A 57,671-nucleotide genomic window follows, 5' to 3' on the forward strand; every position below is an offset into this window, starting at 1 on the left:
TGATATTGGATGGCCTGCCGTTGGCGCAGCTGCGTGGGTTGCACCGTTTGCGGCAATGGTTATCCCAATTGGTATCATTCTGAACCTGATCCTGGTTCGCCTGAAACTGACTAAAACGCTGAACGTTGACATCTGGAACTATATGCATTTCCTGGTTCCTGGTGCTCTTGCGTACTTCGTCTTTGACAGCTTTTTCCTCGGGTTGGGTGTTGCCGTGGCTCTGAGCGTAGCCGCACTGTTTATTGGCGATCTTATTGCGCCAAGATGGCAGAAATACTACGGCCTGGAGGGAACGACCTGTACCACAATGATCCACATCGGATGGACACTTCCATTTGCATGGGTGGTTAACAAAATTATCGATTTCATTCCGGGTTTAAACAAGCTGGATGTGGATTTAGAGAGCGTTCAGAAGCGACTGGGTGTATTCGGTGAACCCGCCATCATCGGCGTGATCGTCGGTTGTCTCCTGGGATTGTTAACCAAACAACCCATTACAACCATCGTGCCAATGGCGATGGGCGTGGCAGGCGTCATGGTGCTGTTGCCAAAAGTGGTTGGGGTCCTTATGGAAGGGCTTAACCCGATAGGTAAGAGTGCTAAAGAAATCATGCAAAAGCAGATGGGTAAAGATGCTGAACTGAATATCGGAATGGACTGCGCCCTGGCGCTTGGCGATCCAGCAACGGTGACTGTCACCGTTATTACTATCCCTCTGACGATGCTTTGCGCGCTGGTTTTACCGGGTATTCAGATATTCCCAATCGGCGTGCTGATGTCAATCATCTACATGACGACCATGACGGTTATGGTCAGTAACGGCAACGTTATTCGATCGATTATCTCAACCTTACTGTTCTGTGTGGTGGTTATGTACCTGGGGGGATATGTCGCGCCCGGTGCAACTCAATTCCTCAACGGTGCTGGCGTCGGCCTGAATGGCCAGGGTACGGACTTCGTATTAACCGGCCCATGGGAACTTCTGACCTACTGGTTGAGCACAGTTACTCATTAATTTACGGAGTTGACTAAAATGGCACAAATTTTACCATCAGTATTTGGCGCAAACATATTACGTTTGCAGGAAGAGATTCAGTTTCTGGAAACAGAAAAAACAGAAATTCTGCATGTTGATTTAATGGATGGTACTTATGTAAGTAATATCGCATTCGGTCCGAACCAAATCGCGACAATGAAAAAAGCCAGCTCAATGACATTTGACGTGCATATGATGCTGGCAAATCCGGAAAGGCATATTGATGATGTTATTAAAACCGGTGCGGAAATGATCTCGGTTCATTATGAATCAACGCCGCACGTGCATTATATTATCCAGAAGATCAAGAAGGCCGGGCGCAAAGCTGGCGTAGTGCTTAATCCGGGGACGCCAGAAAACGTAATTGAGTATCTTCTGGATGATATTGATTACATTTTAATTATGACCATTAATCCAGGTCAGCCCGGCCAGACTTTTATTGAAAAAAGTCTGGAGAAAATCAGGAATACTAAAAAAATGGTTGCCGGTCGTAATATTCAGATCGAGGTCGATGGCGGCGTCAACGTTGAAATCGCGAAAAAGGTAAAGGATGCGGGTGCTGATTTAATTGTCGTTGGTGGTGCGCTATTTAACGGTTCTCCGAAAGAAAGCTATCAGGCATTAAGGGCAGCGATCCAATAACAGTTTGCTACCAAATAAACCCAGTAACCCTACAAGCTATTATTAGCATTAATTAAATTACCAATTACCTGAAAGGGGAGTTGTCCTCCCCTTTGTCATGAGATTTTGAGGAGTATAGTGAAATGAGTAATTTTGAAGGTAAAGTCGCGCTAGTAACCGGTGGGGCACATGGCATCGGTAAAGGTATTGCTAAGCAATTCGCTGACCGTGGGGCTCATACTGTTATTGTCGATTACAACGAAGAAAATGGTAAAAAGACGGCCGAAGAGTTAACTTTCGCTAATGTTAAATCCTTATTCGTTAAAACCGATGTATCCGATCCGAAAGCTCTGGAAAACGTTCGCGAGCAGGTTTTTAAAACCTTCGGTCGCATTGATATTCTGGTATTAAACGCAGGCGTGGCGTTTGCTAATAAGGTCAATAACATCACTTTTGAAGAGTGGAATAAAACAATCGCCATTAACCTTACCGGGCTGTTTAACACCGTCAAGGCGTTCTACGACGACTTCACCACTAATCATGGATCTATCGTTTATATTTCATCCGGCTCTGCGCTTTCCGGCACCGGCGGCGGCGTGAGTTACCCGGCCAGTAAAGCTGGCGGTGAGGGATTGATTCGCGGCCTGGCAAAAGAATTAGGGCCGAAGGGGGTCAACGTTAATGCTATCGCTCCACGTCTGATTGATACCGGTGAAATGATGCGTGTCAATTATCCTACCCAGGCCGATCTTGATGCTGTTCTGGAAAAAATTCCGGTACGCCGCCTTGGCACCATTGACGATGTGGCTAACCTGGCAATCTTTTTGGCTGATAAAGACAATTCGTACATCCAGGGGCAAACCATTCTGATGGATGGTGGTCGTACCATCGCTTAAAAGGGAGAGAATCACATGAGCGTTCAACAAAACACTTTAAATATCCTGAGCGAATTGCAGCAAAATGCGATGAAGATTGATGATGCCCAGGCTGCGCAATTCGTCGCACAGATTAAGAATGCTAAACATATCTTTCTGCAGGGGGCGGGTCGTAGCGGCATCGCCATCCGCGGTTTTGCAAACCGTCTTCTCCACCTCGGTTTTTCAGTAAGCGTTGTCGGCGAAATTTCTTCTCCTCATACGAAACCGGGCGATCTGGTCATTATTGGTTCCGGCAGCGGTGAGACCGGCAGTCTGGTGAGCCTGGCGCAGAAGGCCGTAGCCTGTGGCGTGGATGTGGCGCTTGTCACAATGAAAGCGGAGTCCACAATCGGCAAACTGGCCAAAAGCACGCTTGTGTTGCCTGGAACCGTGAAAGAAGACAACGAGCGTGAAGACGATGCTTTTTCACAGCCTATGGGATCGGCTTTTGAGCAGCTCTGCTTTATCGCCTATGACGCAATCGTGCTTGAGCTGATGGCCCAGCTCGGCGAAACCAGCGAAACGATGTTTAAGAGACACGCTGACCTTGAGTAATCGGCAGAAAACGTCCCTTGAAGGGACGTTTCCTTTTTAGCATTAATGTCGTTGGTTCTTTTGCGCATGAACAAAGATTCTTCTTTCGTCAATATTGGACATTTAGCCTGGTGCGCTTTGGTGGCTCTCGGCCTTCAGCGGCACGATCGGCTTGTTGTTACCGAGGCGCAGGAAAACCTATTTCTGATCCGCTGGTTGGCCGATGCCAGAAAACAGAAGAGATTCCCCAGAAATTTAACTGGGCATATAGACTGGCTACTTGCTCAGGGGCGTCGACTTGGCGTTCGGGCGCGTCTGAATCAGAAACTGCATTATTTATGGCTTATGAGCAGCGACGATCTTCACAATATGCCGGATCTACTTCGATTGACCTATGCTATCGAAATGGCAAAAGCCGGCGGTTGGCAGTATGACCTTGTTGATGAGAAGAAGATGGCGGCTGGTATCAGCAAATTCCAGAATATGGATTCGTTTTGCCTGGAAAGAACAGCTGTCGAGGAAGGATTTGATGCTAACGGGAAGCAAATAGCCCCACTTTATGTCCGCGTTTTTGGTCAAGTTGAGAAACTGCTGTCACTTCTGGACTGCTTTGGACTTAAACTTGACGTAATCGAATCGTATTCAAATGAATTCTCTGTAACCAAATCTTCGATTTTTTTGCTACAGCCAGTGATGGCCTGACGGAGATACACAACACGGTATATTTAGTCAGGCTTTGTTGAAAAACAGATTGTGGGTAAGCATCCCCGTAAACGAGGATGTTGTCAGGCAATACGCCCACTTTCAGGCATTCCTGCCTTCGTCATTTTGTTCAGCGCACGTACTATGGCCAGAGCCTCTGCAACCTGACTTCAGCGCACCACCGAACAGTTGTTTTACTCTCTACATCACCGATTCCGCTATCGAATGGCGGTTAAAATCTGTTGCGTATTTTCAACGGGCATTGCTCCCGCTTAGCCGCTGATTTGCAACCGTATGGTTCCGGTCTGCATACTCCCCCGGCCAGTAACCCGCTCCCTTTCGGGAAGGTATAGGGTGCTGATTTTCTTTCGGCGCAGTTCATCACGATATAACCGCGTATAATCAGCGCCGTCCGCTGCGGCTGATCTGATTTTTCGGTGTGTCTGCCAGATTAAGCCCAGAGAAGGCTGCTGCGTCCGTGACGTTGTTCAGTGACGTTCGGTGCAGATAATTTCATGTGTTTTTGCATCTACAGCAAGGTGCAACTTTCGCCAGATGCGACGGTATTCTTTGCCGTGTTTTTTGACTTTACACTCACCTTCACCGGAGACCTTCCATCCTGTGGAATCAATCACGAGATGGGCTATTTCTGCCATCTGCCTTATTGTCCCGTCAGGCCCGAGGGATGGGTAACCCGTACATAAAACAATATGAAGCGCAGAATCTGTAGTTTGGCAGGAGTGCAATTGTAAGAGAAAATCCCTTTTCTGCTATGGAGTTAGGCGTATTCTTCAGCCAGGCTGGATCAAGATGCGTTCTCCAATGCGAGAATCGCAGTTGAGATGCTCACGGGTCGATGAGCATCTCAACTGCGTTAGGGATATCTTGGGCAGGGCAGCCGGATGATGAGCCAGAATAGCGTATTTTAACGTGGGCAGCGGTATACGGTTCCGCTCAATGTCACATTGGTTTGCTGGCTTGAGCCTGTGCCATGATAGGCGCTTCCGGTTTGGCCAGCCCTTTGGGTTAACAGTACCACCACGTTCCCCCCCATTTTCCACGCTTTATTTTTTAGATCGTTACGGGCACCCGTCTCCAGATTGCTGTTTGACGTCCAGCCTCCCGTGAAAAAATTCCCCTGGCTACCGGTGACATCGCCTAAATAGGTGCAAGAAGTGTCCGGTTCATTATGCGCTACCCGCACACCTTCAGCACCGTGCTGGAGGGAATTAGCGCTGCAAGCTGTGAGCATAAGAGCGGAGAGAAAGACTAATTTTTTGTTCATGTAAAATCCTTAATCAAAATCGCTAAAAATAATCAAATAGGGTGCTAAGCCAGTCGGATGTTGAGGCGCATCGTGCTGGCAATAAAATGTTCTACCCGGAGGATTTAAGGTGTGTATAGTTTATAAGAATAATTTTATATAAATACTTAAAAGGGCTATAACGTCTCTTACCGTAGTGATAATACTCTTTTTTTTGTCAGAGATAATGAATTCCTTGCCATAAACAGAGGCGTCTTTATTTATTAAAAACGATAACCTACGCTCACGCCAAATGTGTTTGTATCAACGTAAAGTAATTTGGCTGTTTCCCATGACACATCCAGGGAAAGGTTAGTGAATGGATTAAAAATAAGACCTGCACCATAGGCAAAAGCATCTTCTGAGGAAGATTGATTGTCACGGTTTTTGACCTTCATACCAGCTATACCTACATTACCATATAAACTAACATAGTCATTAATCCGGTAGGTCGGTCCTACCATTAACGAACTATAGCTAGTGGTATTATCGCCATCTTTATGTAGTTTTCCTGCGTCCCAACGGTAATGTTGTACTTCATGACGAGTTGCCGTGAGAGCGGTCAATACACCCCAGTCAGAATTGAACTCATAGCGATATTTTAGATTGAGCCCGCGAAGATCCTTACTTGCAGATTTCTTTAACGCGCTAAGATGCGTTTGGGCATAGCCAAGGGAGAGGGTATGGTTTTCCATCGCCAACGCTAATGAGGGCGAAAATAATAGTGCTGCCATAATCCATGGTGAAAAAGCACGCTGCATGTAAAGCTCCTTGTTGGTGAAAAGAACAATGCTTATGTATAAGCAATAACCGTAGAAGGATGATTGCGGCAGCCATATAACCAGAAAAAGCGAGTAAAAGTTATGAAATTAGTCTTACATGTATTTTACCGACGTTTTCAGAAAAAGTAAGATTTTATAACTCATTGATATTAATGGGTTTTATGTCGATTCTTTCACGCCGGCGTTGGTTTATTGCGCGGTACATACGTTATATATCTGCCGATTGATTGAGTACAAATAAGTGCTGTTACCGACCCTGGTGATGCGAATTTCATTGGCGGCATCGGGGTGCAATACGCGAAAATGTGCTAAAAAATCACCGGCAGTGTCGGTAGAAAAAACTTTTACTGAATCGACATCAAATGTATAAATGCCGGGGCCAGGCATTTGCAGGTTCTTCATATACACATCGCGATACAACACTTTTTTGATTTGCTCTTTAGTGGTGATGTCATACTGCAATGTAATGCGTTTGTTTTTGAAATCGAGGACGATATTGCCATTAGCGAGAAAATTGCCAGGCAGGACTGAAGTTACAGTTTTAGTGGTGCATAGAAATGAATCCGCATCTGACAGAGGATAGCGCTGCTGGCGTGCCTGTAAAATCAGCAGCACAAAAGATGCTGCCAGAATAAGTAGCGTAATGCCTCTTAATACCGTTCTTTGATAGTGATGCATTTGGGCTCCGAAACATTCAGTTGATTCAGACACTGAACAAAAATATTGGTGTCAGGAACGCGAATATAATAAATGAAATTGCCGTTTTGCTTATAGACTTGCTGACTCAGTTCGGAAAAAGCCCCCACCGCATCCTCGAGAGACCGATTATCTTCAGTGACACCATAAAAGGTATATCCGTTATAGGTTCCCAGCTCAGAAAAGTAGTCTGGATGGCGTTTGCTGTAGAGATAAATGACCATCAGCAGGAACAGCGTTGCGCAGATTAAAAATAGCCACTCTTTTCGGTTTGAAACTGCCTGCGAAGACTGCGTTGGCTCAGGCAACGATTCTGCAACTGGCGCAACGGTGTCGCTGGCTCTATTTTGCGTTGCGGGTGTTGATTCATCTGGCAGTGGTTCGATAGTTACCGAGAGCGTCACACCAACCTTAGGGCGCGTTAATACCGCAGAACTGGGAAGGCCGATTTTTTCAAACGAACCGCGTAATTGATTGATTAATTTGTAATAGCTGGCACTGGAAACCACCACACCTTTTCGTCCCCACACCCAGGCGATTAAATCATCTTTTTTAAAGAGTCCCTGATGAAAAGCAAGGAGCAAATTGCATTCAGATTCAGAAATTTTTAAGCTTTCGCGATCGCGTGATAAGGTCATCCGCTCGCAATCAAGAATGACTTTCTTATCAATTAGGTACTTATTCTTACTCATAGGGCCTTCTGCTAAGAATGAGTCGTTCTGGTTTAACCATTATGTTACCTCAGCGCCTACCGATCTATTGAAAGGTTTTTACTTTTAATCCTTTCATTTTGCTCATTGCCCCGTGTATCAAGCCAGACCGTAAAATCAGCTGAATTCATCGGCTTTGCGTAAAGATAGCCCTGTATAAAACCTACGTTATGATCGAGGATATAGCGCAGCTGATGCTCTGAACTGACGCCTTCCGCAACGATATTAAGTCCCAGTCTTTGACTAAGCATAATAATGGTATCCAGAATGGGCACGTCGCTGCCGCTGGTATCAATCGTATCGACAAAAGTACGATCGATTTTCAGATAATCAGCCGGAAGCTGCTGAAGGTAAGAAAGCGAGCAGTAGCCGGTACCAAAATCGTCAATCGCTATCAGTACGCCTTTCTCACGCAGCTGCATGAGCTTATCTGACACTAAAGCCGGTTGGACAATGAGGCTGCGTTCGGTGAGCTCCAGCATGAGGCGCAGTTTCCCTAAGCTTGCCAGTAGCGATTCAACATCGGCAATAAAACTCTCATGCACCAGATGTTCAGGTGAAATATTTACGCTGATATAAAAATCCCCGGCAACCTGCCACCGTTCGACATCCTGGGCGATGAGCTTAAATAAGTGACGCGAAAGCGGAACGATCATCCCTTCGTTTTCTGCCGCGGTGATGAAGATGTCGGGAGTAATAAAACTCCCATCCGGAAGGGGCCAGCGCATTAATGCCTCCACGCCGCCGCAATGAGCGCGGCTGACGTTAAATACAGGTTGATAATGCACTGTGAACTGCCCGTTTTTCATACCGCGGGTGATTTCTCGGGCCATGGATAGCCGTTTCTGGGCCCAATGTCGGTAAAGAAAAAGGGTCATAAATGAGAAGCAAAGCGAGAGAGGGATAAAGATAAGCAGAGATTTCATCCACAGAGCCATCAATGCCGCGAGAGGCGCGCCGACGGTAAGCGAAATCTTACCGTCGGCGGTGACGAAATGCTGGGTCATCACTATTCTGTCACGCTGCGCTGGTTGGCTGATAATCCTATCGCCCTCGCCAAACCGCAGGCTGAATACGGCGGCTCTTTCCTCTGCGAGGACATCCATCAGTTCCTGAATATAGCGAGAATCGACGATGACAAACGCTGATTTTTGCGCCGTCACCTGCTCCGTGTAAACCACCGCGGGTCTGCCTGGTCCTCCGGCCATCAAGTCAAATGAACGGACCCATCTGGCAGGTAACGGCGTCGGGAGCGTTTTACCCGGCGGCAAAGGAAAAGGGTGCGCCTGCTCCCTGGTAACAAAGGAACAGAGCAGGTTGCCGTTTTCCAGCAGACCGATATCGCGGATATAAGGGGTAAAGGCGCGGGTTCGGTTAAGCTCCGACAGCATTTCAGCGCAGGGTCTGTCCGCTATTTTTACGGTTTTTGCGGTGACCCGCCATGAGGCGGTTGATACATCGTTACTGAAACGTAATAAGGTATTCGCGCTCAGGGCGACGTCCTGTTTAAACTGTAGTACGCTGACCAGCAGCGCTAATATAATCATCACGACCAGCGGCAAAAGCACTGAACAAATCACAAAAGATAGCTTTAGTTTCACTGGTTTTGTCTCTCATTCACGAAGGGATGCGCGGCTGTCTCGATGGTCGCAATACTCATTATGCTTTAGCGCCGCCGCTGGTGGTGCAGAAATTATAGATCTGCCGGTTCAGTGAAAAAAGATAGGCCCTCGGACCGATTTTATTTATCGTCAGCTCATTCTCGGTTGCCGGCTGCAGGAGACGCAGCCAGGAAAACATCTCACCCGTCGTATCAGAATTAAATTTGTGCACGGCTTTAACCCGAAAGGTGTAGGTTTTCATGCCGGTGCGGTTAAGCGGGGTGATTGCAACATCCTGAAAGAATAACCGCTGCTCTCGCCGTTGATCCTGCACGGAATAATGAATAGCAATGCGGTTCGACTTAAGATCCAGCACCAAAGTTCCGTTCAGTATGAGCTCTCTCGGCTTTATATAAATAGTTGATTTGGCAGTGCAAATAAGATTATGTATTTCGTCTGCATCGCGCCTGGCTCCTTGATATACCAGCGTTGCCAGCATGATACATCCGCAGAGCAGACCGCACAGGATGACTAGTAGCGTTCTTTGATGGTAATGCATTTAGGTACCGCCGTTTCAACAGGGTTCAGACACTGCAAAAAAAGATTCATATTCGGTTCGCGGAGATAATAAAGATAATGTCCGTTCTGGCGAGATAGCGGCAGCGTCAGGGTGTGATAAGCCGAAACCACCTCCTTAAATGTCACTTTATCGGTGGCCATCTTAAAGAAGATATAGTCATCCTCATTACCGAGCATCCTGAAGCTACTGTTGTGTTTATTTTGCTCTGGCGCATGCTGAAATAGCATCGCAACACCCGTTAACAACAATAGTGTAATGGTCAGGACGAGAGGGCGTATTTTGGCTGAAATCTTTTTAACGTCCGGCGTGAGAGCCCGTTGGCTATCTTTTTCGCACCCGGCATCCCTGACGTTTTCGCATCGTGGCGTAGGTTCTTTTTTGATGGGTTCTAACGCCAATGATAACGAGACGCCAATTCGTGGTCGCGTAACAATATCGGCCGCATTCAGGCCAACAAGAACAAAGTTATTCCGCATCTGGTTAATGAGCTTGTAATAACTCGATTCGGAAACACAACCCGCACGGTTCTTCCAGACAAAATTAATAATATCTTCCTTTTTATATATTCCGCGATAGAAGGCAAGGAGTAAATTTGTCTCCGATTCTGAAATTTTAGTGATTTTATCACCGTTGGTTAATGTCATTTTAGCGCTGTCAAATATCACCTTTTTAGCTATTAGTAACGATTTCTCATCCATGGTAAACCCGATCTTTAATACGTTTTGCTGTCGCTTGCTATATTAACATGGGGCAGGAGGATTTCACCCCTCTTTGCATCAGTAGCCTTCTGTGACGACATTCATACTGATGCTAAAAATGTTTTTTATTTAGTTTACTTCCTTTTAAATCATGTGGTTATTTGGTTTTTGTGAATTTTTCTTACCGGCATTTGAATTTATGAATTTCCGCATGCCAGGTAAGTAAGGAAAATTTAAGGGTTATTCAGCACGTCAGGAAGCTCTTTTCCGAAAATTATTTCTAAGATTGGCCTTAAACATGATAGCGCCGCGGGCTATAACGCCAGTTGCTATACGCCCTGTTTCAGAGGGGCGCACAATAAAACTTGCCCGGCGACAAGCTATTTTGTTTGGCCTCAACCAAAGGACGTTTGCTTTATCTGCTTTATTAGCAGAGCGAGTAGCGTTAGTTGAAAATAAACAGCAATAAAGGAATAAACGACCATGTTCAAGAAAACGACACTGGCTTTGCTTACAGCCTCACTTTTTATTTCTACCAGTACATTTGCGATGTCCAATAATACCATTACCTTTCGTGGTGAAGTTTCCGATGAAACCTGTTCTGTAGCCATTAACGGTAATCAGGCAAAACCGGTAGTTATTCTGCCGACGGTGAGTGCCAAAGAACTGGCGAAAGGCGGCGATACCGCAGGTCAGGTGACATTTGATATTGGTCTCACCGGCTGTACGGGTAATGCCGATAAACCGACCAAAATCTCTACCGTTTTTGTCGGTAACCAGGTGACCAGCAACGGTAATCTTGGAAATACCGGGGACGCCGCCAACGTAGAAGTCCAGATTCTCGATACGGCTGAGAAAGTTATCAATCTGACCAACGGTTTCAAAGGTGAAGGCGATCTGCAGCTGAAGCCGGGAGAGACGGAAGCCAGCGCCACTTATACCGCGCAGTATTACGCCAACGGCGCGGCATCGGCTGGTACGGTCGAAGCCACTCTCCAGTACGCCGTTTCCTACCTGTAAAAACGCTTCCTGGTCCGGTGCTTGTCGTCGGACCCTTTTGATAGCAATGGAGTTGTTGCAATGAAAAAGGATGCTACCCGTTCAGGGCTGCGCTATCTGATGGCGCTGCTACTCCTGTTTCTTCCCGCTGCCGCGGTATGGGCCAGCGTCACCATTGTAGGCAGTCGGATTATCTACCCGTCGACCGTACCCTCTGTCGATGTACAGCTAAAAAATAACGATGACTTTCCCTATGTCGTACAAACCTGGTTTGACGATGGCGATATGCGTATTGGGCCAGAGAACGCGAGCGGCATTCCTTTTATCTCGACGCCGCCGGTATTTCGTATCCAGCCAAAAGCAGGCCAGGTGGTGCGCGTGGTGTATAGCCAGCGTAAAGCGCTGCCGCCCGATCGTGAATCTGTCTTCTGGTTCAATGCATTGCAGGTACCGCCGGCCAATATCGGCGGCCGTCAGCAGAATAAAGTGCTGGTGATGTTACGGACGCGGATCAAACTTTTTTACAGGCCGGAAGGGATTGGTTCACCGGGCAATCTGGCTAAAAAGCTGCAAGTTACCGTAGTGCGTAATGCCCGAAAAGGTGCCGGTATTGTTATCAGCAACCCGCAGCCCTGGTATGCATCCCTCAGCAACCTGAGCGTGACGGCAAGCGGCGTATCACGTCAGCTTAATGTCGAAATGGTTCCACCTTTCTCCAGCCGTACTTTCTGGATACCTGGAAAATTCAGCGCCAACTCGCTTAACGGTACCGTCACCGTGACGTTGGTTAACGACCAGGGTGCAAGGATAAGCGAGCGTTATCATGTCGCCGAAGGTTAAGTTCTGTCGCAAAAACATCTTCGTTTTCTTAGCCGTAGCCTGCTCCGGTCAGGCTTTTGGCGAAGAATACTATTTTGATCCTTCTCTGCTGCAGGGGACGGCTTACGGGCAAGGTATGGCGAGCGTTAACGGACCCGGTACGCCCGCCGGAGAGTATCTGGTTGACGTTATGGTCAATGGCTCGCTGCTAAAATCCGGCGTAAAGATCCGCTTTACTCCAGCTAATGGCGAACAACGCACGGAGCCCTGCCTTCCGTTATCGCTGATGCAGGCCGCTCGGGTAAAATCGCTCCCGGACAAAGCGCCTCAAAATAGCTGTCGTCCGCTCAGGGAATGGGTATCCCAGGGCGAATGGCAATTTGATAGCGCGATGCTACAGCTCCGGCTTACGCTGCCGATGAGCGAGCTGATACACAAGCCGCGCGGCTATCTTCCGCCTTCGCAGTGGGACAGCGGCGCGCTGGCTCTGTTTTTACGCCATAACACCAACTGGACCCACACGGACAACACCCACCAGCACTTCCGCTACCAGTATTTGTGGAGCGGGATCAACGCTGGCAGCAACATTGGACTGTGGCAGCTCCGCCATCAGGGTAACCTGCGCTATGCCGACAGCAACCAGAGCGGTAGCGACTGGCATTACAATCGCGTACGCAGTTGGGTGCAGCGACCACTCGCCGCAATCGACAGCATCCTGACGTTTGGCGATAACTACACTGACTCCAGTTTATTCGGCAGCCTGTCGTTTAATGGTATGAAACTCGCCACGGATGAGCGCATGTGGCCGCAGGGCAAACGCGGATATGCGCCAGAGGTACGCGGCGTGGCGGCAAGCAGCGCGCGGGTGGTCGTCAAACAGCTGGGCAAAGTTATCTATGAAACCCATGTTCCGCCCGGACCGTTCGCTATTGACGATCTTTACAACACCCGCTATCAGGGTGATTTGCAGGTTGAAGTGATTGAGGCTAACGGAAAAGTATCGCGCTTTACCGTGCCCTATTCTGCGGTTCCCGACTCGGTGCGACCAGGCAACTGGCACTACTCTTTTGCTGTTGGCAAGGTCCGCCAGTACTACCGCATCGACAACCGCTTCCTTGAGGGGACGCTGCAGCACGGGGTAAATAATAATCTCACTCTTAACCTCGGATCGCGGTTGGCGCATGATTATCAGGCCTGGCTGATCGGCGGCGTATGGGCGACCCGCCTTGGCGCATTCGGCATGAACGCCACCTGGTCTGGTGCGCGAGTGGAGCATAATGACCGTCAGCAGGGCTGGCGAGCGGAGCTGAGCTATAGCAAGACCTTTTCCACAGGCACTAATCTGGTGCTGGCGGCCTATCGCTACTCAACCGGTGGATTCCGCGATTTGGAGGATGTATTTGGCGTACGCCGACAGGCGCAAAACGGCATTGATTACTACTCCGACACGCTGCATCAACGTCAACGCCTTTCGGCGACCGTCAGCCAGCCCTTAGGCCATTCAGGTACGCTCAATCTCAGCGCCAGTACCGCCGATTACTACAATAATCAGTCGCGGATCACGCAGCTGCAGCTCGGCTACAGCAACCAGTGGCGAAAAATGAGTTATGGATTTAACCTCGCCAGGCAGCGTTCCACCTGGGACTATGGCCGCTTCTACCGCAGCGTTAATGAACCGCAGGATCTGAGCCAGCGGCACAAATATACCGAGACGACGCTGTCTTTTACTCTCTCCATTCCATTTGACTGGGGCGATAGCCCGACATCCGTAGCGATGAACTATAACCAGTCGCGCGCGAATCACTCTTCAACCCTGTCGATGACCGGGACCCGTGGCGAGCAGAGCGAACTCTCCTGGTCTGTTTATGGCGGCTATGAGCGCTATCGCAATGGGGACGAAGGGGCATCGACGACTTTCGGCGGTAATCTCCAGCAAAACACCCGTTTTGGCGCGCTGCGTGCGGGCTACGACCAGGGAAAGGACTATCGGCAGGTGGCGCTGGGCTCCTCCGGGACCCTGGTGCTGCATTCCGGTGGCGTGACGCTCGGTCCTTACGCCAGCGACACCTTTGCATTAATTCACGCCGATGGCGCGCAGGGCGCAGTCGTCCAGAACGGTCAGGGGGCGGTAATCGACAGTTTCGGTTACGCCATTTTACCTGCGCTATCTCCGTATCGTCGCAACAACGTCTCACTCGATACTCGCCAGATGCGCAGCGATGCTGAACTGACGGGGGGAAGCCAACAAGTTGTTCCCTATGCCGGCGCGATCGCGCGGGTGAACTTCTCCACGATTACTGGCAAAGCGGTGCTTATCGCGGTGAAAATGGCGGATGGCGGCATCCCGCCGATGGGGGCCGAGGTCATTAACAGCGAAGGGGCCGTCATTGGGATGGTCGGGCAGGGTGGGCAGGTTTATGCCCGTATCAGCACTCCCTCAGGCTCATTGCTGGTGCGTTGGGGAAAAGGGACCGATCGACGTTGCCATGTGCCCTACCAGTTCGATCTACATTCGCCTGAAAACGTGATTTATCTTACAACGACCTGCGAGAGGGAATAGTCTCATGTGTTATCTTCGCCAAACGCTGCTACTTGCTGCTACCCTGCTTTTCAGCACCGCGTCCTGGGCTAACTGCGTTAAAGTGACGGATAATAGTTTCCTTTCTGAGGCGGCGATTAAAGCAGGCTATACCGCGCGCTTCTGGCGCGGTGCCTTTGATGACAATATCGGTCATCTTGGTCTGCCGTCAGTCATTAGCGTTAGCGCGAATAATAAGTTCCAGCCTTCCGGCACCGTGCTTGCCAGTACGGTGGGTAATTTCCTCACTGCAGGCGTTCAGACGCCCTATACGGCAAAGCAGGTGCTTTACCGCTGTGATTTGCAGGACGCCGGGAAGCTGTATGAACTGTATTCAACCAACGGCGATAACTACTTTGTTGGCGGGCGTCGGGCGAAAGAAGTGGAGGGAGCCTACTATGACGCGGAACGTAACGTCGCGGTACGCATGACGAATCTGAGTACCGGCGAATACTATAGCCGCTTCTGGAAGCAGCGCCAGCTCACTGCGGATAGTTGGTTTCAGGACGATCGCGCAATTTATATTCCCGCAGGCGCATTTAGTAATGTCCTGTATGAGATGCTTAAAATCGCCGCCTCGGATCAATATATTTTTAACGACAGAATTAACAAAGACACCTATAACCAGCCGCGCGGTTATATCGCATTCAAGGGGCCTGGCTTACTGACCTCCGCTATTCAACCCGGTATGGATCATGCTTCAAGTTATTATGGTTGGCCCGAATCCTGGCCCGGTGCGTGGAGTAGCTACAATCAGGTCACCTATATTCGCGGCGCGGCCTGCTCCATTGAAGATTATCCCGCGACGGTGCTGCTTCCTACCATTACAGCGGAGGCGCTCTCTTCTGGCGAAAGCAGCGAAGCGCCTTTCAGCATAACGCTGGAGTGCGAAGCTGGCGCGATGTCCTCGACTCATCCCACCACTAGTGTCGCTAACGTAGCCTTGGGTTTTTTAGTCAATCAGCCCGGCGCCGTGGCCGCCGCGCGCCGCCTTGGCCTGACGACCACCGGCGGTGGGTTGACCTGGTTACTGGACACGCATTATGGCGGAAAGGGCGTGGCTTCCGGAGTAGGAATACGGATTTACGATCAGGGCGGTGTGCCGCTTAACCTTTTGCCGGACAAAGTGAGTACCGGGACGGGCAACTCCCGTGGCTGGTATGGATATAAAGAGCTCACCGTACTAACGAGCAAAAAAGACCGTGGTTCGGTAGAGGTCTGGCATGGTGATTTTACCGCCTCCCTTGAGGCGCTCGGTGGACAACCGGTAACGGTAGGGAGCGTGAATGCGCAGTTACAGGCAGTGGTTAGTTTTCAGTAAGGCGGTGTTAGCGCTGCTGTTGCTGGCAGGCGTCAATTCCGCGCCGTTTGCTGCGGTTAACGTTGACCGAACCCGGCTCGTATTCGCCGCTAGCGATATTGCCCAGTCGCTGACGCTCGCAAACGACAGCGTTACGCCAATGCTGTTACAAGTCTGGACCGACGCCGGAGAGACCGCCTCTTCACCCGATAATAGCCGTACGCCGCTGGTGGTATTGCCGCCCGTCTTTAAAATGCAGCCGGATGAGTTGAGAACGCTTCGCGTGATGCTGAGCTCGCGGCGCAGTCTGCCAGAGGATCGGGAGAGCCTGTTCTGGCTCAACATTTACCAGATACCGCCCGAACTGAGCGCGACGAAAAGCGCTACCCGCAAGCTAGTGTTACCCCTACGGCTGCGGTTGAAAGTATTTATTCGTCCGACCGGCTTAAAGGCGCCCACCGCCAATGATGAACAGAAACTGCGCTTCAGCATCGCTTCGCAGGGCATCACGATAACCAACCCAACGCCGTGGTATATGAGCCTGACAGTAACGGCAACAAAAGGAATCAGGATCGGTTCCATCATGCTCGCGCCGTATGAGCGGCGGGATGTGGTGCTCTCTCAGGCACCGGCCGTGGGAACGACGGTAAACTATGCGGTGATCAATGACTCCGGAAACTGGCGAACCTATACCGCAACCATTATGGCGAAAGAGAGTTGAACCCTGTTTTTTTACCCCATCCCTCACCGCGCCGCAGTAACGGATGTTTCCGTCGCGCATCCCTTCCTCACGCCGGGCTGCATAAGCGTGACGGCTGTGGTTTAATATTGACCAGGATTGACCAGGATTGACCCGGGCATCACTTGAGTTGATTATCCGCCAGGCGTAGCGGTTCCTTTTTTAAACATATATGATTTTTCATATTCAATGTTGATATTGCGTTTCCGTGGAGTATCCTGTCCGTCAACAATCGGGAGGAATGATGTCATTAACATCCTTACAGCTTTTCAAAAATCTGTCCGATGAAACCCGTCTGGGTATTGTGCTGATACTTAAGGAGATGGGGGAACTGTGCGTGTGCGATCTCTGCACGGCGCTGGATCAGTCGCAGCCCAAGATCTCCCGCCATCTGGCAATGCTTCGGGCAAGCGGACTGTTGTTGGATCGCAAGCAGGGGAAGTGGGTGCACTATCGTTTATCACCGCATATGCCTGTATGGGCAGCACAGGTCATTGAACAGGCCTGGTTAAGCCAGCGAGAGATCGTACAGGTCATCGCCCGCAAGCTGGCATCAGCAAACTGTTCGGGAAGCGGTAAAGCGGTTTGTCTTTAAAATTTGCCGTAACATATATGTTTTTTCAAATGTGATTTTCAGGGAGGGGAGATGCTACTGGCAGGTGCTATTTTTATCCTGACCATTATTCTGGTTATCTGGCAGCCGAAGGGGCTGGGCATCGGCTGGAGCGCGACGCTTGGCGCAGTACTGGCTTTGATATCTGGCGTTGTGCATGTGGGGGATATTCCGGTGGTGTGGAATATCGTCTGGAACGCGACGGCGACCTTTATTGCGGTGATTATTATCAGCCTGTTGCTCGACGAGTCCGGCTTTTTTGAATGGGCGGCGCTGCATGTCTCTCGTTGGGGAAACGGTCGTGGCCGTTTGCTGTTTACCTGGATCGTTTTGCTCGGCGCTGCGGTGGCGGCGCTGTTTGCTAACGATGGTGCGGCACTGATTCTGACTCCCATTGTCATCGCCATGCTGCTGGCATTAGGGTTCAGCAAAGGCACCACGCTGGCATTCGTCATGGCTGCCGGTTTTATTGCCGATACGGCCAGCCTGCCGCTTATCGTGTCGAACCTGGTGAATATAGTCTCGGCGGACTTCTTTGGACTGGGCTTCACTGAGTATGCGTCGGTAATGGTGCCGGTGGATATTGCTGCTATTATCGCCACGCTGGTTATGCTGCATCTGTTCTTCCGCAAAGATATCCCGCCGACTTACGATCTGGCTCTCCTGAAGGCACCTGAAAAAGCAGTAAAAGATCCGGCTACGTTCCGCACCGGCTGGATTGTTTTGATTCTTCTGCTGGTAGGTTTTTTCGTCCTCGAGCCTCTCGGGATTCCCGTTAGCGCAATTGCGGCAGTTGGGGCGGTAATACTGTTTACCGTGGCGAAACGAGGTCATGCCATTAACACAGGCAAAGTGCTGCGTGGCGCACCCTGGCAGATCGTTATCTTCTCATTGGGGATGTACCTGGTGGTCTACGGTCTGCGTAACGCCGGGCTAACCGAATACCTTTCAGGGGGGCTAAACGTACTGGCGGATAAAGGACTCTGGGCCGCGACGCTGGGTACTGGCTTCCTGATGGCTTTCCTGTCTTCGATCATGAACAACATGCCTTCCGTGCTGGTTGGTGCGCTCTCTATCGATGAAAGCACCGCAACCGGCGTTATTAAAGAGGCGATGATCTACGCCAACGTGATTGGCTGCGATCTGGGTCCGAAAATTACACCTATTGGTAGCCTGGCAACGCTGCTCTGGCTGCATGTACTTTCACAGAAGAATATGACCATCACCTGGGGCTACTATTTTCGCACCGGGATCGTTATGACTCTGCCTGTGCTGTTTGTCACGCTGGCCGCGCTGGCGCTACGTCTCTCTTTCACTTTGTCATGAGATACTGCTATCTATGAGCAACATCACCATTTATCACAACCCGGCCTGCGGCACCTCGCGTAATACGCTGGAGATGATCCGCAATAGCGGTACTGAACCCACCGTTATTCATTACCTTGAAAATCCACCGTCACGCGATGAGCTGGTCAAACTCATTGCCGACATGGGGATCGCGGTGCGGGCGCTGCTGCGTAAAAATGTTGAGCCTTATGAAGAACTGGGCCTCGCAGAAGATAGATTTACTGACGATCGGTTAATCGACTTTATGCTGCAGCATCCGATCCTGATTAACCGCCCGATTGTGGTGACACCGTTGGGGACGCGTCTGTGCCGTCCTTCTGGAGTTGTTCTGGATATTCTTCCCGATGCCCAGCAAGGCGCTTTCGCTAAGGAAGATGGCGAGAAAGTTGTTGATGATGCGGGTAAACGGGTGAAATAAAATCTCCTGGGAGCTGTCCCGGAAGAAATAAAAGGCGACGAAGCAGGCAGAGCAGCATGCCGCAGGAGGGATGACGCGGTGTACTGTGATGAAACTGCCGCAGATCAAGCCTGCCAGCGCAACATTGTTAGCGCAAGAGTGAGCATTTCGGATTGATGCGAACCCAAATATGGTTTTTTATAAAATTATATTTGGGTTTACTCCAGGTTATCTAATAGTAAGAACCTGCTATAACTTAAAAAAATCGTTGAGTTTCCGTCTGTATTATTCCCCATTGCAATAAAACAAAGGCGTGCTGACAAAGCTGATGATATAGTCTGTTTGATTAACGGAGTTAATGAGGAAGTTTAACTTTTTATTTTCTTTAAGGAAAAAAGAGGGGTAGTGTTGTTGCGCTAATAACTCCGGCAACGTATCAATCGGATTGGTATAGACTCTTTGGCTGGTGAGAAGATAGTCATCACCACTTTGTCTTTTATAATTAAAGTAGACTTCGCGACTTATCGCATATCGTTCCGGACCAAGGTGCGCGGTACCATTAATCAAAATAACGCCGCTGTTATCATTCATGATAAACCGGTAAGTTGCTTTAATTGCAAATTGGCCATGATATAAAGAGTGTTTCGCTTCGCAAACGATTTTGTCATTAGCATTGGCGTTAACCTGTTGAGGTAACCCTGTAAAGAACAATAAGAAAGCGAGCCATTTAATTTTTTTCATTTTTTGCCACAATGTAAGTTGTTGAGTCACATTTTAAAGACGCTTCCTTTCCGCACGTAAACACGGTTAACCGTGGTGACGTTGAAAAATATGAAATGAAATATTTGATGTCTTTATTACACACTAACCCTTCGTCATGAATAAAGTTAATGGCAAAATCGTTATTTATATTTCTGGCATTGGCAAAGTAGCAAGGTGGCGTGCCGTTGATATGCGAGTAACCTTCGATAATGAATTCATGATGAAAAGGGAAACGATATAAAAAAAAGGCGAACAAACCTATCAATGGAAGGAAAATTGCCAGACAATACGAGATCATTTTGATGGGTTTTTTATTTTCAGGCGTAAGCGGTGCTACTGTGTCAGGCTGCGCGAAAATTTCACCGGTTTGTATGCCTTTTTTATCCGCTAGCTGGTCATCCTGATACCGGTTATCTGTAACGGGAAAGATATTACGATCGTCTGAGACTGAGTGGATACGCTCTATCGAATTTTGTGGATTATCCTCATACTTTTCCACGGCAATGTAGGCATTCAGCCGCACACCCTTGCCACGAATAGTCAACAGAATGTTATCCGGGCAACCCAGTTTTTTTAATACGTTGCGTAAATTAACAAAGGACTGATAGTAAGCCGAATTTGATACCGTACGCTTAGCATCCTCACCCCAACCTGCAACCATTAAATCAGAGTGCGATACCAGCTGTCCCTGCCGTTCCAGAAGTAACTCCAGGCAATGGGCACTACTCTTAAGTATCGTAAATCGGGTTCCATCCTTTATCGATAACAATTGTTTCTCACCGGGAAGAAAAATAACTTGCTTATTCAAAATGTATTTAACCATAAAAATCACCAAAAACTAAAATTTATGAAACAAATTCCAAACCTTTAACCTTAAATATTTTCTCTCACTGGAGCCCGGAAAAATATGAAAATTCGCCAAAAAAATAATTTTGACAACTAATGATGAAATTTTGTTATGGTTTTTAACTCATTGTTTTAATTGTATTTTGAATTCATTTTTAGTTAATAAACTACCCCGACCAGGAATCTTCCCGCATCATAAGAATCTTCCAGCGCACAGGCCTGAACAGCCATGGTAATTGTGGGTTCTTGATGATTTTCACGAGGGAATATTATAGATGATTTATGAATTTTAAGTCACTTTTATCACATCAGTATGGCGTCACTACCAGGGGGCACTCTAAATCCAGAGTGCATGGAAACGATTGATTCTAGGCACTACATAAAATATTTCAATAAACAATCAATAAACAAAGGACAGGAAAAAGTGAACACAAAAACTTCAATTAAAACAATGCTGGCTTTATTTTCATTTGCAGCATTATCCGGGTCTGCATTTGCGGTAACGCCGACGGTCACATTCCAGGGCGAAGTCACCAGCCAGACCTGCTCGGTCAGCATCAATGGTGAGACAAACTCCGTTGTTCTGTTACCGACAGTCTCTACCGCTGACTTTGGCGGAAACCTGGCGAATGGACAGACCGCCGGGCTGACGCCATTTACCGTGACGGTGAGCGGTTGTACTGCCCCGGCGGCAGGCGAGGGCCCTCAGTTGATTAAAACCCGTTTCCTGGGGTTTGATGTCGACAGCGCCAGCGGTACGCTGGGTAACCGCGCAGTCACTGATGCTGCGGTCGGTTATGGTATCCAGCTGACCACCACCGATGCCGGAACGACGCCTGTCGTGCTGTCAGGAGTAACCGATGTTGCAGGCCTCTCTTTACCCGAGGGAGACACCTCCACCAGCCACTCCTTTGGGGCACAATATTATGTTATTGATGCCGCTTCTGCTACGCCGGGTGCGATTACTGCCGTAGCGGAATATACCCTGAGCTACCTCTGAGTTTATAAAAACACAGGCCGTATACCCGGCCTGTGTTTTAAAAAGTAAATGATATTAATATTAAAATAATCTTGCGGAATATATTCCCGATGCGATTGATACTGCGATTGTTTGTTCTGTTGATATTCGGTTTTACCGGCTATGCAAATGCAGGCGTGATATTAACGGGTACGCGAATTATTTATCCGGAAGGCGCCAAAGATAAAACGCTCCAGTTAACCAACCAGGAGTCTCAGTCTTATATTGTACAGGTACAGATTGACAATGGAACGCCGGAGGGTTTTGCCCCGTTTATAGTCACTCCGCCGGTTTTTCGTATGGAGCCTCATAGCGGTCAGTCTGTCCGTTTGACCTATTCCGGAGAGCCGTTGCCGGGCGATCGGGAATCTGTCTTCTATTTTAATTTCAGCCAGCTGCCGTCGTTAAAAGCCGGAACGACGCAACAAAATAAGTTAATTTTCGCCATCACTAATCGGGTGAAAGTTTTCTACCGCCCGGCGTCGCTTTCGGGGCATCCGGAAAAAACGTCAGAGCATATCCATCTCAGCATGGAAGGTAAGCAGATCAGGATAGTAAACCAGAGCGAATATCACGCCTCTGTTCGTCGGGCCACGCTTGTCCGCAACGGAAAGGATATTCGCCTCGCGGAAGGGGTGATGATTTCACCTAAATCCGGACTGGTCGTTACCCCGTCGTCAGAAATAACCAGCCTCAGAGGCCTTCTTTTACGTCTTGTGCTTGTTAACGACTATGGGGTGGATATTGTGACTGAGCGTCGATTGTAATGCGTTTTTATTTGAGCGAATATCCCATGGCAGGTATCAGGTTATTTCTCCTGACCCTTTTAATCCCCGCTTCCGTAACGTTTGCTTCCGGCACGAGTATTACCGGAGCGGCAGGGATAGCTGAAGAAAATGATTATACTTTTGACCCTGCTCTGTTTCGCGGCGGTCGTTTCAGTGAAACCGCGCTGATGCGGCTGAGCAAACCGGGAAATATTGCCCCCGGCAACTTCAAAGTAGATGTTTACGTGAATGGTGGATTCGTCAGCAGCGATAATATTACCTTCAGTGAAACAGAAAGCGGGCAGGTGCGGCCGTGCCTGACGCCCGGTCAGCTTGCGGCAGCCGGGATTGCGCCCCGCAACGGTCTGCCTGCCGGCGCAAAAGAGAACAATACCTGTCTCTCCCTCAGCTCGCTGATTGAAGGCAGCAGCAGCCATTTTGACACATCCCGGTTGCGGCTCGAGCTGAGTATACCGCAGGCTGACATGAATATCCGGCCGCGCGGCTATGTTGATCCCGGCGAACTGGAAGCCGGCAGTTCTCTGGGATTTATTAACTACATCACAAACTATTATCACGTCTCTTACTCCGGTAATAACGCCCGGGACTTGGACTCCGGCTGGCTGTCCATGAACGGCGGGATAAATCTGGGGATGTGGCAGTTCCGCCAGTTATCAAATGTACAGTGGAATCGTGACTCGGGCGCAAACTGGAATACTCTCCGCCGGTATCTGCAGCGCCCGTTGCCGGCATTGAACAGCCAGCTTACCGCCGGTGAACTGAGCACGACCGGGCGTCTGTTTTCAGGTCTGAGCTATAAGGGGATAAGCCTGGCCACCGATGAGAGAATGTTGCCGGATTCCATGCGAGGGTATGCCCCGGCCATTCGCGGAGTGGCAGGCAGTACGTCGAAGGTGACGGTCTCCCAGAACGGGCGACAGATTTACCAGACCACGGTCGCTCCCGGCCCGTTTGATATTAACGATCTCTATCCGACCAGCTACAGCGGCGATCTGGATGTTGAAGTCACTGGGGCCGACGGCAGCGTAAGCCGGTTCAGCGTGCCGTTCTCCGCCGTACCGGAGTCCATGCGTCCGGGGATCTCACGCTATGGACTGGCTGTCGGGCGTACCGTTGACGCTGGCGATAACTCTCTGTTCAGCGACTTGACCTGGCAGTACGGGCTGAGCAATGCCCTGACGCTCAATACGGGACTGCGGATCGCGGATGACTATCAGGCGGTCATTGGCGGTGGGGTCTACGCCTCTTCTGTAGGCGCTCTGGGCCTGGACATCACCGCCTCCCGTGCGGGGATGCCGGAGGGCGATGACGTGAAGGGCTACATGGCCCACATTTCCTGGAGTAAAACATTCCAGCCGACAGCAACCACCGTGACGCTGGCGGGCTACCGCTATTCGACCTCAGGCTATCGCGAACTTGGTGACGTCCTGGGCGTAAGAAAAGCCATGCGCGACCACGATCGCTGGACCTCCACCTCCTGGCAGCAACAATCCCGGTTTGATATCTCCCTTAACCAGGGGTTTGGTTCCTTCGGCAATATTTATCTCTCAGGCTCCACGCAGAATTACCGGGACGGCCGGAGCCGGGATACGCAGCTGCAGGCGGGTTACAGCAACAGTTTTCATAACGGTATGAGCTTCAACATTTCCCTTTCCCGCCAGCACGCAGGCGGGAGCTATGAGGCCGGCAGAAAGGAAACCGTGACCGCAGTATCCGTCTCCTTTCCGCTGGGATTCAGCGATAAAAATAACACCCAGATTGTCAGCAACTCCTGGACCCACGCCTCCGGCGGCGGCGACCAGTTTCAGAGCAATACCTCTGGCATGATCGATGATGCCCGGACGCTGAGTTATAACCTGGGGGTGATGCGCGACCAGCAGTATCATCAGACAACGATAAGCGGCGGCCTGCAAAAACGGCTGCCCAACGTCAGCGTGGGGCTCAATGCCTCCCGGGGTGAGGGGTACTGGCAGGCGTCGGGTAATGCGCAGGGGGCGCTCGCCATTCATTCTGGCGGCGTGACGTTCGGACCTTATCTGAGCGACACCTTCGCGCTGGTTGAGGCTAAAGGCGCTTCAGGGGCAAGCGTATATAACTCCGGCCAGTCGATTATTGACAGCCAGGGTTACGCCCTGGTGCCCTCTGTCACACCCTATCGTTACAGCAGGGTAACGCTCGATCCCCAGGGAATTGATGGCAACGCAGAACTGGTTGACAGCGAGCGGCGGGTCGCGCCGGTGGCCGGCGCTGCCGTCAGGGTGGTATTCCGCACCAGGACGGGCCATGCCATGCTGATTAATGCTCGTCTGCCAGACGGAGAGCCGGTCCCGCTCGGGGCGGATGTCACTGAACCGGACGGGACGATTATCGGTATGGCCGGACAGAACGGACAGCTCTATTTACGTACGGAGCACGCTGAGGGAGAGCTGATCGTTCGCTGGGGTGACGACGAGCGGGATCGCTGCCGTCTGGCCTACCGCATAAACCCCAAAGAAACCACCCGGCACCTGACAAAACTCAGCGCAGTCTGCCGACAGACGCCTGATGCGCAGCGATGAAGATAATGATGATGAAAAGACGAACTTTCCTGCTTAACTTGCTGTTTGCCTGCCTGACGCTTTTCAGCCTCCGGGCCGGCGCCAGCTGTTCCCTGACCCTGGTTACCCAGACCGAAGACTCCTATGTCGCGCAGATACCGTTCGGGAAAATTAACCTGACGGATACTTATCTGCAGCCGGTCGGTACCATGCTGGCCAGCATCGTGGTGCCGCCAACGAATTACACTCACGGCGGGGCTAACGGCGCTTCGGTACTCTGGGAATGTGATGCCGCGGATCTTCCCAATATCTATTTTCTGGTCGCCACGAATGGCGACGATCGCGTCGGCGGTTTTTATGATATCGGCACGGTCGACGGCCTGAGCGACGTCTATGCCACCTGGTTCGCCTACGTCGGGATCAGACAGACCATGTCCGGCGTCACGCTGACCCGCCACTGGCAGAAGGTTCCCATCACATCATACGCCACAAGCTCAACGGGGAGGATTCAGATCCGCCTGCAGGATATCCCGCCTCTGGTCGCCGAGCTGTACCGGATCAGCAGCCTGCCGGGAACCTCCGCCGCATCGGCCTATTGTGGTAACAACAATGATGATGGGGTTGGTATTGGCTATGCTTCCGCGACGGGGCGTAACTATTACTGTCAAAATTCCGTCATGACTCAGCCCAACGCCTACATCCAGCTGTCCGGCGACAGCAGCGTCAGCTTCAGTTTCGCACGCGATTTCCCGGGTGAGGACAGCGCCTATAACTACGATTTCTGGGGAGCGGATAACGGCTTTGGCTACGGCATGCGGCTGGCGAACACCCTCTATTCCCTGCCGACATGCGTGGCGCGCAATGCCACCCCGCAGGTTTTATTTCGCACAATTTCTATTGCTGAACTCGAACAGGGGGGGAGCGCCAGCGCCAGCTTCACCGTGCAGGTAGAGTGCAGTGATTCAGCCGAGTCGGGTACGGCTGCAGGCCAGACGGCGATTGGTATTCAGGTTTCCCCGGGGTCATACAGCGCGGCCAGCACGCTGGGGCTGGTGAACGGCAGCGGCGGCGTGACGCATCTGGTCTCTGATGATTATTTTGGCGAAAACATGGCCCGGGGCGTGGGAATTACCCTGCAGAATGCGCAGGGGAAAAGAATGAACTTCGTGGGTCAGCCGGGGACGGTATCCCTGACCACGCCCGGTGGCGAAAATGCCGGATGGTATCCGGTACTGGAGGCGGCCGATAACGCTGGAAGCACCATGGCGGGATATACGCACTACAGCAGCACATTTTTAGCCACCCTGCAGAAACTGGACGGCCAGGCGGTCACCCCCGGTAAAGTTTATGCCACAGCCTATGTTCTGGTGAAAATACAGTGAACAAAGTTCGCCGCGTTGGCTGGATATCGGTGCTGTTGATAATGTTTCTCGCGCCATTACGCGTTTATGCCGGACTGATAGCGAGCGGCACGCGAGTCATCTATACCGAAGGAACCCGGGAAATCAGCCTGATGCTGGCTAATACCAATTCCTGGCCGGTCATTGTGCAGAGCTGGGTTGATGACGGCAGCGGCAATCCGGCCTATACGGGGGCGCCTTTTATTGTGCTGCCTTCCGTGTTTCGCCTGCAGCCGGAAGGAATACAGGGGCTGCGGATTGTCTATAACCAGACGCCTTTGCCACGAGACCGCGAGAGCGTGTTCTGGATTAACCTCTATGAAATTCCGCCCGTCAGTAAAAATATGCCGGAGCAATCCCGGCTGCAGCTGGCAATGAACACCCAGTTAAAAATATTTTATCGTCCACAAGGTCTCTCTCCCGCTCCCGAGAGTGCGGCCGCACGTCTTAAATTCCGGGCAGTACAAGAAGGCGGGCGCTGGTACGTGGAGTGCGACAATCCCACGCCCTGGCATATATCGTTTACGGACATTATTGTTCGTCACGGAAAAACGCAACGGCATGTTGAGCGGGAAATGGATATGATGACCGCGCCTTTTAGTCAGCGCCGTTATGCTCTTTCGGGGAATATACCGGTGACGAGCGCCAGCGAGATTCAGTTCTACTATGTTGACGACCGGGGTGCCATTCTAAATGACCATACTCGGTTATGATGTCTGCTCACGGCCTTGAACGATTGAAAATTTAAACGACGTACCCCCCGCCATTTTATATGATTTAAGTTTCTTAACCTCTTAAACCTGCAGGGAATTACCCATTTGGTTTCTCATGCAGCCTCTTGTTTATATTGGTTTTTTACTTTGTTTTTGACTTCTGTGATTAACAGGCTGGTGGTCGGTGATTTATATTGTTTATAAATAAATATTAAACCGGAGTTTAATAGCTTTGAACATCATCAACATAATTACCGACGATGTGTATTTTTTGCAGGGGGCCAGGCATTTATTGAATGAGGCGGCAGAAAATCATGCCGTGTTATACAATGACATAAATGCATCGGGACTGAGAGCGGTGGTGAGATCTTTTGCTACCTACGATCAAAAAGTTATTTTATATATTCATTGCATCAGGAAACGACGAGTGTTATTACGCCTTGTTGCGGCTTATAATCTGCAGGTGTTTGTTATTACGCATTGTAAAGTATCAGATTGCAACAATGATAAGGACCCTATGATCATTCCTTCATTCCTATCGAAAAAAGAGTTTTTGCAAAAAATAAAATCAGCAAAGAGAAGCGTGTATAGAAAAAGCTCGCAGCGGTCTAAAAGGATATTTAAAGGACTGTCGGCAGGAGCCAGTGTGAAGGATCTCGCGGAAACCTTGAATATCACCCAAAAAGCTGTTTATGCCATTAAGAATCACACTATAAAAAAATTTGGTTTTAAATCCACGAAAATGAATGGCTTTTTACTTTGCCGCGATTTATTAGAAATGAATGAAATAGGCTTGCGCTATAAGAGGATCGTAGACGGGAACTTTGTGTCGATGAATGCCAGGAGATCCTAGAGCCTGCGCGCGGCAAATCGCTGGCATCCGCTCTCGCAGGAAGGCATACGACCTCCTCGTTTGCACTACAGTTTCTGAGCGTCGGTCTGCGGCGGCGCAGAACTATCCTGATACCGCTTACGCAGTTTCAGCAGCCGGGAAACCAGTATTACCACGGCGAGACCGGCCATCAGCGCCGCGCAGTGGAAGGCGATTCTGCCACCAGCATGGAAGTAGATCCAACGGGTTGCCTCAATGGAAGCGGCAAACGCGCTCAGGGCCAGAATATTCAGCGTGGCGGACACGGTGCCTTTTGGCAGATGATGGGAAAAGAGCGTGAAGCGGAACAGCACCGGGTAAAGTAGCCCAATCCCCAGCGCATAAATGCTGGTACCCAGCACCGACCAGAACCAGACATGCGGCCACAGAAGATTACCGACCAGCAGGATCAGCAGGCCGGTCAGCTGTATCGGAATGGTACGCCAGATAAAGCGCGGCGAAGTGGGGTCTTTTACCACGTTCGCCACGATCGCGCTGGCGATAATCAGCCCACTGAACACCGGCACCTGAGTCCAGGCATATGCCGCGGGAGACATGCCGCCGTGCTCAATCAGAATCACCGGAGAGAGCGCCACCCAGGTGATCATCGGCACGTTGCCAAAGGCCACCGCCAGCGAACCTGTCAGCACCACGGGATGACGAAACGCCGCGATGAAATCAGCCAGCACTTCCCCCGGTTTAAATCCCCGCCCCTGAGAGATAACGGTTTCCGGCATCTTAAAAAGCAGCAGGGCCCAGGCCACCAGGCCCAGCGCGCCAATAATGGCAAACAGCAGTTTCCAGTGCATCACCGTCATTAGCGCCGCGCCGGCCAGCGGTCCGATAACCGGCGCAAGCAGGACGATAGAGGTCAGCGCAGCCATGATTCTGATTGAATCGGTTTCCCCAAACGCTTCCTGAATCGACACATAGCCCACGGTCGAGATAAAACAGATGCTGGTTCCCTGGATAAAGCGGGCGACGAAGTATTGCGCGATCGAAGCGACAAACAGCATGCTCAGGCAGGAGAGAGCAAAAACCAGGGCGCCGGTGAGCAGAACGGGGCGGCGGCCGATACGATCTGACAGAGGGCCCAGCAGCCACTGCAGCGCCAGGCCTCCAGCCATATACAGGCTGACCGATGCCGGAGCAAGGGTGACATCAGCCTGAAGCTCGTTGATGATATGAATAATGCCTGGCTGAATAAGATCCGTGGTCAGGTAAGCCGAAAAATCATAAATAATCATCGCCAGCGGAAACAACATGACGCTGCCGTACTGGATTAAACGCCGTGGCGGGGTATTCATGCGGGCTCCGGGGAATCTGCCATCCTGCATCTTAGTATCTGTAAACCAACTCAACCGATCCTAAACGGAGATAAAATAATCCTGTTTTTTGTGTGGTTTTTGGGCCTTATACCACGTGCGCACATCAGCGCTGGACGTGAGGCAATCGGCGCTCTATTGTCATCAACATCCGGAAGTTGTCATTCATTAAAGGCTCTTGAATAACGGGATATCTATGTTACTGATCTTTGGCGGCCTGCCCGGTACCGGGAAATCAACCATTGCTCGCCTGCTGGCCGCCAGGCTGGGGGCCGTCTGGTTACGAATCGATTCGATTGAGCAGGCGCTGATCCGCGCCGAAACCGTCACCCGGCACGATATAGGACCGGCCGGATATCTGGCGGCCTACGCCATTGCGGCGGATAACCTCAGGCTGGGCAACGTGGTGATTGCCGATGCGGTAAATCCCATCGCCATTACCCGCCAGGCCTGGAGAGAGGTCGCGACCGAGAATGCCGCGCCTTATCTGGAGATAGAAGTGACCTGCTCCGACCAAACGCAGCATCGGTATCGCGTGGAAAACCGCGCAGCGGACATTCGCGGCCATATCCTGCCGGACTGGCAAAAGGTCATCACCCGTGATTACGAACCCTGGCATTCTGCCAGCCTGGTGCTGGATACCTCAGTACTGAGCGCCGAAGAGGCGGTAGAGCGGATCGTTGCGCATATTGAGTCGCACCGCCGGTAAGCCTATGAACACTCCCCAGGCGAGGGAAAAAAGCGGTCGCTCAGACGACCGCGTGGTATCAGAAAACGTCGCCGGTAAAGATATTCTTTTTCAGTTGAGTAAAGTCGTAAGTCGCCAGCTCTTCAGCGCTTTGGGTATAGTAAGTCAGACTTTCTGAAATCATCAGGTTTAGCTTATTCCCTTTTTCCTGAACGATAATCAACGGCTTTTTAAACGCGTGGGCATAGCCGATTTCGTACGCCGTACCGCTATCGACGTGATCGTCAAAGAAATCAACAACGGCAACCACCACCGTGGCTTCGTCGAGATGCTTGATATCGTTCTTAAAGATGAAATCGCGCCAGGGTAAAGTGCCGTATTCCAGATTCTCCGCATCGGCCAGGCGCGGTGAGAAAAATTTATCTACCGTTTTATTGGCGGTCAGCGCCTGTTCGACGCGCTGGACGCGATCAATCTGGTCGTCGCTGAAAAAAGGACTCGCAATATAAATATTTACCATCAATCGATTCTCCTGAAGATTCATTGAAAGCTGCAGTCGACCGGTAAAAGTTCGCCTGACAGTCTTCTTCCCTGATAGGCAGTTAGTCTATTCACCTGAGTCGTTAGAATAACTTTATCGATGGATGCTGACTATGTTACGTGCGGCAAAGTGCGCTTTCTCTCGTCCGGCCGATGCCGCCCGGCATCGGCGGCAAGACTTTACATAAAGAACTTCACGGCCTGCTGGAGGGTGGTGCCGACGCCCCATAAAAGCGGCACGCTCACCGCTAACCAGCTTACGGTTAACAGCAGCGTGGACGGGCGGGCCTCCCACGTGAGCTGAGCATCCTTATTGATGGTATACAGACCTTTCGCCTGCTGTTGCTGTTCCGCGGTCATCGCATGCTCTTCCGTCAGCGGACGCACCAGCTGATTACAGATAAAACCCAACACCAGCAGGCCGGTCAGGACCATCAGCGTTATATCGTAGACGCGCTCGGGCGGGACCCCGTGCGTCAACTGATACTCGCGCAGATAGTTCACCAGAACCGGGCCGCTGATCCCCGCCGCCGACCAGGCGGTTAACAAGCGTCCATGAATCGCGCCCACCATTTGTGAGCCAAAGACATCAGCCAGATAGGCGGGAATACTGGCAAAACCTCCGCCGTACATCGAAATGATAATGCACATCGCGCAGACATAAAGCGCGATATAGCCGCCGTGATTCACCAGCGGCAACGTCCCGTACAGCACGGCGCCCAGGCAGAAAATGATCGCAAAGGTCATTTTTCGCCCGCACAGATCGGATACCGATGCCCAGAAAAACCGTCCCAGGATGTTAAACAGGCTGAGCAGGCCGGTAAATCCTGCGGCCATGGTAGCAATGCGTTTCAGCTGCTCGCCGTTCAGCTCATGCCAGCTGAGATCGAGCGACAGCAGTTTGCCGGCAAAGATCTCCTGCAGCATCGGCGAAGCCATACCGAGAATACCGATCCCCGCGGTGACGTTGAGCCATAGCACCATCCACAGCAGCCAGAACTGTGGGGTACGGCAGGCGACGCGGACGTGCACCTGGATCGTGGGATTATTGCGGATCGTTTTTTGCGCCTTCTCGCCCGAAGGGTGCCAGCCCATGGGCGGCAGGCGATAGCCAAAGGTACCGGCAAGCATAAATAGCGCATAAATCGCCGCCAGCGCCAGAATGCTTTGCCATACCCCGTTGCCGGTCGGACCGGCGAAGTAATTCATCAGACCATTTGCCAGCGGCGCCCCCACCAGCGCTCCCCCGCCAAAACCCATGATCGCCATCCCGGCCGCCATTCCGCGCTTGTCAGGGAACCAGCGCAACAGCGTCGAAACCGGTGAAATATAGCCCAGTCCGAGACCGATTCCGCCGATGACCCCGGCCCCCAGCCACAGCAACCATAGCTGATGGAAATAGATGGCGACGCTGGATAGCAGCAGGCCGCCGCACCAGCATAAGGTGGCAATAAAGCTCACCAGCCGCGGTCCAACCTTCTCAAGCCAGCTGCCCCACAGCGCCGCCGAACAGCCGAGAAAAACAAAAAACAGCGTGTAGGTCCAGCCGAGCATGGAGATTTTCCAGTCGCAATCGCGGGTAAACAGCTGCTGCCAGAACGACATATTGACGGGGCATTGAAGGGACTCGCTTCCTCCTATGAGCTGCGACATAGGCAGCCAGTAAACGGAAAACCCATAGGCCATACCTATGCAGAGATGAACGGCCAGTGCGGCCGGTGGCACTAGCCAGCGGTTAAAACCGGGCCTGGCGATGATACGTGGTTTCGCGAAAAAATCGCGTAGGGGAGAGACCGGTGCGGTCGCGATGTTTTCATTCATTTGCGCCATTTTCCTGTCCTTTTTATCTACATTGGCCGACGAATGCTGCGGTCGGGGAACGTAGATAAAAGGCAAGAAAGGTGCCATTTGATTAATTTGTGTACAAAAATGGCGACTGAAGCGAGCAAGCTTCGTCGAAGGGATGAGGCGAAAAGCCAGCCATCGGCGACAAAGGCGCCTGTCGGGATAAAATCGCCGGGCGCGCTATTATTTTGATAAACGTCGATCTCAGAGTGATACGCGGTGCGAGGTGGCGATGGCGCGCGGCGCTGAGCGTCTTTGGCGTCAGCGCTCTCCTCTGCTGGCCAGCACGGTGTTTGCTGTGAAGGGCGGGCGAGGGCGCGTACCGGCCTGCTCGCCCGGCGCACGTTAGCTTAAGGTATCAATCCATTCGCTCTGGCGCGGGTTCTGCCGACGATAGCAGTGTACCGACACCGCCAGCTGCGTCAGGTCGGTGAAGACCATCGGATCGAGCTGAATATGCTTTTTAATCTGCTGCAGCCGGTAGGTGAGCGTATTGCGATGAATCCCCAACAGCAGCGACGTTTTGCCCGGCTCGGCGTTATTGGCAATAAAGCTGCTGAGGGTATCCAGCAGCACTTCGCCGGAATCATGCTCAAGCAGCTGGCGTACGTTATTGATAAAAAAATTGACCATATAGCTGTCTTCCAGCACCCGGAACAGGCAGAGCATCGCCATTTCGCGAAAGTAGTAGATCTGCCGCTGCGGCTGCACTTTGCTCCCCACCTCAATCACCGAACGGGCGAATCGGATGGCCTCGCGAATATCCGGAGCGCTGTCAGCCTGCACGCCAATGCCGATATGGTAATGGCTGATCTGATTGCTGAGGACAAACTCGATGCCCCGCAGCAGCGTTTCCTGGGATTCGCTCAGCGTATTGAGGATCAGGATCTCATTGCTGCCCAGCAAAATGACGTCTCTTACCCCGGCCAACTGCGAGAATTCTCGCAGCAGCGTACTCAGTATTTCGCTTAGCTGATGCTGTTCAACCTGCACGGTCACCACGACCGGCACCAGCGGCGCATCAAAAGCGAAGCCAAGCTCCATCAGGCGATGAAGTGCTTCCTGTCCGGCGGGCGAAGCGCCTTGATCAAGATATTGACCAAACAGGGTATCGCGCAGACGCTGTCGCCAGTTGGTTTCCCGCATCTCTATGGCCTGGCGGACCAGCAGCTCGGCGGTGAGTACCGCCAGTTCAGCATAGCGGCTGATCGCTGCGGGATCGCCGCTGATGCCCACCACCATCACCACGCGATCGTCATAGATAATGGGATGATTAATACCGGGATGCACATTCTGGAAACGCGCGGCTTCCGCGGTGTTGTTAATACAAATGCGTTTACCGGTACGTATCACCTCACGGGCGATCTCATGCTGCTCGCCGATACGATGCCGTTCACCTGAGGCAATGATCTGTCCATGATGGTCAATCACGTTCACGTTATGATGAATTATCGCCATTGCCCGGGCGACAATTTCATTAGCCAGCGCCGTCGTAATAATCATACAGTTATCCGCTTATGTGCCTCTCCGCGCCGCCCGCTCAGAAAGGTTCGTAGAACATTCTCCGCTGCGTCGGCGAGGAGCTGTTCGCATGTGTTCATCGACTCCGCCAGCGGCATAGGGCGCTGGCAAATAGACCACATCGCGTCAATATGGTGTTGATACAATTGCCGACTGCTCTCATCGCGTCCGCCGCAAAGGGCCACAACCGGTACGCCGTGGCGCGCCGCTTTGCCCGCCACGCCCACCGGGGCTTTACCAAAGGCGCTCTGACGATCGAGCCAGCCTTCCCCGACGATGGTCAGCGAGGCATCGCTAAGATGGCGGTCGGCGTTAAGCAGTTCCAGCACCAGGTCAATGCCCGGGCGCAGCGTGGCGCCCGCATAGGCGATCAGCGCGGCCCCCATACCGCCCGCGGCCCCGGCGCCGGGCCGTTCGCTGATGTCGTAGCCGAGCGTTTGCGTAAGCTGCCGACTGTAGTGCGCCATACCCGCCTCCAGTTCCCTGAGCGCGGCCTCGTCCGCGCCTTTCTGCGCGCCATACACCCAGGTGGCGCCATTTTCCCCAAGCAGAGGATTCGTGACGTCGCAGGAGGCCTGTATTTCGGCCTGTCGTAAGCGCGGATCCATGGCGCTTAAATCGATGCGCTGAATATGCGCAAGATCCTGACCCGCCGCGGGAACCGGCAGCAGCGTGCCGTCCTCGCGCCAGAAGCGGGCGCCAAGCGCCTGGGCAAAACCGATACCGCCATCGTTGGTCGCGCTGCCGCCCAGCCCGATAATCAAATGCCGACATCCGGCATCCAGCGCCGCTTTTACCTGCTCGCCCAGCCCAAAGCTGCTGGCCAGACGCACATCCCGCTGCGCTTTCGGCGTGAGCTCCAGCCCACAGCTTTGCGCCATCTCGATAATGGCCCGTTCGCCGGGCAGGATCAGAAACGCGGCCTCTACGGAGAGACCGTAAGGCGAGGTGCAATGCTGCTGCTGCCACCTTGCGCCCTTCAGCTGCGGACTTTCCGCAAGGGCCGAGAGCAGCCCCTCTCCGCCGTCCGACACGGGCATTTCGACCAGCTCCAGCCCCTCGTCAACCCGGCGCAACCCCTGTGCTACCGCTGCGCAAGCGGCCTGCGCGCTACAGCTACCCTTAAACGAATCCAGCGCGATAACAATCTTCATGCGTTCTCCTGCGTTAATGCGCTTTGCGCGGCGTTTTATCGGTGGTCATGAGCTGCAATAACATCCCCAGCAGCGCGCATCCCGCCATGGTAAAGAAGGCGTAGATATAACCCGCCGGATTTTCCCATCCCCCACCGAACTGGATGAGCCAGCCCATAAGCAATGGCGAAATGCCGCCGCCGATAAACATCGCCGTGGTGATAATGCCGTTGGCGGTAGAGGTGGCGCGTTCTTCGGCGGAGTCCGAAGCCATTGCGTAGTAAATAGGCCACACGGCGTTGGCCACCAGGCCAAAAAATAGCTGAATGGCGATAAGACGCGGCATATTGGTGGCGAAATAGAACAGCGCAATGCCGATACTCATCCACAGACCGCAGACGATCAGAGTACGTTTACGGCCAAAGCTATCGGACAGCCAGGGCCAAATTATCTGGCCCAGGGTACCGGTAAGCGTGAAGATAATACTTAGCCCGGCGGATGCTGCCAGCGACAGGCCGGAGACGTGATAAAGATACGGCGGCAGCACAACGTTAATGCCCATATAGACAATTTGCGTCAGCAGGGTATTGCCCGCCGTTAGCGAAATATTGCGGTTGCGCAGGGTGCGTAAAAAGGTCTTCATCCCTTCGCCTTTGGCAACATGGCTGCTTTCCTGGGTCGCCGGGCGCGTCATCCCCTGGCTATCGATATGCTGATAAAGCGTGTTGATGCGATCGGCGGTGGAATATTTCGCCCAGAAAATCATCAGCGGGATGGCGACGATCAGCGCCAGCAGGAAGCAGTAGCGCCAGCTGCCTTCGCCAAATGCGGAAAGCACCAGACTTGCCACCACGCCGCTCAGCAGCGCGCCAATCGGATAGCCGGTATGATGCACCCCCAGCGCGAAGCCGCGTTTCTCTTTCGGCCACCACTCTGCGGTGTTGCTGACGCCGACGGGCTCGCCCCAGCCGGCCCCGAGGTTGACGCCAACGCGCAGCAGCACAAAGACCGTCAGCCCGTGGCTGATCGCTTTAATACCGGAAAGAAAAGAGAGGGCGGTATAGCCCAGCACCAGCGGTACCTGAAAGCGCGCTCGTTTCCAGCCTGAACCGTAGCGATCGCTCCAGATGGAGCCGGGGATATCCAGCACCGCGAGGGCAACCATAATCAGGGCGACGACGTTGCCCCACTGTTCCGGCGAGAGCGAAAACTCTTTAGAGATGACCGGGCCAAGGCGCAGGATCATCTCGCGATCGTAGGCGTTAAGCACCCAGATTAGCCAGCAAACCAGCAGCGAAACCCAGGAGAAACGATGTATCAGCCGCTTTTTTCCACCTTGTTCGCCGGCAGGTGTGTGATTGATTGTTGTCATAGTCGTGTTTACTCCGCGGCGTCGCGACAGCATGATGCGCGCCGCCTGGTGTCAGGGTCAGAGTCAGTTCGCCGGGTATTATTGTTATCGCGGCGAGCCGGAGGTTCGCTTAGCCGGCAAAACGCCGTTCCGCTACGCCGGTCACGCCCAGGTCGTACAGGGCGAACAGGCTGCCGCGCAGCTGATTATCTTCCGGGAAGCGCGGGAGGGGCGGCTGCGCCATTGAGGTGACGTACAGCACGTCAAGGTTTTCGCCGCCGAACATAACGCTGGTCACTTTTTTCACCGGCATCTCAATGATGCGATCGACCTTGCCCTCCGGCGTGTAGCGCACCAGCTTGCCCGCGTAGACCAGCGCGTTCCACAGATAGCCTTCGCTGTCCACGGTGGCGCCATCCGCCGCGCCGCCTTCGCTGCTATCGACACGGCAAAAGACTCGTTCTCCGGAGAGATCGCCGGTCGCGGTGTTGTAGTCCCAGGCGCAGATTTCGCCCGTCCAGGTATCGGCAAAATAGAACGTCTCGCCGGAGGGGCTCCAGCAGGGGGCGTTAGAGACGATGATATTTTTCTTCAGCACGTGTAGTGACAGATCGGCGTCCAGGCGATATAGCGCGCCGCTCGGCTCCTCTTCACGCATATCCATCGATCCGAACAGAAAACGTCCCTGACGATCGACTTTGCCGTCGTTGAGCCGGTTAAAGGGCCGGTCCGCTTCCGGATGGTGCAGCAGCGTCAGCTCGCCGCTGGCGAAGTCGAGCAGATGTACGCCATTCTGTAGCGCCACCACCGCGCCTTCGCCGTTCTGGCGCAGGGCGAACGAGCCAATTTTCTGCCGCACGTCCCAGCTCTTAATCGCGCCGCCCTGCGCGTTACAGGCGAACAGGCGCCCGTCGAGGCTGTCCACCCACCAAAGACGCTGCTGTTCGACATCCCAGACCGGGCTTTCGCCGAGTCGAGTTTTTAAATCCAGTAAGACTTCGATGCGCATAAGGACCTCCTGATTACGCTTTTTCGCCGCCGGCTTGTTTTGCCGATGCTCTGCCAGGGGATGACGAACTTTTGATGAACAGAGACACCAGCGCGCCGATGATCAGTAGCGCGACGGCGAACCATAAGCCGGACGTTGCCGCGCCGGTGCGATCCTCAAACGCGCCGAGAATAAACGGCCCGAGAAAGCCCCCGCACAGCCCGAGGCAGTTAAGCAGGCCGAAGCTGCCCGCCAGCATATGCCCGCTCATGATCGAGGGGAGCCAGTTAAAAATGATGGATTGCATGGCGAAGAACATGAAGGCGGCCAGCGAGAAGCCAAGCAGCGCCACGCCGTGGCCGGCAATCGCGCCAATCGCCATGCCGGTCGCCATGACCAGATATCCGGCCATCAGCATGCTGCGCGAACGCTGTTCCGTCCGGGCGAAACGCGGCAGCAGGATCCCGCCAGCGGCGGCTGCGATCCACGGGATGGCGGTCAGCAGACCGATCTGCAGCGGAGTAAGCTGGCCCCAGCTACCGATGATCCCCGGCAGGAAATAACTCAGGCCGTAAACCGAAAACTGATGGGTAAAGTAAATCAGCACCAGTAACAAAAACACCCGGGTGGTGAGCGCGGTTTTCAGGGAAAATCGGCTTGGCGTATGGCGCGTCTCCTCGGCTTCTTTCTCCAGTACCGCGTTGATAGCCTGCACGTCGTCGCTGTCCAGCCAGCGGGCGTCGGCGGGTTTATCCGGCAGTCTGCGCCAGACGACGAAAGCCAGCGCTATCGCGGGCAGCCCTTCGATAAAGAACATCCACTGCCAGCCGTGCCAGCCGGACATTCCATCAAGGCTTAATAACAAACCGCCCAGCGGCGCGCCGATAATGTTGGCCAGGCAGACCCCCAGCAGGAACAGACCGGTGGCTTTAGCGCGCTCTTCGCGGCCAAACCAGAGGGTCAGGTAGTAAATAATGCCCGGATAGAGCCCCGCTTCGGCAGCGCCGAGCAAAAGGCGCATCACGTAAAAGGACGTAGGCCCGGTGACAAACGCCATACCGCAGGAGATGATCCCCCAGGTGATCATGATGCGGGCGATCCAGCGCCGCGCGCCAATCCGGGTTAAAAACAGGTTGCTGGGGATCTCCAGCACCGCGTAGGTGAGAAAAAACAACCCGGCCCCGAGGCCGAATGCGGTTGCGGAAAGGCCGATATCCACCGACATGGTCGCTTTCGCCATGCCAATATTGGTGCGATCAATAAAGCTGATGATGTACGCCACGATAAGCAGCGGCATCAAATGGCGGTAGATCTTTTTATGGGTGCGCTGTAGTGGCGTCCCGTTTACCGCCTTTTCATTTATTGCGGACATGGTTATTATTTCCCCGTATTCGTGGTCAGAAGCCTTGCCGGGATCGAGACGATCCCGTTCGTCAGCTCACAGGTTGTCGCCGGGTGCTGACCCGAACGACGCCCGGCCCGAAGCCCCACTTCGGGCCGTCTTTTCCTAAGCGCCTTCGCGCTCGAACAGCATAGAAATCCCCTGGCCGCCGCCGATGCACATGGTGACCAGACCGGTGCGCGCGCCGCTGCGCGCCATTTCATACATCAGTTTGACCGGCAGGATCGCACCGCTGGCGCCCACCGGGTGGCCGAGGGCGATCGCGCCGCCGTTGACGTTAACGCGGGCTGGATCGAGACGCAGATCGTTCATCACCGCCAGCGCCTGGGCGGCGAAGGCCTCATTGAGTTCAATTAAATCGATGGCGTGAACATCCATATTGAGACGGTCCATCAGGCGTCGGGTGGCGGGAGAGGGGCCAAACCCCATAATCTCCGCGCCGCAGCCGGCGACCGCCCAGCCGCGAATGCGCATGCGCGGAGTTAAGCCGCGCTGTTCCGCCTGCTGGCGGGTCATCATCACCAGCGCGGCCGCGCCGTCGTTAATGCCGGAGGAGTTGGCCGCCGTCACCACGCCGTCGGCTTTAAATGCCGGACGCAGCGCGGCGAGCTTTTCGCGCGGGGTGTCGCGCGGGTGTTCATCGGTCGCGAACAGGCGGGTCGCTTTTTTGCCGTCCGGCACCTCAAGGGCCAGAATCTGCTCGCGGAAGCGATCCTCAGCGATCGCCTTCAGCGCCTTCTGCTGGCTCGACCAGGCGAAATCGTCCATCGCTTCACGGGTAATACCGAAGCGTTGCGCAACGTTTTCCGCCGTGATGCCGTTGTGATAAGGCCCTTCCGGCCAGGTGAGGATGGAGATCAGTCCATCTTCCAGCTCGCCGTGGCCCATGCGATAGCCATCGCGCGCTTTGCGCAGGTAGTAGGGCAGCTGGGTCATATTTTCTGTTCCGCAGGCGACGACCACCTCGGCCTGGCCGCTTTGCAGCTGCATCATGCCGTCCGCCAGGGCCTGAAGTCCGGAGCCGCACTGGCGGTTAACCGAATACGCGGTGCTCTCCTGCGGGATCCCCGCCCGCAGCTGGCAGATGCGGGCGATAAAACCGCTTTCGGCGATTTGCCCGACGTTGCCGACGATCGTTTCGTCGATATCCTGCGGCGCAAGTCCGGCGCGGGCGATCGCTTCGCGAATGACCGCTGCTCCGAGGTCATGCTGGTGGGTATGCTTAAGACTGCCGTTAAACGTGCCAATAGCGGTACGGACGCCGCTGACAACCACAATATCATTAGCCTGTGTCATCGTTTTTCTCCTTACAGCACCATGCCGCCGCCGACGTTAATCACTTCACCGTTGATATAGCGCGCGCCGTCAGACGCCAGAAACGCCACGCACTCGCCAACGTCTTTCGCCTCCCCGGCGTAGCCCGCAGGGATTTTGTTGATCATGATTTGCCAGACGTTTTCCGGGACGCCGCGCGTCATATCGGTATCGATAAAGCCCGGGCAGATGGCGTTAACCGTGACGCCTTTTTTCGCCAGTTCGCGGCAGGCGGTTTTGGTCATTCCCACCACGCCGGCTTTTGACGCCGAATAGTTGGTTTGTCCGACGTTGCCAAGCCAGCTGGCGGAAGCGATATTGATAATGCGGCCCGCGCCGCGCTCGCGCATGCGGACGGCGGCCTGCTGCATACAGAGAAAAGTGCCCTTCAGATTGACATCGATCACCGTGTCCCAATCCGCTTCGGAGAGTTTGTGCAGCATGGCGTCGCGGTTGATTCCGGCGTTATTCACCACAATATCCACCGGGCCAAACGCCTCTTCGGCCTGGGAAAACAGCGCTTCGACCTGCGCTTTTTCACCGATATTGCAGCTGATAAACAGCGCCTGTGCGCCCGATTCGCGCAGGGACGCGGCGGCGGCTTCGCCGTGCGCGTCGCGATCGGCGATGATCACTCGCGCGCCTTCCCGCGCAAGCACCTGAGCAATGCCAAAGCCGATACCGCGCGCGGCGCCGGTAACAATGGCGGTTTTACTGGCAAGTTTCATAGCTAATTTCCTTGTGAGTCAGAGGATGTATTCCGGGACAGATGTTCCGCGAGGCCGCAGGGCTGCGGGGTGAACAAGCGACTGTCCATAACCTGAAGATCCGCGGCGATCGCCGGACGAAAATCCATATGCGCCAGGATGTCGCGCTCAAGATCGATACCGGGGGCGATTTCCGTCAGCACCGGCCCCTCCGGGCGTAGTTCGAAAACCGCCCGTTCAGTGACGTAATGCATGGTTTGTCCTTTGGCGCGGGCCAGCTCGCCGTTGTAAGAAATCTGATTAACCCCGGCGACGAATTTACGTACCTCGCCTTCGCGCCGGATATGCAGGGCCCCTTGTTCACAGGCGATCTCCAGCCCTTTGGCGGTAAAAGAGGAGCAGAACACGACGTGGCGGGCATTCTGGGTGATATCGATAAAACCGCCCGCGCCGGGGCAGGATGCGCCGAGCCGCGTGGCGTTGACGTGGCCGTGCGGGTCCATCTCACCGGCGCCCATAAAGGTGATATCGACCCCCGCGCCGTTGTAATAAAGCATTTGATCCTGGTGGCTTATCATCGCGCTCAGGTTACGACCAATGCCGAAATCAACGCCGCCCGCCTGCTGCCCGCCGTAGATCCCTGATTCCACGGTGATGGTGACCTGCTCGCCGAGCCGTTCTTCGTGAATGATGGCGCCAATAACATCGTTGGGAATGCCGGTGCCGAGATTGATGACGCAGCCTGGCGTCAGATAGCGGCAGGCAATTCGTCCGATAAGCTTGCGCAGGTCGAGCGGCAGCGGCGCGTTCTGCGCGGCGGGTAGCTGGATATCGCCGCACAGCGCCGGATCGAAGTCCCAGCTGGAGGTCTGGCGATGATCCGCTTGCGGCTCTTCGCACACCACAATGGCGTCGATCAGGTTGCCGGGAACGGTGATGCTTTTCGGATGCAGCGAGCCTTTCGCCACGCGATATTTCACCTGCGCCAGCACCTTCGCCCCATAGCGTCTGGCGGCGAGAACCGCGTGCAGAACTTCCAGCTTCATCACCTCTTCATCGGTCGTGAGGTTGCCGTCTTCATCAGCATGGGTGCCGCGCACAATGACCACGTCCAGCGGAATGGCCGGGTAGAACAGATATTCGTCGCCGCGAAACGTCACGTGCTCGATCAGATCGGACCGTTCGCGGGTGCGGGCGTTCATCCGCCCGCCTTCCATGCGCGGATCGACAAAGGTACCGAGCCCGACGGGGGAAAGCCGCCCGGTAAGCCCGGCGGCCATCGCGCTATAGAGATGGACGATCTGCCCCTGCGGCAGGCACCAGGCTTCCACTTCGTTGTTGTTGATCATCGCCATCCAGCGCGGCGCCAGGCCCCAGTGCGAGCCGATAAGCCGCGTCACCATACCCGGATGGGCGAAGTGCTGGATGCCGCGCTGGCGATCGCTTTGCCCAGCGGCATGCAGCAGCGTCAGGTCGCGCGGTTCGCCCGCGGTCAGAAAGCGCGCTTCGATAGCGCTTAAAATGGACTCCGCCGCGCCGATAAGCGTCATCCCGACGGTGCAGACGGTGTCGCCGCTGGCGACCCACTGCGCCGCTTGATGGGCGTCGATAAATTTGCTGCTCACTTTTTATCCTCCGTTGATAGCGTGATGATGGATTCCGCGAGGCGCGTTTTGAGCTGCTGTTTGCTCACTTTTCCGTTATGGGTACGCGGTAAAACGCGGGTGAAAATAATGCGCGCCGGCAGCTTAAAGCGGGCGATTTTGATCTTTAGCCAGCCGAGGATCTCTTCGCTGGTCAGGTGGTGCTGGCCGTCCGGCACGATAAACGCCACCGGCTCTTCGCCATAGACCGGGCTGGGGGTCGGGATCACGGCAACTTCCCGCACTCCCCGATAGGTAGAGAGGATGTTCTCCAGCTCCAGCGAGTAGATCTTCTCTCCGCCGCGATTGATCATGTCCTTGCTGCGGTCTTTGATGTACAGCCAGCCTTCGTCGTCGAGATAGCCCAGATCGCCGGTACAAAACCAGCCCTGCGCATCGCAGCTCGGGCGTCGTTCGCTGTGCTGCCAGTACTCGCGGATCACCACATCGCCTTTTAGCCAGATATGCCCGATTTGCCCGGCGGGGAGGGGCTGCTGGCGATCGTTGCGGATCGTAATGGCGAGGCCGGGGATCGCCTGGCCCGAACTGCCGCATTTATCGCTGCCCCAGACGTCGCCCGGAAAAATCGTCGCGGGTGAGGTCGTTTCGGTGAGACCGTAGATCGGCTGAATCGCCGTATGCGGAAACAGGGTTTTTAACTCGTTGATCAGTCCGTCGCTCAGGTGGCCCGCGCCGCAGGCAATCGTGCGTAGCGCGGGAAAATCGCCCGGATGGCTGGCGCTCTGCTCGCGCGCGGCCTGGCACAGTAGGATAAAAATGGTTGGCGAGCCGTGCAGAAAGGTAATGTTCTTCTCGCGCAGGGTGTTGATCACCTGCGGGGCGTTGAACCGGTGCTGAAGCCAGATGCTCGCGCCGAGGCTAATAAACAGCGCCAGCAGCGCCGACAGGCCGGTGATGTGATAGATAGGTACCGCCAGAATGGTGCTATCCGCGGCGGTGAGATTCAGTTTTTGCGTATAGGCGTCAATCGCGCAGAGCAGGTTATTGTGCGTGATAATCGCCCCTTTCGGCTCTCCGGTGGTACCGGAGGTGAACATCATCACCGCCGTATCGTCGCGGTTAACCGGGACCGGCTGGCGGGTCAGCGGTTCGGGAAGTGAGAGCGCCTGCCATTCGCTGAGTGAAACCGCGCGCGCGTCGGGGGTGTGTTTCAGCCAGTCCTGTACGGTCGCATCGAACAGCACGACCCGCGGGGCGATATGGCCCACCAGCTCCTCGCTCTCGGCCTGCTTAAGCTTAGTGCTGAAAGGCACCACTTCGATGCCCAGACCAAGCGCGGCAAAAAGGACCTCGCAAAAAGCGGGATGATTCCCCCAGGCCAGCAGGATTCGGTCGCCTTTGCGCAGCGACCAGACCTGGTCAAGCTGCGCCATCGCTCGCTGTACCCGCAGGTGAAAATCGCGGTACAGATAGCGCCGATCCTCAAACGCCAGCGCCAGGGCATCCGGGCTACGGGCGGCGCTGTGGCTCAGGGCCTGGTACAGATTCTGGAAGTCGGCGGAGGTGCTGCTCATTTGTCTCTCCTGATATTACGTATTGACTGGAAGTAGTCTGGGGAAATTCAGGAGAGGAAATTGCCGAATGGCTCACAATAGAAAATCAACAAAACAGAAGCAATTTTGTAACATTGCACAATAGGCAGGAGAGGCCGGGTGGGGGGGAGAAAATCTGGAATCAGGCAGGCTTTTGTAAAGCCTGAGGAAGCCCGCTTTTAGACCCGTATTAACCGGGCCTAAAAGGGAGAAGGGGATCAGGCCGGCCGCTTAGCGCTTAAAGGCATCGAACTCGAGCCGTTCGCCATCGGGGCCGCGAATAAGCAGGAAGCGCACGTTGTCTTCTTCTATCGGCCCTTCATCGAGCGGATAACCGAGCGCCGCCAGCCGCTGCTGCACCGCATCCAGGTCGCGGACTTCCAGCGCCAGATGATCGATACCGCAGCGAGGAGCGTCAAAGGGCGTTCCTGCGGGAAGCTGATACAGCTCGAGGACGGCGCCCGCCATTTCCAGGAACGCGACTTCAATAGTGCCCTGCGGCGACGGCTTGCTAAACCGCTGCTGGCGCTGAAAGCCCAGCGGTTCATAGAAGGCAAGCGAACGCGTTAAGTCACTGACCTGATAGCCAATATGAGCAATTGTGTTGATAAGTTCGCGCATGTTATACCCCCTTACGCACGCACCAGAAACCGTAGAAAGCGACATACACAAAGCACAGGAGCGGAGCGATAAAGGCGATTTGCATATTGCCGCCGTTCATATCCGAGATAATGCCCATCACCAGCGGAATAACGGCCCCGCCGATAATCGACATCACCACGATCGAGCCTGCGGTCTGGGTATCTTTCCCCATCCCTTTGATGACCAGACCAAAGTTCGTCGGCCAGCATGGCGCCATACAGAAGCTGACCAGAATGAGCGCATAGACCGCCAGCATTGAACTGCTGAATACGGCAACCAATAAAAGGACAGTGGCGGCCAGGGCAAAGCTACCGAGCAGCAGCGCCGGGTTCAGGCGGTTCATCAACCAGGTGGCCACGGTTTTACCCACAGCGTAAATCACCAGAGAAGCCAGCAGCCAGTAAGTCGCGGAGTGCTCGCTGGTGCCCTGCTGCACGAGCTGCACAAAGCGAATCGTGAAGCTCCATACGCCAACCTGGGCGCCGACGTACAAAAACTGCGACAGGATCCCGAGGCGAAAGCGCGGGATAGCAAACAGGCGTTTCAGCGTAGGTCCCATGCTTTCCGTCGGGAGTTGCTGCTGCTGAGAGGGCGTGCCCTTGCACGACGGGAATTTAATAAACACGAACACCAGCGCCAGCACCACCAGCACGGAGCCGATAATCAGATAGGGTCCGACCACCTGGCCGACCATTTGATGGCGCGCAGCGTCCGCGGCGGCGGCGGGCATCGCCAGCAGCTGTTCATGGCTCGGATCGTTCTCGCCAAACACCATCACCTGGCCAATCAGCACGCCGGAAATCACGCCCAGCGAGTTGAAGATCTGCGAAAAGTTAATGCGCTGGGTGGACGATTGAATCGGGCCCAGCAGGCTTGAATAGGTGTTTGCCGACGTTTCCAGAAAAGAGAGTCCGCAGGCGATCACCCCCAGGCAGGCGAGGAACGCGCCGTAGGTCATGATCTGCGCGGCCGGAACGAACAGGAAGCAGCCGAGGGCGTACAGGCACAGCCCAATAATGATCGCCGCTTTATAGGAATAACGCTTTATCAGCGCCGCCGCAGGCAGGGCGACAAAAAAGTAGCCGAGGAAAAAAATCGACTGTACCAGCGCCGTCTGGGTATCCGTTAAATCGAAGCCCTTTTTAAACTGGGCGATCAAAATATCATTCAGGTTGCCCGCCATCCCCCATAGCGCAAACAGGCAACAGACCAGTAAAAATTGCAGCCAGGGGGTATGCGGTAAATACGCGCTGGTGTCCAGTTTTTCATTGTGGACCGCCGCTTTATCGACCTTATCCGTGATTAGCGTACTCATTGAGCTATCCTCTTAATGGTTTTTATACAGTAGGGTTTATGCCATTTCATAATCAGAGGCGGCACGCAAAAGCCGTTCTCGTGCCTCCTGGTACTCAGGTAAAGATGATGCGCCCTGCTTTTCGACGCTGACGGCGGCGTAGGCCGCCGCAAATCGGGCTGCGGCATGCAGCGGCTCGCCGCAGGCCAGTCGCGCCGCCAGCGCGCCGTTGAAGGCATCGCCCGCGCCGGTGGTATCGCGGGGATGAGAAGGAAAGCACGGAATAGGGGATTTCACGCCCTGCTCGCTCAGCAGGGCGCCCTTTGCGCCGAGGGTGATAATGACGTTGCGCGCGCCCTGAGCATGCAGCGCATCGGCGGCCTCGGCCGCGGCCGCCAGAGAGTCAACCCGGCGCCCGGTCATTAACCCGGCCTCCGTGGCGTTCGGCGTGAGCAGATCCACTTTGCTTAGAAAGGCGTGCTCAACGGGCTGCCAGGGCGCAGGATTGAGCACCACGAAGGCCCCGGCCTCTTTGCCGGCGTCAACGACCTGCTCAATGGCGGAAAGATTGTTCTCCAGCTGAACCAGCACCACATCCGCGCAGCCGATAGCGGGAATGCAGCCGGCGATTTCATCATCGGTCACCGTCATATTCGCGCCGGGGTCGACGGCAATCATGTTTTCGGCATCATTGCCGGCCACATAAATCAGCGCGTTGCCGGTGGGGACGTCTTCGGCGACCAGCAGCGTCACGGCATTGAAGCCCACGCCTTTCAGATGACGGCGGGCAAAATGGCCGAAGGTATCATTGCCAATCTTGCCGATATAGTGGACATTCGCCCCCGCTTTTAGCGCGGCGGTGGCCTGGTTCGCCCCTTTCCCCCCGGCGCTGGTCATACTCCCGCAGGCCACTAACGACTCGCCCGGTACCGGAAAGCGCTCCACCCTGGCAACCATGTCGAAATTGAATGAACCAAAAACACAGACTTTTCCTGACATCATTCGCTCCTTTATACGAGCTCGGGGGAGTGCAGCGCGGCGGACAGATCGCGGGACATTTTTTCCCAGGCCTGCTCAAGCGGCATATCCGGGCGGAATAAACCGCTGCTGCCCATGACCAATATCTGCGCCCCGGCTCCCAGCAGCTCGCGGTAGGTGTTGCGATTGCATGAGCCGTCGACTTCCAGCAAGAAGCTGAGGTTGCCGCTCTCTTTTAGCTGATGAAGCTGCGCGATTTTGGCGAGCATTTCGGGAATAAAAGGCTGACCGGCATAGCCTGGATCGACGGTCATCACCGTCACCTTATCGAGCAGATGCAGATAGTGCTGGATGCTCTCAACCGGCGTGGCGGGATTGAGCACCACGCCCACCTCTTTCCCCGCCTGGCGAAGCATATTGATGAGCCGGAAGGCTTCGCGGCAGATGGTTTCCGGATGCAGTGAAATAGCGTCAGCGCCGGCTTCTATCAGCGACGGGATAAACGAGGCGGGCTCTTCGACCATCAGGTGGACATCGATGGGAAGCGATGTGTAGGGACGAATTTGCGCCACAAAGCTGGCCGATAGCGCCAGATTTTTGACATAGTGGCCGTCCATTATGTCGACATGCAGCCTGTCGGCTTTGCCGTTTAAAAAGTGCAGCTGTTCCGTCAGCTTCATCATGTCCATACACATGAGCGAGGGAGAAAGGTAATAACGCATAAGGCCTCATTTATTCCGGTAGTGGCTGATTTCAGGCAAAGTCTGGCCCTGCCGCGGGAAGCAGCGTTTCGACATTGCGCGTATTAACCGTCACGTCATGACGGCGTACTCAGGCGATTTGTAGGCCGACGTTATGCCAGGTCATCTCTTTTTCCAGCAGCGGATCGACAAACTTTTCGGTCACCAGACAGTCCAGCTCGCCCAATCCGCCGATGCGCGCGACGCCTGTTCGCCCCAGCTTGCTGCCGTCGACCAATGCCACGGTCTGACGGGCCGCCAGCATCATCTGTTTCAGCAGCGCAGCGTGGGCTTCCGTACCCGCATATAAGCCGCTATCGCGCTCCAGACCCTGGCAGGAGAAAAAGAGCGTATCGATGGCATACTCGCGCAGCGTTCGTGAGGCAGTTTCACCGAAGAACGACTCTTCGGTCGGGGAGAAGTCGCCCCCCAGCCCCACGAGATGCAACGAGCGTCGGCTCATCAGGGTTTGTAAGATGCGGATGGAGGGCGTAATAACCGTTAACGCCATCTCCGGCATCTGCCGGGCCAAAAACCAGCTGGTGCTGCTGCCGTCCAGGACGATGGTCTTTCCCGGCTGGAGAAACTGCAGCGCTTTACGGGCAACGCGCATTTTGCCTTCGCTGTGCAGCAGCGTTCTTTGCTGAAAGCTTCCCTGGCTATCTTCGACCGGCAGGGCGGACGCTGCCGCTCGGGTCGTCGGCAGCGGGTTTTCCGCCGCCAGCGCTCCGCCGTGGCTCCGATTTAAGATCCCTTTCCGTTCCAGCTCGCTCAGATCGCGGCGAATCGTTTCCCTTGAGACCCGAGTCGCTTGCGCAATCTCATTCACCCGCATCACGCCGCGTTGGCCCAGCAGTTCAACAATCAAACGATGACGTTCCAGCGGCAACATAGCTCTCTCCTGAAGTACATAATCAGATTACCTTTCCCTTGCGCAGGGCGTTGAGACCTCGGGAATGTCCGGCGAAGGCGAGCTTTTCGCTGCCGGACAGTGTGATAGCGCACGCATTTCGGCTGCACTGCCGCCAGCGTTTTTGCTATCTCGCCCGCTATTCAGGCATAAACAAAAACAAACAAAAATAAATGCAATATTGCCTTTGCGCCCGTTTATGACCGTTTACGCCCGCTTTGCGAGGGCACTGTTCATTTCTTGCCTGCTAATTAAAAACAAATGAAAATAAAAAAATGCTAAATCGATCACGTTATTTTCATTTGATGCGTTTTTAAATGGATTTAAGCCGAATAACAGCATTAAATGAAAGTAATTAAAAACAAAGAGCAGGATAAGACCATGAATGAAACAACCCATCGTTTTGCACGTTTAGTTGACCTGAGCGCAGTCCAGGCCACCAGTACCGAAGCGGACGTTCGCGCCTGCGCCGAGCTGGCTGCCCGATACAACATTATTTCCGTCCACGTTCTGCCCTGCTGGACGCGTTTTCTCAGTACGTTGCTGCCGCAGCAGGGCACAGGAGAGGTGATGATTGGCGGGCCGGTCGGCTTTCCCGGCGGCGGGCATGCCACCGACACCAAGGTTCAGGAGGTGCGCCAGCTGATTGCCGACGGCGCCCGCGAAGTGGATATGGTGGTGAATATTGGCAAAGTGTTATCCGGCGATTATGACTATGTGCGCGAAGATTTGCGCCGCGTGGTGGAAGCCGCCGCCCCGGTACCGGCCAAAGTGATCCTCGAAACGCACTATCTCAATGAGGAGCAGATTCGCCGTGTGTGCGATATCGCCGTAGAGGTGGGGATGAAGTGGGTCAAAACCTCTACCGGCTGGGCGCCCACCGGCGCCACGGTGGAAAAAGTCAGCATCATTGCCGACCAGCTTAAAGGCCGAATCGATATCAAAGGGGCCGGAGGCATTCGCGATCTGGCCACGGTGCGCGCGCTCTACCAGCTTGGCGTCCGCCGCTTTGGCATGAGCCATGGCGCGGTCACAAAGGTGCTGGCTGAACTGGAGCAGCATCCGGAACGTTTTCCCGAGCTGAACGCCGATTAAACTGAGAGACCGCGGGCCTGATGGCCCGCTTTAAGAGGTCACCGGAGTCAGTGATGAAAGATAAAATACTCACGATTGATGTTGGCACTGGCAGCACCCGCGCCGCTATTTTGCGCATTGACGGCGCGATGATCGGCTTTGCGCAAAGAGAGTATGAGCAAACCACGCCGCGTGCGGGCTGGTCAGAACAGGCCCCTTCTCTATGGTGGCAGGCCGCCTGCGACTGCATACGCGAGGTGCTTTACCGCTATCCTGAAACGGCTGCGCAGATTGCGGTTATTGGCGCCTGCGGGCAAATGCACGGTACCGTTCTACTGGACGATCGCGGCGAGCTGGTGGAGGACAGGGCGCTGCTGTGGAATGATAAGCGTAGCCAGCCGCAGGTGGATGCCTTTAGCGCGCGCGAAGGGCGGGAGAAGTGGCTGGCGCATTTAAATAATCCACCCGCGGCGGCGTGGCCCGCTTTTAAATTAGCCTGGTGGCGTGAACATCATCCGGAGCGCTGGCCGCAGCTCGCCAAAGTGTTAATGCCGAAGGACTATATTAATTTCATGCTGACCGGCGCCCTGGCGACCGACTATAGCGAGGCGTCCTGCTATTTCCTGATGGACAGCGAAACCCGCGCCTGGTCTTCGCAAGCCTGCGAAACGTTTGGTCTGCGGGTCGATCAGCTACCGGATCTTAAACTTTCCAGCGACATAATCGGCCAGGTGACCCCACGCGCAGCCGGCCTGACGGGCCTGCCGGCGGGTATCCCGGTGGTTGCCGGTACGTCGGATATGGCGGCCTCTTTACTGGGTTCGGGAGTGTATGAACCGGGGATGGCGTCCGACTCTACCGGCACGTCGACGCTGATTACGGTGGTATCGCCGCGGCCGTTGCGCCATCCGTTGGTCAATAACCTTCATCTGGCTAACGCGGCCTGGGGCGGATTTACGATTCTCGACGCCGGCGGCGATGCCGTCCGCTGGGCGCGGCTGGCGCTGGCCGATAACCAGATTACGCATCCGCAGCTTTTGCAGGAAGCGGCAGCGGTGCCGGCGGGCGCGGAAGGGCTGCTCTTTCTTCCCTATCTGACCGGAGAACGCCTGGCCGAACACACGAACTCGCGGGCGCAGTTTTTCGGCCTGCAGCGTAAGCATCGCCGCGGTCATTTATTCCGCGCGGTCCTGGAAGGGGTGGCCTTTGCGTCCTGGCGCAATCTTCGCCAGCTGCAGGCGTGCGGGCAATATCCGCAACAAATGATCGCTTCCGGCGGCGGCGCGCGCAGCCCGCTGTGGCTTGAAATCAAAGCCGCGGCGTACAATCTTCCGATATTATCTACGCGCAATCAGGAGAATGGCGTCACCGGATGCGGTATTATCGCCGGGGTTGGCGCGGGGCTGTACGCCGATTTTGCCAGCGGCGTGCGCCAGACGGTGCAGTTCGACAAACTGATTTCGCCAGATCCCCGTCTGCGGGATTATTACCACGCCTGCAGCGAGCTTTTTGATACGCTGTACCGGCAATCCACCGCCTTATACGACAGGCTGGATGCGCTCAGCGTGGGACCCGACTGATACGCAAAGGTAAGCCAGCGCCGCATCGCGCGTAACGTGCCGTAAATAAGAGAGAGGCAGAATGTTTGCAGAAGAAAGACAGGAGAAGTTGCTCAGTATTCTCAGGGAAAAACGCAAAGTGGCTGTTTCTGAGATGTGTGACGTCTTTAATGTATCTGGCGCCACCATTCGTGCCGATCTCCGCCAGCTGGAAGATGAGGGGCTGCTGACCCGTACCCACGGCGGCGCCGTTCTTCGGACGCGGGCGAGCTTTGAACAGGCGTCGGACGCGCGCGAAATTGTTAACCTCAGCGCGAAAGAGCGGATCGGCCAGCGCGCGGCGGCGCTGGTTGAGGATGGCGACATTATCGTGCTGGATACCGGTACCACGACTCTGCATATCGCGCGCAATATTCGCGACCGACAGAACGTTACGGTGGTCACCAATGATTACCAAATCGCCCGCGAGCTGGAAGCCAGCCCCTCTATTCAAACCATTCTGCTGGGTGGGATCGTCAAGAAGGGATACCACTGCGTGGTGGCGATCAACGGACGTTCCATACTTGATACCCTGAACGTCGATAAAGCGTTTATGGGCGCCAATTCGCTGTCGCTGAAACACGGCGCCTGCGTGGCCGATATCATGCTGGCAGAAACGAAACGCGGCATGGTTGAACACGCCAGTCAGGTGATTATCGTCTGCGACTACAGCAAGCTGAATAATACCTCGCTTGCCCAGTTTACCGCCGCGGATCGTATTGATACCGTGGTGGTGGATCGTCTGCCTGATGACGTTCAGGCGTATCGTCATGCCGGCATTCAGGTGATCTCTCTGGATGAAGAGGCGCATCTCTAGCGTGCGGTTCCGGCGGCGCTAATTTAGCGGGAGAAGACGTTTTATTTTACGCGTTGCCTCTGTGGTAAAACTTTTCTCTTTATTAAATGCGTAACGACCTGTCTGGGTTGGGGGCAGCGCCTCTTCTCTGGCATATTCTGCTGTGATGCCTGCGGTAACCCACGGATATGATTAACGAATTTCCTCCGAAAAGCCGGGGGTAATCTACAGAACCCGCGCCACTTCATGTATGATTTTTCTCCCCGTTCGGGCGGCTGCGCTGATTTTCACCGGCCGCGCGCCGAGCGGTCGATCATTGCGGATAATGATTCAGGCGAAGAATACGATTCGTCGCCAACGATAAATAACAATCCCGACCATCTTTCAGAACGCTGAATTATCGTGAGGGCATCACAGGGAGCATGACTATGAAAGGCGCTTATCTCGCACTTGCGCTCGGTTTATTTACCGGTTCGGCGCTGGCGGCCGAGCGGGTGATCCATTTTGGCACCAGCGCAACCTATCCGCCGTTTGAATTCGTCGACGGCAATAATCAGGTGGCGGGTTTTGATATTGATATCGCCAGAGCGGTATGTAAGGAGCTACAGGCTACCTGCAGCTTCACCAATCAGAGTTTTGATAGCCTTATTCCGGCACTGCGTTTTAAGAAAATGGATGCGGCGATCGCCGGGATGGATATCACGCCGCTGCGTGAGAAGCAGGTGGATTTTTCGACGCCGTACTTCAACGAACTGTCGGCGGTGGCGGTCGTGCGCAAAGATACCTTCCACACCTTTGCCGATTTAAAAGGCAAGAAGCTTGGTCTGGAGAACGGCACTTCCCATCAGCGCTACCTTCAGGATCGCCATCGTGAGATTGCGTCGCAGGCCTATGACAGCTATCTGAACGCGCTTGTCGATCTGCGTAACGGGCGGCTGGACGGCGTGTTTGGCGACGTATCGGCGATGAAAAACTGGTTAAAGGAAAACCCGGATTTCGTCATCATGGATGAGCGCGCCACCGACCCGGAGTATTACGGCAAAGGGCTGGGCATTGCGCTGCGTAAGGGCAATCCGCTGCTGGCGGAGATCAACCAGGCGCTGGAGAAAGTGATGGCTTCACCTGAATACAGCGAAATTAAAGATCGCTGGATTAAATAATCCAGCCGATAGCGACCGGGAGTCTTAACCATTCTGCGTCACGCCCGTTCTTCGCCAGGAACGGGAGCGATTCGTGACGCATTTGTTTTATATGCCAGTAAAACCTCTTTCTGTCGCTTAAAACGTCGTAATCCCTTCTTCGCCTTTCTGGCGCCCGGAATAGCGACTTTATAGCCGAATTTATTCTTCTCTTCGCCACGCGGGGACGGGCGGTGCGCCACTTTCGCTTGCTGGCAGCGGATAGCGGATTATTCGTTCTTGCGGGTAACGTTTTCTTCACAATGACAATTGTGCATTTTATCGCTCTTTCCCCTCGTTGAGCATCTCAGGCATGTATTTATTAAGGTTATTGGTAGACAACAGCGTTGGCTGAACGGCACGGATAGCTATAAAAATAATTATATTTAACCGTTTGTTTTATAAATAAAAAGATATCTAAGATGCTCTGTTTTATGATGTCAATCACATTTTCTCTCTCGCCAACTTTAAATCTGTAAAAGTAGACGTTTGTCGACTTTTCATCTAAAAAGTTGGGGGAAGGGACTAGACAGGACCATTATTAGGTTATCAAATGGTTAAATAACGTCACATTAAATGTGAATGATTGGCCTTGTGTATAAAAGGCCAACACGCTTTCCGCTGCGCTAAAGCGCTGCGGACATCTTTGGGAGAAGTTATGCATTCCTCTGTTAATAAAAATGAATCTCGGACCTTTTTCGGTCATCCTTACCCGCTCGGTTCGCTGTTTTTCACCGAAATGTGGGAACGGTTCTCGTTTTACGGCATTCGTCCATTACTGATCCTGTTTATGGCGGCCACCGTCTATGACGGCGGGATGGGGCTGGCGCGTGAGAACGCTTCGGCCATCGTCGGGATTTTTGCCGGGACCATGTATCTTGCCGCGCTGCCCGGCGGCTGGCTGGCGGACAACTGGCTCGGGCAACAAAAAGCGGTCTGGTATGGTTCGATACTGATCGCGCTGGGCCATCTCTCCATCGCGCTGTCGGCGGTGATGGGCGATAGCCTGTTCTTTATCGGCCTGATGCTTATCGTGCTCGGTTCCGGCCTGTTCAAAACCTGTATTTCGGTGATGGTTGGTACGCTGTACAAGAAAGGCGATGCGCGCCGCGATGGCGGCTTCTCGCTGTTCTACATGGGCATCAACATGGGCTCGTTTATCGCCCCGCTGATCTCCGGCTGGCTGATCAAATCCCACGGCTGGCACTGGGGCTTTGGCATCGGCGGCATCGGGATGCTGGTCGCGCTGATAATCTTCCGCGTCTTTGCCGTCCCGGCGATGAAACGCTATGACAGCGAAGTCGGCCTCGATTCCACCTGGAACAGCCCGGTAGTGAAACGAAACGGCGTCGGCGCATGGCTACTGGCGCTGACGGTAGGCGTAGCGGTTATTGTCGCGTTGATTGCCCAGGGCGTTATCGTGATTAACCCGGTGGCGGTGGCCAGCGTGCTGGTCTACGTGATTGCGGCGTCGGTGGTGCTCTATTTTATCTACCTGTTCGTCTTCGCCGGGCTGAGCCGTAAAGAGCGCGCTCGCCTGCTGGTATGCTTTATCCTGCTGATTTCGGCGGCCTTTTTCTGGTCAGCGTTTGAGCAGAAACCGACCTCGTTTAACCTGTTCGCTAACGACTATACCAACCGTACGATCGGCTCGTTCGAGATCCCGGCGGTGTGGTTCCAGTCGATTAACGCCCTGTTTATCATTCTGCTGGCGCCGGTATTTAGCTGGGCCTGGCCTGCGCTGGCGCGCAAAAACGTACGTCCGAGCAGCATCACCAAGTTTGTTATCGGTATTTTGTGCGCGGCGGCGGGCTTTGGCCTGATGATGCTGGCGGCGCAAAATGTCCTGAGCAACAACGGCGCGGGCGTTTCGCCGATGTGGCTGGTGGGCAGCATTCTGATGCTGACGCTGGGCGAGCTGTGCCTCAGTCCGATTGGTCTCGCGACCATGACTCTGCTGGCACCGGAAAGAATGCGCGGCCAGATGATGGGGCTGTGGTTCTGCGCCAGCGCCCTGGGGAACCTGGCTGCGGGTCTGATTGGCGGTCACGTGAAGGCCGATCAGCTGGATATGCTGCCTGACCTGTTTGCACGCTGCTCCATTGCGCTGCTGATCTGCGCCGCGGTGCTGTGCCTGCTGATTGTTCCGGTGCGCCGGATGCTGGAAAACACCAAATCCAGCGAGCAAAAACCGGCGGCGAATACCTGACGGCGAAAGCGGTAAATAAAAAGCCGGCGCTCTGCGCCGGCTTTTTATTGGTCAAACCCCGGATTGCGGCGCGAAGCGCCTTATCCGGGCTACCAGACCTGCAGGCGGCGATGAATCGTGTGGGCTACCGGTCCGCAGACGGTGGTGAACCCCTAGCCCGGGCAAGGCGCGTTAAGCGCCGCCCCCGGGAGCAGGGCGCAGTGCGGCAGAATTCCCGGAGGCGATGCTGCGCATCTGTCCGGGCTACCAGACCTGCAGACGGCGGTGAGTGGGGCTCGCAGACGGCGGTGAATGGTGGGGGTTACCGGTCCGCAGACGGTGGTGAACCCGTAGCCCGGGCAAGGCGCGTTAAGCGCCGCCCCCGGGAACAGGGCGCAGTGCGGCAGAATTTCCCGGAGGCGATGCTGCGCATCTGTCCGGGCTACCAGACCCGCAGACGGCGGTGAATGGGGCTCGCAGACGGCGGTGAATCGTGGGGGTTACCGGCTTACAGACGGCGGTGAACCTGTAGCCCGGGCAAGGCGCGTTAAGCGCCGCCCCCGGGAGCAGAGCCTGGCGCGAGTAGGGAAATTGACGGCTATTGCGCCACTTCTTTCCCTGGGGACGCCACCGCCGGGCCGCGGTAATCGCCGCCCAGGGCTTTAATCAAGGTGATATCGGTGCTGAGCCGCTGGGCCTCGATATCCAGCAGCAAAAGCTGCTGCGCGATGGCCGGACGACGCGCCTCCTGCGCCGCATAGTAGCTGACCAGTCCGCGCTGATGGTGCGCGCTGGCGCTTCGGGTGGTCATCATCGCCGCCGCGACTTTCTGCTGCTGCAGCGCGGCCTGCTGGTTCAAATCGTTCAACTGGCTGGAGCTAATCGCCACGTCGCGCACCGCGTCCAGCACCGCTTGGTTGTACTGCTTAATTAAAATATTGCTCGCCGTACGCGTCGATTTCAGGTTGGCGTTTAAGCGCCCGCCGTCAAACAACGGCAAATAGAGCCCCGGCAGCAGGTTGATCTGCTGGAATGAGGACTTAAACAGATCGCCGACGCTCAGCGCGTTGTAGCCCCAGAAGGCTTTGATATCGAAGTGCGGGTAAAACGCCGCTTTTGCCGCGTCCACCTGGTTCATCGAAGCGCTGACGTAGCCGCGCAGCGCCTGCAGATCCGGGCGACGGGCCAGCAGTTCAAACGAAAGCGAATCCGGGAGCGTTTCCTGCAGCGCCGGCAGCGGCACGGGATGAATCTCCGGCATGCTATGCGCATCGGCGCCAATCAGCGCCCGCAGCGTTTCCCGATACTGCGTCAGCGTCCCCTGCGCCGTAATCACCTGCTGCTGCGCCGCCAGCAGCTCTGCCTGGGCGTTGGCGACATCGACGCTATCCTCCACGCCGCGCGCGGTACGATGCTCATGCGCCTGCACCGAGAGCCTGGCGATGGCCTCCAGCTGATTAAGTAATGCGATTTTCTGGAAAGTTGCCTGCATCGCGAAATAGAGCTGGGCCACGCTGCTGGCAAGATCCAGCTCGATGCCGCCGGTCTCCGCCTGGCGGGCGTTCTTTTCGCCAATCGCGGCGGCAACGCGGGCGCGGTCGGCGCCCCATAAATCGATATTCAGCGTCGCCCCGACGCCAACCGTATTCAGCGTGTACCAGGGGCCGTTTTTATCCACCGGCAGGGAGAAGGAGTAGGGCCAGGTGAACTGTTTATTGGTGACCCGCAGACGGTTTTGCGCCGCCACGGCGGTGGCCTGCACGCCCATTGCCGACTGCGCCAGCTCGACCGTGGACTGCGATTGCGAAATACGCAGCCGCGCCGCCTGCATGGTGGGGGAGTTCTGCAGCGCGCGATTGACCAGCATATTTAGCTGCGGATCCTGATAGCCTTCCCACCAGCGCGCCGTCGGCCAGCCGCTATTCGCCAGATGGATCACCTGCGCCAGCTCGGCCTGCTGCGGATTGACCAGCGGAACCTGGCCGGGATCGTCCTGAATTAATGCGCACCCGGTTAACAGCGTCAGGGCGAAGGCAAACACCGGGGATCGCGAGGCGCGCGGGAGAGTAGAGGTTTTAATCATGATTGCATTGCCTGTCGCGGAATATCGGAAGACGCAAATGGCCACGCCGGCAGAGCGGCCAGCGCGTTGACCAGCGGTGCGCCAAATGGATTCGCCGGGTCCGGGAGAAGCGCCTGAGGGCGTTCTACGGCAGTTTGCTGCGCGTCGATATCGGCAGCGTAGCCTTCAAGCCGCCGGGCGCAGCGGGGTAAAAAAGTATCCCCCGGCGCGGCGTACAGACGATAGCCTTCGCTGAGGCGCAGGATCTCTTCCGCCTGATGGAACGTCGCCCGC

Annotated in this window: 53 protein-coding genes and 1 pseudogene (2 of these 54 running past the window's edge); 25 read left to right on the plus strand and 29 right to left on the minus strand. The window is 54.4% G+C overall.

Annotated features, from left to right (window positions below):
• The 5 genes from KO1_RS14505 to KO1_RS14525 form a co-directional block, all read left to right on the plus strand.
• On the plus strand, positions 1-1,015 hold the 3' portion of the coding sequence (locus KO1_RS14505; RefSeq protein ID WP_004105498.1) for a PTS transporter subunit IIC. Its footprint begins 239 nt before the window's first position; 1,015 of the gene's 1,254 nt are visible here — the last part of the coding sequence; its start codon lies off the left edge, out of view; it ends in the stop codon at positions 1,013-1,015.
• A gap of 18 nt (positions 1,016-1,033) precedes the next feature.
• On the plus strand, positions 1,034-1,678 hold the full coding sequence (rpe, locus tag KO1_RS14510; RefSeq protein ID WP_004105496.1) for a ribulose-phosphate 3-epimerase: 645 nt from the start codon (positions 1,034-1,036) through the stop codon (positions 1,676-1,678).
• A gap of 122 nt (positions 1,679-1,800) precedes the next feature.
• The gene (locus KO1_RS14515) at positions 1,801-2,553 is read left to right on the plus strand and encodes an SDR family NAD(P)-dependent oxidoreductase (RefSeq protein ID WP_004105488.1); all 753 of its coding nucleotides are present in this window, start codon (positions 1,801-1,803) and stop codon (positions 2,551-2,553) included.
• Between the two features lie 15 nt (positions 2,554-2,568).
• A complete protein-coding gene (hxlB, locus tag KO1_RS14520) occupies positions 2,569-3,129 on the plus strand; it encodes a 6-phospho-3-hexuloisomerase (protein ID WP_004105486.1) in 561 nt (186 codons plus the stop codon).
• 66 nt (positions 3,130-3,195) lie between these two features.
• Positions 3,196-3,810, plus strand: coding sequence for a DUF2913 family protein (locus KO1_RS14525; protein ID WP_073971811.1), 615 nt, complete (start codon positions 3,196-3,198; stop codon positions 3,808-3,810).
• Between the two features lie 83 nt (positions 3,811-3,893).
• On the opposite strand, the pseudogene KO1_RS27295 reads toward KO1_RS14525, so the two are convergent.
• From KO1_RS27295 to KO1_RS14560, 8 genes and pseudogenes are all read right to left on the minus strand, one after another.
• A pseudogene (locus KO1_RS27295) lies at positions 3,894-4,460 on the minus strand (IS5 family transposase); the annotation flags it as partial.
• Between the two features lie 275 nt (positions 4,461-4,735).
• Positions 4,736-5,095 carry a DUF4156 domain-containing protein gene (locus KO1_RS14530; RefSeq protein WP_032729057.1) on the minus strand — a complete coding sequence of 120 codons (360 nt, stop codon included), beginning with the start codon at positions 5,093-5,095 and terminating at the stop codon, positions 4,736-4,738.
• Positions 5,096-5,337: 242 nt separating this feature from the next.
• The gene (locus KO1_RS14535) at positions 5,338-5,874 is read right to left on the minus strand and encodes an Ail/Lom family outer membrane beta-barrel protein (protein ID WP_032729056.1); all 537 of its coding nucleotides are present in this window, start codon (positions 5,872-5,874) and stop codon (positions 5,338-5,340) included.
• 210 nt (positions 5,875-6,084) lie between these two features.
• Positions 6,085-6,573 carry a hypothetical protein gene (locus tag KO1_RS14540; RefSeq protein WP_004105480.1) on the minus strand — a complete coding sequence of 163 codons (489 nt, stop codon included), beginning with the start codon at positions 6,571-6,573 and terminating at the stop codon, positions 6,085-6,087.
• The gene (locus KO1_RS14545) at positions 6,546-7,283 is read right to left on the minus strand and encodes a winged helix-turn-helix domain-containing protein (RefSeq protein WP_032729055.1); all 738 of its coding nucleotides are present in this window, start codon (positions 7,281-7,283) and stop codon (positions 6,546-6,548) included. The genes KO1_RS14540 and KO1_RS14545 overlap by 28 nt, the downstream gene beginning before the upstream one ends.
• 56 nt (positions 7,284-7,339) lie before the next feature.
• Complete coding sequence (locus KO1_RS14550) at positions 7,340-8,902, minus strand: EAL domain-containing protein (RefSeq protein WP_077265623.1); 1,563 nt, start codon at positions 8,900-8,902, stop codon at positions 7,340-7,342.
• A 58-nt stretch (positions 8,903-8,960) separates the two neighbouring features.
• The gene (locus KO1_RS14555; protein WP_023321600.1) at positions 8,961-9,401 is read right to left on the minus strand and encodes a hypothetical protein; all 441 of its coding nucleotides are present in this window, start codon (positions 9,399-9,401) and stop codon (positions 8,961-8,963) included.
• Between the two features lie 32 nt (positions 9,402-9,433).
• The gene (locus tag KO1_RS14560) at positions 9,434-10,180 is read right to left on the minus strand and encodes a winged helix-turn-helix domain-containing protein (protein WP_024274684.1); all 747 of its coding nucleotides are present in this window, start codon (positions 10,178-10,180) and stop codon (positions 9,434-9,436) included.
• A gap of 483 nt (positions 10,181-10,663) precedes the next feature.
• On the opposite strand from KO1_RS14560, the gene KO1_RS14565 reads away from it, so the two are divergent.
• The 8 genes from KO1_RS14565 to arsC all read left to right on the plus strand — a co-directional run bounded on the left by KO1_RS14565 (position 10,664) and on the right by arsC (position 18,993).
• The gene (locus KO1_RS14565; RefSeq protein ID WP_004105475.1) at positions 10,664-11,200 is read left to right on the plus strand and encodes a fimbrial protein; all 537 of its coding nucleotides are present in this window, start codon (positions 10,664-10,666) and stop codon (positions 11,198-11,200) included.
• Positions 11,201-11,260: 60 nt separating this feature from the next.
• On the plus strand, positions 11,261-12,019 hold the full coding sequence (locus KO1_RS14570) for a fimbria/pilus periplasmic chaperone (RefSeq protein ID WP_024274683.1): 759 nt from the start codon (positions 11,261-11,263) through the stop codon (positions 12,017-12,019).
• Positions 12,003-14,558, plus strand: a complete 2,556-nt coding sequence (locus KO1_RS14575) for a fimbrial outer membrane usher protein (protein WP_064406953.1) — start codon at positions 12,003-12,005, stop codon at positions 14,556-14,558. Before KO1_RS14570 ends, KO1_RS14575 begins: the two co-directional genes overlap by 17 nt.
• Positions 14,559-14,562: 4 nt before the next feature.
• On the plus strand, positions 14,563-15,897 hold the full coding sequence (gene stbD / locus KO1_RS14580) for a fimbrial usher protein StbD (protein ID WP_064406954.1): 1,335 nt from the start codon (positions 14,563-14,565) through the stop codon (positions 15,895-15,897).
• Entirely contained in the window at positions 15,863-16,597 is a 735-nt protein-coding gene (locus KO1_RS14585; RefSeq protein WP_064406955.1) for a fimbrial assembly chaperone, read from the plus strand. Before stbD ends, KO1_RS14585 begins: the two co-directional genes overlap by 35 nt.
• 262 nt (positions 16,598-16,859) lie before the next feature.
• Positions 16,860-17,210: a transcriptional regulator gene (locus KO1_RS14590; RefSeq protein WP_024274679.1), complete on the plus strand. Its 351-nt coding sequence runs from the start codon at positions 16,860-16,862 to the stop codon at positions 17,208-17,210.
• A gap of 51 nt (positions 17,211-17,261) precedes the next feature.
• Positions 17,262-18,554, plus strand: coding sequence for an arsenite efflux transporter membrane subunit ArsB (gene arsB / locus KO1_RS14595; RefSeq protein WP_064397297.1), 1,293 nt, complete (start codon positions 17,262-17,264; stop codon positions 18,552-18,554).
• Positions 18,555-18,567: 13 nt separating this feature from the next.
• Entirely contained in the window at positions 18,568-18,993 is a 426-nt protein-coding gene (gene arsC, locus KO1_RS14600; RefSeq protein WP_047720697.1) for a glutaredoxin-dependent arsenate reductase, read from the plus strand.
• Positions 18,994-19,257: 264 nt separating this feature from the next.
• On the opposite strand, the gene KO1_RS14605 is transcribed toward arsC, so the two are convergent.
• Both KO1_RS14605 and KO1_RS14610 read right to left on the minus strand, forming a co-directional pair.
• A complete protein-coding gene (locus KO1_RS14605; protein WP_004105463.1) occupies positions 19,258-19,713 on the minus strand; it encodes a YqeJ family protein in 456 nt (151 codons plus the stop codon).
• Complete coding sequence (locus KO1_RS14610; RefSeq protein ID WP_064406966.1) at positions 19,700-20,557, minus strand: winged helix-turn-helix domain-containing protein; 858 nt, start codon at positions 20,555-20,557, stop codon at positions 19,700-19,702. Before KO1_RS14610 ends, KO1_RS14605 begins: the two co-directional genes overlap by 14 nt.
• Positions 20,558-21,031: 474 nt before the next feature.
• Between KO1_RS14610 and KO1_RS14615 the strand changes: the two genes are divergently transcribed.
• From KO1_RS14615 to KO1_RS14640, 6 genes are all read left to right on the plus strand, one after another.
• Complete coding sequence (locus KO1_RS14615; protein ID WP_032729050.1) at positions 21,032-21,580, plus strand: fimbrial protein; 549 nt, start codon at positions 21,032-21,034, stop codon at positions 21,578-21,580.
• 107 nt (positions 21,581-21,687) lie between these two features.
• Positions 21,688-22,365, plus strand: a complete 678-nt coding sequence (locus KO1_RS14620) for a fimbrial biogenesis chaperone (protein WP_016809688.1) — start codon at positions 21,688-21,690, stop codon at positions 22,363-22,365.
• Positions 22,366-22,391: 26 nt separating this feature from the next.
• A complete protein-coding gene (locus KO1_RS14625; protein ID WP_064406967.1) occupies positions 22,392-24,944 on the plus strand; it encodes a fimbria/pilus outer membrane usher protein in 2,553 nt (850 codons plus the stop codon).
• Between the two features lie 11 nt (positions 24,945-24,955).
• Positions 24,956-26,305, plus strand: a complete 1,350-nt coding sequence (locus KO1_RS14630) for a fimbrial protein (protein WP_224227114.1) — start codon at positions 24,956-24,958, stop codon at positions 26,303-26,305.
• The gene (locus KO1_RS14635; RefSeq protein ID WP_064406957.1) at positions 26,302-27,036 is read left to right on the plus strand and encodes a fimbrial biogenesis chaperone; all 735 of its coding nucleotides are present in this window, start codon (positions 26,302-26,304) and stop codon (positions 27,034-27,036) included. Before KO1_RS14630 ends, KO1_RS14635 begins: the two co-directional genes overlap by 4 nt.
• A gap of 232 nt (positions 27,037-27,268) precedes the next feature.
• The gene (locus tag KO1_RS14640; RefSeq protein WP_004105453.1) at positions 27,269-27,889 is read left to right on the plus strand and encodes a helix-turn-helix domain-containing protein; all 621 of its coding nucleotides are present in this window, start codon (positions 27,269-27,271) and stop codon (positions 27,887-27,889) included.
• 65 nt (positions 27,890-27,954) lie between these two features.
• Here KO1_RS14640 and KO1_RS14645 read toward each other — a convergent pair whose 3' ends face one another.
• Positions 27,955-29,214: an MFS transporter gene (locus KO1_RS14645; protein ID WP_049128266.1), complete on the minus strand. Its 1,260-nt coding sequence runs from the start codon at positions 29,212-29,214 to the stop codon at positions 27,955-27,957.
• Between the two features lie 214 nt (positions 29,215-29,428).
• Between KO1_RS14645 and KO1_RS14650 the strand changes: the two genes are divergently transcribed.
• Positions 29,429-29,941 carry a P-loop nucleotide/nucleoside kinase family protein gene (locus KO1_RS14650; protein ID WP_023321589.1) on the plus strand — a complete coding sequence of 171 codons (513 nt, stop codon included), beginning with the start codon at positions 29,429-29,431 and terminating at the stop codon, positions 29,939-29,941.
• 58 nt (positions 29,942-29,999) lie between these two features.
• Here the strand turns inward: KO1_RS14650 and KO1_RS14655 are convergent, their stop codons facing one another.
• The 16 genes from KO1_RS14655 to KO1_RS14730 form a co-directional block, all read right to left on the minus strand.
• A complete protein-coding gene (locus KO1_RS14655) occupies positions 30,000-30,440 on the minus strand; it encodes a nucleoside 2-deoxyribosyltransferase (RefSeq protein WP_004105447.1) in 441 nt (146 codons plus the stop codon).
• Positions 30,441-30,640: 200 nt separating this feature from the next.
• Positions 30,641-32,290, minus strand: a complete 1,650-nt coding sequence (locus tag KO1_RS14660; RefSeq protein WP_047720700.1) for an OFA family MFS transporter — start codon at positions 32,288-32,290, stop codon at positions 30,641-30,643.
• Positions 32,291-32,650: 360 nt separating this feature from the next.
• Positions 32,651-33,808: a CdaR family transcriptional regulator gene (locus tag KO1_RS14665; RefSeq protein ID WP_047720701.1), complete on the minus strand. Its 1,158-nt coding sequence runs from the start codon at positions 33,806-33,808 to the stop codon at positions 32,651-32,653.
• Positions 33,805-34,980: a glycerate kinase gene (locus tag KO1_RS14670; protein ID WP_064406958.1), complete on the minus strand. Its 1,176-nt coding sequence runs from the start codon at positions 34,978-34,980 to the stop codon at positions 33,805-33,807. The genes KO1_RS14665 and KO1_RS14670 overlap by 4 nt, the downstream gene beginning before the upstream one ends.
• 13 nt (positions 34,981-34,993) lie before the next feature.
• A complete protein-coding gene (locus KO1_RS14675) occupies positions 34,994-36,364 on the minus strand; it encodes an MFS transporter (RefSeq protein ID WP_168421980.1) in 1,371 nt (456 codons plus the stop codon).
• A gap of 76 nt (positions 36,365-36,440) precedes the next feature.
• Positions 36,441-37,319 (minus strand): SMP-30/gluconolactonase/LRE family protein, encoded by an 879-nt coding sequence (locus tag KO1_RS14680; RefSeq protein WP_004115225.1) that lies wholly within the window; start codon positions 37,317-37,319, stop codon positions 36,441-36,443.
• A 13-nt stretch (positions 37,320-37,332) separates the two neighbouring features.
• Positions 37,333-38,670, minus strand: coding sequence for an MFS transporter (locus KO1_RS14685; protein WP_004105428.1), 1,338 nt, complete (start codon positions 38,668-38,670; stop codon positions 37,333-37,335).
• Positions 38,671-38,805: 135 nt separating this feature from the next.
• The gene (locus KO1_RS14690; RefSeq protein WP_004105426.1) at positions 38,806-39,996 is read right to left on the minus strand and encodes a thiolase family protein; all 1,191 of its coding nucleotides are present in this window, start codon (positions 39,994-39,996) and stop codon (positions 38,806-38,808) included.
• Positions 39,997-40,007: 11 nt separating this feature from the next.
• Positions 40,008-40,742 carry a 3-oxoacyl-ACP reductase FabG gene (fabG, locus tag KO1_RS14695; RefSeq protein ID WP_004105424.1) on the minus strand — a complete coding sequence of 245 codons (735 nt, stop codon included), beginning with the start codon at positions 40,740-40,742 and terminating at the stop codon, positions 40,008-40,010.
• Positions 40,743-40,744: 2 nt separating this feature from the next.
• The gene (locus KO1_RS14700) at positions 40,745-42,346 is read right to left on the minus strand and encodes an acyl CoA:acetate/3-ketoacid CoA transferase (protein WP_064406960.1); all 1,602 of its coding nucleotides are present in this window, start codon (positions 42,344-42,346) and stop codon (positions 40,745-40,747) included.
• On the minus strand, positions 42,343-43,899 hold the full coding sequence (locus KO1_RS14705) for a class I adenylate-forming enzyme family protein (protein ID WP_004105421.1): 1,557 nt from the start codon (positions 43,897-43,899) through the stop codon (positions 42,343-42,345). The genes KO1_RS14700 and KO1_RS14705 overlap by 4 nt, the downstream gene beginning before the upstream one ends.
• Positions 43,900-44,148: 249 nt before the next feature.
• Positions 44,149-44,538, minus strand: coding sequence for a VOC family protein (locus KO1_RS14710; protein WP_004105420.1), 390 nt, complete (start codon positions 44,536-44,538; stop codon positions 44,149-44,151).
• Position 44,539: 1 nt separating this feature from the next.
• Positions 44,540-45,874 (minus strand): L-fucose:H+ symporter permease, encoded by a 1,335-nt coding sequence (gene fucP / locus KO1_RS14715; RefSeq protein ID WP_004105419.1) that lies wholly within the window; start codon positions 45,872-45,874, stop codon positions 44,540-44,542.
• A 36-nt stretch (positions 45,875-45,910) separates the two neighbouring features.
• The gene (locus KO1_RS14720; RefSeq protein WP_016809705.1) at positions 45,911-46,852 is read right to left on the minus strand and encodes a ribokinase; all 942 of its coding nucleotides are present in this window, start codon (positions 46,850-46,852) and stop codon (positions 45,911-45,913) included.
• 11 nt (positions 46,853-46,863) lie between these two features.
• Entirely contained in the window at positions 46,864-47,553 is a 690-nt protein-coding gene (alsE, locus tag KO1_RS14725) for a D-allulose 6-phosphate 3-epimerase (RefSeq protein WP_004115216.1), read from the minus strand.
• 109 nt (positions 47,554-47,662) lie between these two features.
• Positions 47,663-48,463: a DeoR/GlpR family DNA-binding transcription regulator gene (locus tag KO1_RS14730; RefSeq protein WP_004105414.1), complete on the minus strand. Its 801-nt coding sequence runs from the start codon at positions 48,461-48,463 to the stop codon at positions 47,663-47,665.
• Between the two features lie 363 nt (positions 48,464-48,826).
• On the opposite strand from KO1_RS14730, the gene deoC reads away from it, so the two are divergent.
• The 5 genes from deoC to KO1_RS14755 all read left to right on the plus strand — a co-directional run bounded on the left by deoC (position 48,827) and on the right by KO1_RS14755 (position 55,336).
• The gene (deoC, locus tag KO1_RS14735; protein WP_047720705.1) at positions 48,827-49,576 is read left to right on the plus strand and encodes a deoxyribose-phosphate aldolase; all 750 of its coding nucleotides are present in this window, start codon (positions 48,827-48,829) and stop codon (positions 49,574-49,576) included.
• 53 nt (positions 49,577-49,629) lie between these two features.
• Positions 49,630-51,135 (plus strand): xylulokinase, encoded by a 1,506-nt coding sequence (locus tag KO1_RS14740; protein ID WP_016809707.1) that lies wholly within the window; start codon positions 49,630-49,632, stop codon positions 51,133-51,135.
• Between the two features lie 61 nt (positions 51,136-51,196).
• Positions 51,197-51,970 carry a DeoR/GlpR family DNA-binding transcription regulator gene (locus KO1_RS14745; protein WP_016809708.1) on the plus strand — a complete coding sequence of 258 codons (774 nt, stop codon included), beginning with the start codon at positions 51,197-51,199 and terminating at the stop codon, positions 51,968-51,970.
• Positions 51,971-52,377: 407 nt separating this feature from the next.
• A complete protein-coding gene (locus KO1_RS14750) occupies positions 52,378-53,109 on the plus strand; it encodes an arginine ABC transporter substrate-binding protein (protein ID WP_016809709.1) in 732 nt (243 codons plus the stop codon).
• Positions 53,110-53,785: 676 nt separating this feature from the next.
• Positions 53,786-55,336, plus strand: coding sequence for a peptide MFS transporter (locus KO1_RS14755; protein WP_064406961.1), 1,551 nt, complete (start codon positions 53,786-53,788; stop codon positions 55,334-55,336).
• Positions 55,337-55,913: 577 nt separating this feature from the next.
• Here the strand turns inward: KO1_RS14755 and KO1_RS14760 are convergent.
• Together KO1_RS14760 and KO1_RS14765 are read right to left on the minus strand one after the other, a co-directional pair.
• Complete coding sequence (locus tag KO1_RS14760; RefSeq protein WP_064406962.1) at positions 55,914-57,398, minus strand: MdtP family multidrug efflux transporter outer membrane subunit; 1,485 nt, start codon at positions 57,396-57,398, stop codon at positions 55,914-55,916.
• Positions 57,395-57,671, minus strand: partial view of an FUSC family protein gene (locus tag KO1_RS14765; RefSeq protein WP_064406963.1) — the final stretch only. The gene runs 1,667 nt beyond the window's last position; 277 of the gene's 1,944 nt are visible here — the last part of the coding sequence; the start codon falls outside the window, past its right edge; the stop codon is at positions 57,395-57,397. The genes KO1_RS14760 and KO1_RS14765 overlap by 4 nt, the downstream gene beginning before the upstream one ends.

Source organism: Klebsiella oxytoca NBRC 105695 (genome assembly GCF_001598695.1).
In the GTDB taxonomy this organism is placed as follows: domain Bacteria; phylum Pseudomonadota; class Gammaproteobacteria; order Enterobacterales; family Enterobacteriaceae; genus Klebsiella; species Klebsiella oxytoca.

What these genes read in the sequence shown, in the direction of transcription:
- rpe (WP_004105496.1), top strand. Translation starts at nt 1,034, where the DNA reads ATGGCACAAATTTTACCATCAGTATTTGGCGCAAACATATTACGTTTG.
- KO1_RS14515 (WP_004105488.1), top strand. Translation starts at nt 1,801, where the DNA reads ATGAGTAATTTTGAAGGTAAAGTCGCGCTAGTAACCGGTGGGGCACAT.
- hxlB (WP_004105486.1), top strand. Translation starts at nt 2,569, where the DNA reads ATGAGCGTTCAACAAAACACTTTAAATATCCTGAGCGAATTGCAGCAA.
- KO1_RS14525 (WP_073971811.1), top strand. Translation starts at nt 3,196, where the DNA reads ATGAACAAAGATTCTTCTTTCGTCAATATTGGACATTTAGCCTGGTGC.
- KO1_RS14530 (WP_032729057.1), bottom strand. Translation starts at nt 5,095, where the DNA reads ATGAACAAAAAATTAGTCTTTCTCTCCGCTCTTATGCTCACAGCTTGC.
- KO1_RS14535 (WP_032729056.1), bottom strand. Translation starts at nt 5,874, where the DNA reads ATGCAGCGTGCTTTTTCACCATGGATTATGGCAGCACTATTATTTTCG.
- KO1_RS14540 (WP_004105480.1), bottom strand. Translation starts at nt 6,573, where the DNA reads ATGCATCACTATCAAAGAACGGTATTAAGAGGCATTACGCTACTTATT.
- KO1_RS14545 (WP_032729055.1), bottom strand. Translation starts at nt 7,283, where the DNA reads ATGAGTAAGAATAAGTACCTAATTGATAAGAAAGTCATTCTTGATTGC.
- KO1_RS14555 (WP_023321600.1), bottom strand. Translation starts at nt 9,401, where the DNA reads ATGCTGGCAACGCTGGTATATCAAGGAGCCAGGCGCGATGCAGACGAA.
- KO1_RS14560 (WP_024274684.1), bottom strand. Translation starts at nt 10,180, where the DNA reads ATGGATGAGAAATCGTTACTAATAGCTAAAAAGGTGATATTTGACAGC.
- KO1_RS14565 (WP_004105475.1), top strand. Translation starts at nt 10,664, where the DNA reads ATGTTCAAGAAAACGACACTGGCTTTGCTTACAGCCTCACTTTTTATT.
- KO1_RS14570 (WP_024274683.1), top strand. Translation starts at nt 11,261, where the DNA reads ATGAAAAAGGATGCTACCCGTTCAGGGCTGCGCTATCTGATGGCGCTG.
- KO1_RS14575 (WP_064406953.1), top strand. Translation starts at nt 12,003, where the DNA reads ATGTCGCCGAAGGTTAAGTTCTGTCGCAAAAACATCTTCGTTTTCTTA.
- stbD (WP_064406954.1), top strand. Translation starts at nt 14,563, where the DNA reads ATGTGTTATCTTCGCCAAACGCTGCTACTTGCTGCTACCCTGCTTTTC.
- KO1_RS14585 (WP_064406955.1), top strand. Translation starts at nt 15,863, where the DNA reads ATGCGCAGTTACAGGCAGTGGTTAGTTTTCAGTAAGGCGGTGTTAGCG.
- KO1_RS14590 (WP_024274679.1), top strand. Translation starts at nt 16,860, where the DNA reads ATGTCATTAACATCCTTACAGCTTTTCAAAAATCTGTCCGATGAAACC.
- arsB (WP_064397297.1), top strand. Translation starts at nt 17,262, where the DNA reads ATGCTACTGGCAGGTGCTATTTTTATCCTGACCATTATTCTGGTTATC.
- arsC (WP_047720697.1), top strand. Translation starts at nt 18,568, where the DNA reads ATGAGCAACATCACCATTTATCACAACCCGGCCTGCGGCACCTCGCGT.
- KO1_RS14605 (WP_004105463.1), bottom strand. Translation starts at nt 19,713, where the DNA reads ATGAAAAAAATTAAATGGCTCGCTTTCTTATTGTTCTTTACAGGGTTA.
- KO1_RS14610 (WP_064406966.1), bottom strand. Translation starts at nt 20,557, where the DNA reads ATGGTTAAATACATTTTGAATAAGCAAGTTATTTTTCTTCCCGGTGAG.
- KO1_RS14615 (WP_032729050.1), top strand. Translation starts at nt 21,032, where the DNA reads ATGCTGGCTTTATTTTCATTTGCAGCATTATCCGGGTCTGCATTTGCG.
- KO1_RS14625 (WP_064406967.1), top strand. Translation starts at nt 22,392, where the DNA reads ATGGCAGGTATCAGGTTATTTCTCCTGACCCTTTTAATCCCCGCTTCC.
- KO1_RS14630 (WP_224227114.1), top strand. Translation starts at nt 24,956, where the DNA reads ATGAAAAGACGAACTTTCCTGCTTAACTTGCTGTTTGCCTGCCTGACG.
- KO1_RS14645 (WP_049128266.1), bottom strand. Translation starts at nt 29,214, where the DNA reads ATGAATACCCCGCCACGGCGTTTAATCCAGTACGGCAGCGTCATGTTG.
- KO1_RS14650 (WP_023321589.1), top strand. Translation starts at nt 29,429, where the DNA reads ATGTTACTGATCTTTGGCGGCCTGCCCGGTACCGGGAAATCAACCATT.
- KO1_RS14655 (WP_004105447.1), bottom strand. Translation starts at nt 30,440, where the DNA reads ATGGTAAATATTTATATTGCGAGTCCTTTTTTCAGCGACGACCAGATT.
- KO1_RS14660 (WP_047720700.1), bottom strand. Translation starts at nt 32,290, where the DNA reads ATGGCGCAAATGAATGAAAACATCGCGACCGCACCGGTCTCTCCCCTA.
- KO1_RS14665 (WP_047720701.1), bottom strand. Translation starts at nt 33,808, where the DNA reads ATGATTATTACGACGGCGCTGGCTAATGAAATTGTCGCCCGGGCAATG.
- KO1_RS14670 (WP_064406958.1), bottom strand. Translation starts at nt 34,980, where the DNA reads ATGAAGATTGTTATCGCGCTGGATTCGTTTAAGGGTAGCTGTAGCGCG.
- KO1_RS14675 (WP_168421980.1), bottom strand. Translation starts at nt 36,364, where the DNA reads ATGCTGTCGCGACGCCGCGGAGTAAACACGACTATGACAACAATCAAT.
- KO1_RS14680 (WP_004115225.1), bottom strand. Translation starts at nt 37,319, where the DNA reads ATGCGCATCGAAGTCTTACTGGATTTAAAAACTCGACTCGGCGAAAGC.
- KO1_RS14685 (WP_004105428.1), bottom strand. Translation starts at nt 38,670, where the DNA reads ATGTCCGCAATAAATGAAAAGGCGGTAAACGGGACGCCACTACAGCGC.
- KO1_RS14690 (WP_004105426.1), bottom strand. Translation starts at nt 39,996, where the DNA reads ATGACACAGGCTAATGATATTGTGGTTGTCAGCGGCGTCCGTACCGCT.
- fabG (WP_004105424.1), bottom strand. Translation starts at nt 40,742, where the DNA reads ATGAAACTTGCCAGTAAAACCGCCATTGTTACCGGCGCCGCGCGCGGT.
- KO1_RS14705 (WP_004105421.1), bottom strand. Translation starts at nt 43,899, where the DNA reads ATGAGCAGCACCTCCGCCGACTTCCAGAATCTGTACCAGGCCCTGAGC.
- KO1_RS14710 (WP_004105420.1), bottom strand. Translation starts at nt 44,538, where the DNA reads ATGCGCGAACTTATCAACACAATTGCTCATATTGGCTATCAGGTCAGT.
- fucP (WP_004105419.1), bottom strand. Translation starts at nt 45,874, where the DNA reads ATGAGTACGCTAATCACGGATAAGGTCGATAAAGCGGCGGTCCACAAT.
- KO1_RS14720 (WP_016809705.1), bottom strand. Translation starts at nt 46,852, where the DNA reads ATGTCAGGAAAAGTCTGTGTTTTTGGTTCATTCAATTTCGACATGGTT.
- alsE (WP_004115216.1), bottom strand. Translation starts at nt 47,553, where the DNA reads ATGCGTTATTACCTTTCTCCCTCGCTCATGTGTATGGACATGATGAAG.
- KO1_RS14730 (WP_004105414.1), bottom strand. Translation starts at nt 48,463, where the DNA reads ATGTTGCCGCTGGAACGTCATCGTTTGATTGTTGAACTGCTGGGCCAA.
- deoC (WP_047720705.1), top strand. Translation starts at nt 48,827, where the DNA reads ATGAAAGTAATTAAAAACAAAGAGCAGGATAAGACCATGAATGAAACA.
- KO1_RS14740 (WP_016809707.1), top strand. Translation starts at nt 49,630, where the DNA reads ATGAAAGATAAAATACTCACGATTGATGTTGGCACTGGCAGCACCCGC.
- KO1_RS14745 (WP_016809708.1), top strand. Translation starts at nt 51,197, where the DNA reads ATGTTTGCAGAAGAAAGACAGGAGAAGTTGCTCAGTATTCTCAGGGAA.
- KO1_RS14750 (WP_016809709.1), top strand. Translation starts at nt 52,378, where the DNA reads ATGAAAGGCGCTTATCTCGCACTTGCGCTCGGTTTATTTACCGGTTCG.
- KO1_RS14755 (WP_064406961.1), top strand. Translation starts at nt 53,786, where the DNA reads ATGCATTCCTCTGTTAATAAAAATGAATCTCGGACCTTTTTCGGTCAT.
- KO1_RS14760 (WP_064406962.1), bottom strand. Translation starts at nt 57,398, where the DNA reads ATGATTAAAACCTCTACTCTCCCGCGCGCCTCGCGATCCCCGGTGTTT.